The sequence below is a fragment of the Isoptericola variabilis genome, from assembly GCF_050311655.1.
Lineage (GTDB): Bacteria > Actinomycetota > Actinomycetes > Actinomycetales > Cellulomonadaceae > Isoptericola > Isoptericola variabilis.
In genome coordinates this window covers 436687-492556 of sequence record NZ_JBNOZM010000002.1, presented here as the reverse complement: position 1 = coordinate 492556, position 55870 = coordinate 436687, and the positions used below count along the sequence as shown (strand labels likewise).

Sequence of the window (55870 nt, the reverse complement as noted above, 5' to 3'; positions counted from 1 at the left end):
TGGTAGCCGGCGGTCACGGTGTCGAGCTCCTGGCGGAGCGCCTCGCCGTCGTCGGGCGCGCACTTGAGCGTCACGAGCGGGGTGCCCGTGACGTCGGTGGTCATGCAGAAGACCTTGCCCTGGACCTTGAACACGTCGTGCTCTGGCCCGAACGGCCAGGTGCGGGTGACGCCCGGCAGCGCGAGCGCGACGGCGGCGGCGAGGTCCTGGTGCTGCGCGGGGCCCACGGAGCGTCAGTCCTGCCGCGACGTGCGCAGCGCGTCGCCCTCGACCTCGGCGGCGCTCCAGAAGTTGCGCAGCATCTCCTCGGGGGTGAGCAGCGCGTCGCGCTGCTCGACCGGCTCGTCGGCGCCGGCGATCGCCTTCACCTCGTCGTGGATCCGCTCCATCGAGCTGTCCAGCGAGGACGCGACGTCGGCGGCGAGCTTGAGCGAGTCCGTGAGGTGCCGCGGCACGTCCCGCGCGTACTTGTAGTAGATCTTGTGCTCCAGGCTCGCCCAGAAGTCCATGGCGATGGTGCGCAGCTGGATCTCCACGACGACGTGCTCGACCCGGTCGGACAGGTAGACCGGCACCTGCACGATGAGGTGCAGGGACTTGTACCCGTTGGCCTTCGGGTGGGCGATGTAGTCGCGCTCCTCCAGGACGGTGAGGTCCGCCTGGTTCATGAGCATGTCCCGCACCTTGTAGATGTCGGAGACGAAGCTGCAGGTGACGCGCACGCCGGCGACGTCGAACATGTGCTCGCGGACGCCCTCCGGCGTCAGGGGGATGCCCTTGCGCCGGCACTTGGCGACGATCGACTCGAGCGACTTGAGGCGCGAGCTGACGTGCTCGACCGGGTTGTAGTTCTGCATGTGCCGGAACTCGTCGCGCAGGATCGAGATCTTGGTCATGACCTCGTCGATCCCGAACTTGTACGTCAGCACGAGCCGCCGCAGGCGGTCGACGAGCGCCCGGATCTCGGCAGCCTCGGGGGTGCGGTGCGGCGCCCCCGGTGCGGTGTCGTGGGGGATGTCGTGCGGGGTGCCGTCCTCGCCGTCGTGCGGTGCGTCCTGCCCTGCGTCCTGGCTCACGCCACCACGGTAGACGGCTTTCCTGATCGTCGAGTATCCGACAAAACCGGTCGGATGTGTTCGGTATTCGAGACGGGCCCCGCGAACCGTTGACACCCCCCTGTCCTGCACCTACGTTCCTGCGCACCGGGTCGGACGACCGCGGCGCCGCGAGGCGGTGCGGCCGCACGACCCGGGTGGTCACGAGCTCCGACGTGAAGCCCCGGCTCGTCGGACGGCAACCCCCAGCGCGGGTGGGTGCCCCGGGTGAGGACCAGGCCGGCCGTCGCCGACGGCCCGGCAACACGCGACCCCCGCCCCGGCGGGGAGCAGGAGAGGACGAGCATGCACCGCGACGCCATCACCGTGCGCCCCCTGTCGTCCCGGACCCGGCAGGAGCCGTCCGTCTCGCCGATGTCGACGTGCCTCCCGGTGTCCGACCCGGCGGTCGTCCTGGCGGTCACCCCGGCATGGTGTCGACGCCGCTGACCGCGGCCTGAGCGTCCGCCCCGCGGCGGACGACCCTCCTCGACGGCCCGGCACCTGCCGGGCCCGGCCGCAGACGGCCCCTGCCCGCCTGTCACGGCGGGCCCTCCTTCCCTGCCCTCCCGGCGGTGGTGCGCACCCGTGGGTCGACGACCCGCGTCCGAGTGCGCCCGCCTGCCGCGCCCCGATCGGAGCCGACGTGCCGTACCCCCAGCCCTCGACGTCCACCAGCACCCCGTCCCCCCTCGTGGTCGGGGTCGACCTCACGGCGGCGGGCGCCCGCCCCGGCGTGCACCGTGCGCGCGGCATCGTGCAGCCACGGTCGTTCGACGCCGAGCGCTTCGTCAGCCTCGTCCGCCGGGCCGACGACGGCGGCCTCGACCTCGTCACCCTCGACGAGGGCTTCCTGCTGCACCCCGGTCGGCGGCAGGTCACCGGGCGGCTCGACGCCGCCGTCGCCGCCGCGCGGGTGGCGCCGCACACGAGGCGGGCCGGACTGGTCGCCGCCGTGGACACCGCGCACGTGGACCCGGCGCACGTGGCCCAGGCCGTCGCCCGCGTCGACCAGGCGAGCTCCGGCCGGGCCGGGTGGCAGGTCGGGCTCCCCGCCGGCGCCGTCGTGCAGGACGACGCCTGGGCGGAGCAGGCGCGCGGCGCCGCCGCGCAGGTGGTGCGGCACTGGGACGGCCTCGCGTCGGGCGCGACGGGCGACACCGCCGGCGCCGTGACCGTCGACGACGAGGGGCGCTTCCGCGTGGACCACGACGGCATCCGGTTCGCGGTGCGCCGGCACCGTCCCGCGGAGGAGCAGGTCGCGGACGGGCGCCGGGGCGGCGGGACGCGGCAGGGCCGCCCACCCGTCGTCGTCTCCGTCCGGGGCGAGGCCGCGATCGACCTCGCCGCCCGCACGGCGGACGTCGTGCGCGTGGCGGCCACCGCGCCCGCGCGAGCCGTCCGGCTGCGCGCGCGGCTGCGCGACGCGGCGGAGGCCGCCGGCCGCGACCCCGAGACGCTGCGCGTCCTCACCGAGGCGTACGTCGTGCTGGCCGAGGACCGCGCCAGCGCGCAGGCGCGCCTCGAGCTCGTGGAGGCCCTGGAGGGCCCCGAGATCTCCGGCGGGCTGCTGGTGGTGGCGGGGACGCCCGACGACCTCGCCGAGACGATCGTCGACTGGCGGGCCGCCGGCGCGTCCGACGGGTTCCTGCTGCGGCCCTCGTCGCTCGGCCCCGACCTGGATGCCCTCGTCGACGGCGTGCTCCCTCGGCTCGTGCGTGACGGCGTCCGGGCGGTGGCGTCCCCGGCGCCGCGCACCCTCCGCGCGACGCTCGGCCTGCCCGACGCCGGACCAGCCGTCGGCATCGCTGCCGGCGCCGGCACCGTCGTCGCCCCCGCTCCCGCGACCGCTCGGCCGCGCGCCCGGGCGGGCCGCACCGCCGACTCCCGGCTGGTGCGCGCGTGACCGCCCGCCACGACGCCCACCGCGTCGCCCTCGCCCGCGTCGTCGGCACCCGCCGCGACACCGCTCGCCCCCTCGTGACCGGAGGCCCCCGATGACCGTCACCGCCGCACCGCGCGCCCGCCGCGCCGATCCCGCCCACGGCCCTGCCGCCGAACTCGACGACGATCTCGCCGCCGACCAAGGCGCCGACGTGCGCGCGCGCCGTCGAGCCGACCGCGAACGAGAGCTCGCCGCCCCGCACGGCTGGCTGAGCCTGGCCGGATTCCACTGGCTGCCGTCGCGACCGGAGCCCGTGCCCGGCGTGCCCGGGCTGTGGCTCGCCGACGACGTCGGCGCGCACCTGCGGCCGGGCGAGGCGGACGGACCGCGCGTCCAGGGTCCCGGGGTCGCGGACGGCGCGTTCGACGGCGACGTCCCCGAGGGCGGCAGCGTCGTGGTGGGCACGTTCCTGCCGGCCGGGCGCGAGCCCGTCGACGCCGCCGCCGCCGCCCCGGGAGAGCGGGCCGCCCAGGACGCGACGGCGGGCGAGACCGCCGGGGAGACGGCCGCGGTGGCGATCGAGCTGGTGCGGCGCACCGGCCGCCTGGCGATCCGGCTGCGTGACCCGCACGCCCGGGCCCGCCTCGACTTCGCCGGCGTGCCGGTCTTCGCGCACGACCCGTCCTGGGCGCTCGAGGCGCCCGTGCGGCTGTACGACGCGCCCCGTGAGGTTGTCGTCGGGGCCGCCCGGTCCGGCCTGGTGCATCGGCTGCAGGCGGTCGGCGAGCTCGACCTGACGCGCGGCGACCGGACGGTCACGCTCGTGCTGACCGGCGGCCCCGGCGGCACCCCGACGCTGCTGTTCAGCGACGAGGCTCCCGGCGTCGCGCCCTGGCGGGTGGCTCGCCCGGAGCTGCCGGGGTCCTTGCCCCCCGGCGGATCGGGCGTCGCGCGACTCGACCTCAACGACGCGCTGAACCTCCCGTACGCGTTCAGCGACCACGGCACGTGCCCCGCCCCGCCGCCGGGCAACCACGTCCCGTTCGCCGTCACGGCGGGGGAGAGGGCGCCGCGATGACCGCCGTCACGACGCCGGGCGCGCAGTCTGCGGGCACACGGTCCGAGGGCACGCCGTCACCGGCGGGCCGGCCGCCGGAGTCGGGGAATGCCACCTCCGGCCCGTACTCGGACCTGCGCATCGTCCCCGCCCGCCACCCGGGCCGTTGGGTGGCGACGGCCGGCGTGGCCGTGCTGCTCGCGATGGTCGTCAGCTCGCTGCTCACCAACGACCGGTGGGAGTGGGACGTCGTCGCGCAGTACCTCACCTGGCCCTCGATCCTCTCCGGCGCCTGGGCGACGATCCGCCTCACGGCCGCGGCCTCGGTGGTGGGCTTCGCCCTCGGCACGGTGCTGGCGCTCATGCGGCTGTCCCGCTCGCCGCTGCTCGTCGGGGTGTCGTGGGCGTACACCTGGGTGTTCCGGTCCGTGCCGCTGCTGCTGCAGCTGCTGCTCTGGTACAACCTCGCCTACCTGTACCCGCACCTGAGCCTCGGCGTCCCCTTCGGGCCCGAGTTCCTCTGGTTCGACACCCTGGGGGTCGTCGACAAGTTCGGCGCCGCGATCCTGGGCCTGGGGCTCTCGCAGGCCGCGTACTCCGCCGAGATCGTGCGCGCCGGCATCCTCAGCGTCGACCAGGGGCAGCAGGAGGCGGCCGCCTCCCTCGGCATCCCGCGCCGCCGCCAGGCGACCCGGATCGTGCTGCCGCAGGCGATGCGCTCGATCGTGCCGACCGCCGTCAACGAGGTGATCGGCCTGCTCAAGGGCACCTCGATCGTCTACGTCCTCGCGTACGGCGAGCTGTTCTACATCGCGTCCGTCATCTACGGCCGCAACGGCAAGGTCGTGCCCCTGCTCATCGTGGCGGCGATCTGGTACCTGGTGCTCACCACGCTGATCACGATCGTCCAGTACTACGTGGAGCGGCACTACGCGAAGGGCGCCGTGCGCACCCTGCCGCCCACGCCGCTGCAGCGGCTGCGCTGGTCGTCGGCCGTGACCGTGGCCCGGCTCACCGGCCGCCCCGTGCCCCCGCACGTCCCGCCGGCGTTCGCGGCCCGCGCCCGCGTCGGCGTCCTCACCCGCACCGCCCGAACCCCGGGAGGCCCCGCATGACCGCCACGACGACCCACCCGACGACCCGCCCGACGGCCAGGCAAGGGGCGCACGGCGGCGCGGCCGGCCGCGTCGAGGTGCACGGCCTGCACAAGAGCTTCGGCACCTTCGAGGTGCTCCGCGACGTGAACCTCACCTTCGAGCCGGGCACCGTCACCGTCGTGCTCGGGCCCTCCGGCTCGGGCAAGTCCACGCTGCTGCGCGCGATCAACCACCTCGAGAAGGTCGACGCCGGGTTCGTCACGGTGGACGGCGACCTCGTGGGCTACCGCCGCCGGCACACCCGACGCGGTGGCCGGCGGGGCGACGTGCTGCAGGAGCTCAAGGAGCGGGAGATCCTCGGGCAGCGCACCCGCATCGGGTTCGTCTTCCAGAACTTCAACCTCTTCCCGCACCTCACCGTGCTGGAGAACGTCGTCGAGGCGCCGCTGTCCGCGCAGCGCCGCCCCCGCGCCGAGGTGGAGCCCGAGGCCCGCGAGCTGCTCGCCCGCGTCGGCCTCGCCGACAAGGCGGACGCGCGGCCCCGGCAGCTGTCCGGCGGGCAGCAGCAGCGTGTCGCCATCGCCCGCGCCCTCGCGCTCCGGCCCCGCGTGCTGCTCTTCGACGAACCCACGTCCGCCCTCGACCCCGAGCTGGTCGGCGAGGTGCTCGAGGTCATCAAGGACGTCGCGAGCACCGGCACCACCCTCGTCGTGGTCACCCACGAGATCGGCTTCGCCCGCGAGGTCGCCGACACCGTCGTCTTCATGGACGGCGGGGTGGTCGTCGAGCAGGGGCTGCCCGACCAGGTGCTCTCCCGCCCGCGCCACGACCGCACCCGCGCCTTCCTCGACAAGGTCCTCTGACCGCCCCCTCCGGCCCCGGCCGCACCCGACCCACCCCCACGCACCCATCCCCAGGAGAAGACCCGTGACCGCACCGACCCGCCGAGCCCGCGCGCTCGCCCTGCTCGCCGCCGTCCCCCTGCTGGCGCTCACCGCCTGCGGCAGCGTGAGCACCTCCGCGCCCGAGGCTGCCCGCGACGGCGCCGAGGCCCCCGCCGGCACCAGCTCCGAGGGGGCGGCCGCCGCCGGCCTCGAGGTGAGCACCAGCCCTGACCAGGACCGGATCCGCTCCACGGAGTCGGCCGAGGCCGTCGGCCTGCTGCCCGACGCGTTCGCGGACAAGGACGACTTCGTCGTCGCCGTGAGCGCCGGCGCGGCGCCGCCGCTCGGCTTCTTCGCCGACGACGACAAGACCCCGATCGGCAACGAGACCGACATCGCGCAGCTCGTCGCCGACGGCCTCGGCAAGGACCTCCGCCTCGAGGTCAAGGCCTGGGCCGACTGGCCCCTGGCCCTCCAGTCGGGCGACGTCGACGCCGTCATCTCCAACGTCACCGTGACCGAGGAGCGCAAGGAGACCATCGACTTCTCCTCCTACCGCAACGACGAGCTGGGCTGGCTGACGAAGGCCGGCTCCGACGTCGGCGAGATCGCGGAGCGGAAGGACATCGCCGGGCTGCGGGTGGGTGTCGGCTCGGGGACCAACCAGGAGAAGATCCTGCTCGAGTGGAACGACCAGAACGTCGCCGAGGGGCTCGAACCCATCGCCGGCGGGCAGCCGGAGTACTACGAGCAGCTCTCCGACGTGCTGCTCGCCCTGAAGTCCGGCCGCCTCGACGTCTACGTCGGCCCCAACGCCTCCCTCGCGTACCAGGCCAAGATCGCGCCCGACGAGCTGGCCGTCGTCGGCACGCTCAACGGCGGCTGGCCCGACACCGCGCAGATCGCCGTCGCCACCAAGAAGGGCAACGACCTCGCGCCCGCCGTCACCGCGGCCCTCCAGCAGGCCTTCGACGACGGCACCTACGCGCAGGTGCTCGAGCGCTGGGGCCTGGAGACCGAGGCCGTCGAGAAGCCCGAGACCAACCCTCCGGGCCTGCCCGCGACCGAGTGACGGCTCGGCCCACCACCACCCGCTCACGCCGCACCATCACCGGAGACCACCATGACCCACACCGCCCGGGTGCCCCTGTCCGTCCTCGACCTCGCCCTCGTGCCCGAGGGGCGCACGGGCGCGCAGGCGGTGCGCGACGCCGTCGACCTCGCCGTCGACCTCGACCGGCTCGGCTACCGCCGGGTCTGGTACGCGGAGCACCACCTGTCGCCGGGGGTCGCCTCCGCCTCGCCGGCCGTGCTCGCGGCCGCGGTCGCCGCCCGCACCGAGCGCATCCGCGTGGGCTCGGGCGCGGTGCTGCTGAGCACCACCAGCCCGCTCGTCGCGGCCGAGCAGTTCGGCACCATCGCCGCCCTGCACCCGGGGCGGGTGGACCTCGGCCTGGGCCGGGCGCTCACGCCGCCGAAGGACGGCGCGCCGCGGCGGGTTCCCACCGCATCGGCGAGCGGGCCGCGCGTCGTCGACGGGCTGTACGTGCCCCCGGCGCCGCCGACCGCGGGGGACTCCGTGCTGCGCGAGCGGGCGCTCGCGCAGGCGGCCGTGGTGGGATCCTCACGCACGCCGGCGAGCTTCCGCGCCGAGGTCGAGCTGGTGCTCGGGCTGCGGGCGGGCACCTACGCCGACCAAGGCGGCCGCCGGTACGTCTCCCCGCCCGTGCAGGACGCCGCGTTCGACCTGTGGGTGCTGGCGTCCTCCGGCGGCGAGAGCGCGCGCGTGGCCGGGGAGCTCGGCCTGCCGCTGGCGGCGAACTACCACGTGAGCCCGTCGAACACCCTGGAGACGGTCGCCGCGTACCGGGCGGCGTTCCGGCCCGGCGTGCTCGCAGCGCCGTACGTCGTCGTCTCCGCCGACGTCCTCGTCGCCGACACCACCGAGCGGGCCCGCGAGCTCGCGGCGCCGTTCGCCGACTGGGTGCTCTCCATCCGCCGTGGGGAGCACGGCGCGATCGCCTACCCGCGCCCCGCCGACGCCACGCCCTGGGCCGAGCGCCCCGAGGCGGAGCGTGCCGTGGTCGCCGACCGGGTGGACACGCGCGTCGTCGGCGACCCGGCGACCGTCGTGGACCGGCTGGCGACCCTGGCCCGCGTCACCGGGGCCGACGAGCTGCTCGTCACCACCGCCGCGCACGACCCCGCCGACCGGCAGCGGTCGTTCGCGCTGCTCGCGCAGGCGTGGGGCGCGACCGAGGGCGAGGCGCCTCGCGTCCCCGCCCTGGCCACGTCGCACTGACCCGCACCCACCATCCACGAGGAGGACCCATGACCACGTCCGAGACCACCACGCCCGAGACGACGCCCGAGACCGCCGTGCCGGCGCTCGACGCCCGCACCGCCGGCGCACGGGTCGCCGACGGCGCCCTGCTGATCGACGTGCGGTCGTCCCGCGGGCGGGCCGCCACCGGCGAGATCCCCGGGGCGACGCTCGCCGACAGGGACGACCTGGACGCGCTCTTCGGCCCGGCCGACAAGCCCGCGATCTCGCTCGACACCCCGGTCGTCGTGGTGTGCGGCTCGATCGACGGCTCCGGGCCGGTCGCCGCGGCGCTCGCGGCCCGCGGCTACACCGACGTCACCCACGTCGACGGCGGGTTCCCCGCCTGGCGCGACGCCGGCCTCCCGGCGAGCGCGCCGTCGGACGCCGCGGGCGCCTGATCCGCCCGGCACCAGCACGTCCCGCCCCACCGCTGCACCGAAGGAGACCCCATGCCCGTCGAGTTCCTCGGCATCGCGACCACGAACGACGCGTCCGAGACGTCCGCCCGCACCACCGCCGCGTTCGACCCGGCGTACCTCGAGCGCATCGTGCGCGCCCACGAGGACAACGGATGGACGCGGGTGCTGTTCGCCTACGGGTCGTCCGGCCCGGAGCCGGCCGCCCTCGCCGCGTACACCGCGGCGCGCCTGCAGAGCATCGAGCTCCTGCTGGCGCACCGCCCGAACGTCTCGTACCCGACGTACGCCGCCAAGACGTTCGCGACCCTCGACCAGCTGTCCGGCGGTCGGCTGTCGGTGCACTTCATCACCGGCGGCAACGACCACGAGCAGGGGCGCGAGGGCGACCGGCTCACCAAGGGCGAGCGGTACGCGCGCACCCACGAGTACATCCGGATCGTCAAGCAGGCCTGGACCAGCCCGGAGGCGTTCGACCACCACGGCGAGTTCTACGACTTCGAGGACTTCGTGCTCGACGCGAAGCCGTTCGAGGGCCACGTGCCCACGATCTCGTTCGGCGGGTCCTCGGACGCCGCCTTCCGCGTCGGGGCGGCGGAGGCCGACATCTACGCCGTCTGGGGCGAGCCCCTGGCGCGCACGAAGGAGCAGATCGACCGCGTGCACGCCGAGGCCACGGCGGCCGGTCGCGCGACGCCGCCGCGCATCCACGCGGCCTTCCGGCCGATCGTCGCGCCCACCGAGGAGCTGGCCTGGGAGAAGGCGCACCGCGTGCTGGACCGGATCGAGGCCCGCAAGGCGGAGCTCGGCGGGCAGCTGTCCCGGCGGCACCCGATCGACCGGCCCGAGAACGCCGGGTCGCAGCGCCTCCTCGAGATCGCCGCGGCCGGCGAGCGGTACGACACCGCGCTCTGGACCGCGACGGCCAAGGCCACCGGCGGGGCCGGCAACTCCAACGCGCTGGTCGGCACGCCCGAGCAGGTCGCCGAGGCGCTGCTCGCGTACTACGACCTCGGCGTGCGGGTCATCTCCGCGCGCGGGTACGACCTGCTCGACGACGCGATCGACTTCGGCCGCCACGTCATCCCGCTGGTGCGCGAGGGCGTGGCCGCGCGCGACCGTGCCGCCGCCGAGTCGGCCGAGTCCGCCGAGTCTGCAGCGGCCGCGACCGGGGAGCGCGTGGCCTGATGCGCTTCCAGCTGCTCGACATCGTGTTCAACCCGCCGCATCCCGTCACGGGAGAGGCGGTGCCGCCCGCGGACCGGCTGGCGCGCGTCGTCGAGCACGCCGTGCTGGCCGAGGAGCTCGGGTTCGACTCGTTCGCGGTGGGGGAGCGGCACGCCGGGGACGTGCTGTCGTCCGCGCCCACCGTGATCCTCGGGGCGGTGGCCGCGCGCACCCACCGCATCCTGCTGTCCACCGGCGTCACCGTGCTCTCGTTGCTCGACCCGATCCGGGTGGCGGAGGACCTCGCGACCGTCGACCAGCTCTCCCGCGGGCGGTTGGAGATCGTCATCGGCAAGGGCAACGAGGAGCTGCAGTACCCGCTGCTCGGCCTCGACATCGCCAAGCAGTACGAGTACCTCGAGGAGAACTACGAGCTGCTGCGGCTGCTGCTGTCGACCGAGGACGTGACGTGGTCCGGGCGGCACCGGCACGCCCTGGAGCACGCCACCACGCTGCCGCGACCGTTCGCCGGGCCGTTCCGCATCTGGCACGGGTCCGCGACGAGCGAGTTCGCCGTCGACCTGGCCGCCCGGTGGGGCGACCCGATCGTCAGCGCCAACGCGCTGCAGCCGCGGGAGAGCTACGGGCGCCTGATCGACCGCTACCGGGAGCGGTACGCGGCCGCCGGGCACGACCCGGCATACGGCTTCGTGGGCGCCGGCTCCGGCGGACTGTTCCTCGCGGACACCACCGAGCAGGCTGTCGAGCAGTACCGGCCGCTGTACGAGGGACAGGTCGCGCGGCTGCGGGCGCGGGGCTACGACCCCGCGACGCACGTCGGCAAGGCGCAGGCGTTCGAGACGATCGAGGACGCCGTCGCGCACGGCCCGGCGTTGGTCGGATCGCCCGAGCGGGTGGCCGAGAAGATCCTCGACTACCACGGCACCTTCGGGCACGCGCTGCAGTCGGTCTCGGTGAACCACCTGCTCGAGCCCGCCCACCAGGAGGACGTGCTGCGCCGGTTCGCGGCCGAGGTCGCGCCCGTCGTGCGCGCCGAGGTCTCGACGACGCTCTGGGGGCCCGACGACGGTCGCCGGGCCGCGGGCTTCACCGCCGTCGCGCACGACGCGGCTGCCGCGGCCGCGTGAGCACCCAGCCATCGCCGGGGGCCGGTGTCCGGCATGCGGTCGCCCCGTCGACCGGATGGTGGGCGGCGAGGAGAATGGCGGCGGACCGATGCCCGACCGCCCGCGACAGGAGGAGTCATGACCGTCCAGCCGACCCAGCTCATGGTGCTGGCCGTGCTCGTCCTGGCGACCGTCGTCCTCGGCGCGGTGTGGCGGTCCCGCCAGGGGCGCGTCCGTACCGCGCCCGCCCGCCGCGAGACCGTCGTGGACTGGGCGGCCCGCGGGATCCGGCTCGGCGAACGGGCGACCTTCGTCCAGCTGTCCGCCGAGGTGTGCGCCCCGTGCCGCGCCACCGCGCGCGTCCTGAAGAGTCTCGCCGAGCGCGAGGCCGGCGTCGAGCACCACGAGCTCGACGTGGACGACCACCTCGACCTCGTGCGCGAGCTCGGCGTCCTCACCACCCCGACGGTGCTCGTGCTCGACGCGACCGGCGCGCAGGCCGCCCGCAGCAGCGGCGGCATGTCGCCGGCGCAGGCGCGCCAGGCCCTGGCTGCGGCGCTCCCGGCGCCCGCCGCCTGATTCCCCCGAACCGCCCGCAGGAGGCGACGATGACCCGCGAGACCATCCCCACCCAGGCGCCGGCCGGCATCGACCCGCGCGGCCCGCGGGTCGGCGCCGGCATCACCGCCCTGCTGCTCGCGGTCGTCGTGCTCCTCGGGGCGTCCACCGCCGGCCTCGTGCTGCTCGCCGTCGTGGCCGCCGGCTTCCTGCTGGGCACGGTGCGCGGAGCCCAGGGGACCGTGCAGGGCTGGCTCTTCAAGACGCTCGTACGCCCCCGGCTCGCCCCGCCCGTCGAGCTCGAGGACCCGCGCCCGCCTCGGTTCGCCCAGCTCGTCGGCCTCGTGGTCACGGGCGTCGGCGTCGCCCTCGGGCTCGCGGGCGTGCTGGCCGCCGTGCCGTGGGCCGCGGGGATCGCGTTCGTCGCGGCCGGCCTCAACGCCGTCGTCGGGCTGTGCCTGGGCTGCGAGCTCTACCTGCTCGGCGCGCGACTGCGGCCCTCGGCCCGCTGAGGCGTCCGCCCAACCCCACCGCCGCACCCGAGCGCCCCACGAAGGCCCCGCCGTCACCGACGGCGGGGCCTTCGGCGTCCGCGGCCCGCCGTGTCTCCACCGCTCGTCCGTGATGTGAGACGTCCCGCCCGACCCTTGACTCGCGCGACCGCGACGGCTTCCCTGCCGCCCAGGTGACGAGCGCCAGCACCCAGGCCCGGCTCGCTGGCCAGCAACCCTTCGACGTGACGGGGTGCTCCGGGAACGACCTGACCCCGCGGCGTCCGCGGCGGGGTAAGCACGGCTCCGGTCGTCCACGACCGCGCCCGGCCCCGCGCCGGCGCGGGGACGGCCCGCCACGACCACGAGGACTGCCACGCGATGACGACCACCCCGCGCACCTCGCGCACCCCGCGCCGCCCCGCCGTCGGGCTTGCTGCGACCGTCTCGGCCGCCGGCCTCCTGCTGAGCGCCTGCTCGACGGGCGCCGACACCGCAGGGACCGGCGCGTCGGCCGACGCCGAGCCCGTCGCGTCGGCCGACGCCGAGCCCGTCGCCGGCGGCGACCTGACGTTCGCCATCACGGTGGACTCGCACTGCATCGACCCGCAGCAGGTCGGCAACAACGACGCGATCGCCGCCGCCCGCCAGACCGTCGCGTCGCTCACCGCCCAGGACCCGGAGACCGGCGAGATCCTGCCCTGGCTCGCCGAGAGCTGGGAGGTGGACGACGACGCCTCCAGCTACACCTTCCACCTGCGCGACGACGCCACCTTCGCCGACGGCACCCCCATCGACGCCGAGGCCGTCAAGACCAACTTCGACGCCATCGTCGACCTGGGCGCCGTGGCGTCCCTCGGCTCCCAGTACCTCGTCGGCTACGCCGGCACGACCGTGGTGGACGAGCACACCGTGACCGTCGACTTCGACGAGCCCAGCGCGCAGTTCCTCCAGGCGACGTCGACGTTCTCCCTCGGCCTGCTGTCGCCCGCGTCGGCGCAGCTCTCCGCCGAGGACCGCTGCGCCGGCAAGTACGTGGGCTCGGGCCCGTTCGCGGTGAAGTCGTACACCCAGGACCAGGAGATCGTCCTGGAGAAGGTGAGGGGCTACGCCTGGGGGTCCGAGGCGAGCGCGCACACCGGCGAGGCCTACCTCGACACCGTGACGCTCAAGGTCGTGCCCGAGGCCAGCGTGCGCACCGGCTCCCTCCAGTCGGGGCAGATCGACGCCACCGCCGCGCTGAACGCCGTCGACCTGCCGCAGTTCGACGGCGACGGGTTCTGGCTGCAGTACCGCGCCAACCCCGGCGTCGTGTTCAACCTCTTCCCCAACGAGTCCCGCCCGCTGGCCGCCGACGAGGCCGTGCGCACCGCCCTCGTCAAGGGCATCGACCGCCAGCAGATCGTGGACACCGTCCTGACGCCGCAGGACCAGCCGGCCACGGGCGTCCTGTCCCACTCGACGCCGCTGTTCGAGGGCGCCGACGACCTGCTCGCCTACGACCCCGAGGGCGCGAAGAAGGCTCTCGACGACGCCGGCTGGGTCGAGGGTGCCGACGGCATCCGGGTGAAGGACGGGCAGAAGCTCACCACGACCGTGACGTTCTGGCAGGAGCCTGGCGCGCTCGAGCTGGTGCAGCAGCAGCTGCGGCAGATCGGCGTGGACCTGCAGCTCAAGCACGTGACCGTCGCCGAGAAGGAGGCGGCGAACGAGGCCGGCGACTTCGACTTCGACTACTACAACCTCACGCGGTCCGACGCCGACGTGCTGCGCACGATCTTCTCGGCCAACGCGCGCAACATCAACCAGCGTGACCCCGAGAAGGTGGACGAGCTGCTCGACGACTCGGCCGCGGCCACCGACCCCGAGGAGCGGAAGAAGCTCGTCACCGAGGCGTCCCGGCTCCTGCTCGAGCGTGGGCACGCCATCCCCGTCTACGAGCTGTCCACGACGATCGCCGCGGCCGACCGCGTGCAGGGGCTGACCTTCGAGGCCTCCTCGCGGCTCGACTTCTACGACGCGTGGGTCACCGACGGCGCGGAGCAGTGAGATGACCCGCTACGTGCTGCGACGCGCCGCGCAGGGGGTGTTCGTCCTCTGTGCCGCGTTCACCGTCGCGTTCTTCGTCCTCTACCTGCTGCCGAGCGATCCGGCGGCACTGGTCGCGTCCGGGGGCGGCGAGGTGAGCCAGGTCGACCCGGCCCAGCTCGCCGCCCTGCGCGCCGAGTACGGGCTCGACCGCCCGATCCTCGTCCAGTACGGCGACGCGCTTCTCGGCGCGCTGACCGGCGACTTCGGCGTCTCGTACGTGAGCGGCGCGTCCGCCACGTCGCTCGTGGCGCAGGCCCTGCCCGAGACCCTCGAGCTCACGGGGGCGGCGCTCCTCGTCGCCGTCGTGGGCGGCACCGCGGTGGCCGTGGCCGGCGTCTTCCCGCGCTCCCGATTCCTGCGCCAGGCGCTGTCCGCCCTGCCCCCGCTCGGGGTGGCCCTGCCCACCTTCTTCGTGGGCCTGGTGCTGCTGCAGTGGTTCTCGTTCCGGCTGCCGCTGTTCCCGGCGCTCGGCAACGAAGGAGCGGTCAGCCTCGTGCTGCCCACGATCACCCTCGCCGTGCCCGCGGGCGCCCAGCTCGCCCAGATCCTGTCCCGCTCCCTGCGCGGCACCCTCGGGGAGCCCTACGTGGAGACGGCGTGGGCGAAGGGCGCGAGCCGCACCCGGGTGCACCTCGCGCACGCCCTGCGCAACGCCGCCATCCCGGCGTTCACCGTGCTCGGCGTGCTGGTGGGTGGCCTGCTCGGCGGCGCCGTCGTCACCGAGACCGTGTTCTCGCGCCAGGGGCTCGGGCGGCTCACGGTGCAGTCGGTCAACCAGCAGGACGTGCCGGTGGTGCTGGCGGTCGTGGTGTTCTCCGCGCTCGTCTTCGTCGTCGTCACGCTCGTGGTGGACCTCGTCTACCCGCTCCTCGACCCCCGGATCCAGGCGCGGGGGAGCGGACGGGCGAGGGCGGGGCAGCGTGCGGCCCGGCGGACGAGGGCGGTGACGGCATGACGCTGCAGACCCTCACCCGCCCGCGGGTCACGCCGGCGCGGGAGACCGGGCACGCGCCCGCCGGCGCCCCGGGAGACGTCACCCGGGCGCGCCGCGCGGCGAGCGCGGCACGTCACGTGCTGGGCCGCCCGGACCTGCTCCTGGCCGTCGTCGTGCTGCTGCTCGTCGCGGCCTGGGCCGTGGCGCCGCAGGCATTCACCGGCCAGGACCCGCTGGTCGGCGTCCCCGCCGACCGGCTCCAGCCGCCGTCGGCCGCGCACTGGTTCGGCACCGACCACCTGGGGCGCGACGTGTACGCACGCGTGGTGCACGGGTCGTCGCTGACCCTGCGCACGACCGCCCTCGCGGTGGCGGTCGGCCTTGTCCTCGGCTCCCTCCTCGGCCTGCTCGCGGGCTTCCTGCGGGGCTGGGTGGACGACGTGATCGGCCGGCTGGTCGACGTGCTGCTCGCGATCCCGAGCATCCTGCTGTCCCTGGCGATCATCACCGCGCTCGGTTTCGGGCCCGTCAAGGTGGCCGTCGCGGTCGGCATCGGCTCGGTCGCCACGTTCGCCCGCGTGATGCGCGCCGAGGTGCTGCGCGTGTCGACCTCCGTGTACGTCGAGGCGGCCCGGGCGTCGGGGCTGCGCTGGCCCGCCGTGCTGGGCCGGCACGTGCTGCCCAACTCCTCCGGCCCGGTGCTCGCGCTCGTCGCCCTCGACCTCGGCACGGCCGTGCTCGCCGTGTCCGCGCTGAGCTTCCTCGGCTACGGCACCCCGCCGCCCGCGCCCGAGTGGGGCGCGCTCGTCTCGGGCGGGCGCGACTACCTCGCCACCGCCTGGTGGCTCACCACCCTGCCCGGCCTCGTCATCGTGGCCGTCGTGCTCGCCGCCAACCGGGTGTCGCGGGCCCTGGAGAAGACGGGAGAGGACCAGTGACGCGCACGACCTCGGACACGCCGGTGCTGGAGATCCAAGGCCTCGAGGTCGCGTACCGGACCGCCGACGGCAGCACCCGCCCCGCCGTGCGGGGCGTGGACCTGCGCGTCGGGGCGGGAGAGATCGTGGCCCTGGTCGGCGAGTCCGGCTCGGGCAAGAGCACGACGGCGCACGCCGCGCTGCACCTCCTGCCCCGGGGCGGGATCGTCACGGCGGGCAGCCTCCGGCTCGACGGCCGCGACCTGACCGACAGCCTCACGACGAGCCGGTCGAGCAAGGAGTGGCAGGGCGTCCGCGGCCGGCACGTCGGACTCGTGCCGCAGGACCCGACCGTCTCCCTCAACCCCGTGGTGCGCGTGGGCGACCAGGTCGCCGAGGTGCTCGTCATCCACGGGCTGGCGCGCCGCGCCGACGCCAGGGTGCGCGCCGTCGAACTGCTGCGGGAGGCGGGCGTGGACGACCCCGCCGCGCGGGCCCGGCAGTACCCGCACCAGCTCTCCGGGGGCCTGCGGCAGCGGGTGCTCATCGCGATCGCCCTCGCGGCCCGGCCGCGCCTGATCGTCGCGGACGAGCCCACCAGCGCGCTCGACGTCACCGTGCAGCGCCGCATCCTCGACCACCTCGACTCCCTAGTGCGCGAGACCGGCACCGCGGTGCTGCTCATCACCCACGACCTGGGCGTCGCCGCGGACCGCGCGGACCGGATCGTCGTGCTCCAGGACGGGGTCGTCGTGGAGGAGGGGCCGGCAGGGCACCTGCTCGACGACCCGCGCCACCCGTACACGCGCGCGCTCATCGCGGCCGCCCCGAGCCTCGCGAGCTCCCGCCTCGTCGTCGGTGGGCGGGGCGTCGGTGCCCCGGACGGCGGAGCCGAGCCGGCGGCGGAGCGTTCGGCGTCTCCGGCGGCGGCGGAACCCGTCCTCGCGCTCGACGGCGTGCGCAAGGAGTTCGCCCTGCCGCGCGGCGCGCAGCGCCGCACGCTCGTGGCGGTGGACGACGTCAGCCTCGCCGTCGGGCGTGGGCGCACGTACGCGCTGGTGGGCGAGTCCGGCTCCGGCAAGACGACGACGGCGCGCCTGGCGCTGCGGCTCGAGCGGCCCTCGGCCGGGCGGGTCGTGTTCCGCGGGCAGGACGTCACCGCCGCGCGCGGGCGGGAGCTGCGGACCCTGCGGCGGGGTTTCCAGGTGGTCTACCAGAGCCCTTACGCCTCGCTGGACCCCCGGTTCACGGTGGAGCAGGTGATCGCGGAGCCGCTGCGCGCCTACGGTGTCGGCGACCGCGCGGAGCGCGCCGACCGGGTGCGCGCCCTCGTCGAGGACGTGGCGCTGCCCGCCGACGTGCTGCGGCGCGGCCCGCGGGAGCTGTCCGGCGGGCAGCGGCAGCGCGTCGCCATCGCGCGGGCGCTCGCCCTGCGGCCGGACCTCGTGGTGCTCGACGAGCCCGTGTCGGCGCTCGACGTCTCCGTGCAGGCGCAGATCCTCGAGCTGCTGGTGCGCCTCCAGGCCGAGCACGGGCTCGCGTACCTGTTCATCTCGCACGACCTCGCCGTCGTGCGGCAGGTCGCCGACGAGGTGGGTGTGATGCAGCGGGGCCGGCTCGTGGAGCAGGGCGCGGCGGAGCGGATCCTGCTGGACCCGCAGCAGGACTACACGCGCGAGCTGGTGGCCGCGATCCCCGGTCGCCGGGCGCTGTCCGGAACCTCGACGTAGCACCTGGTGTCGCTTCCGGGCCCGGGAGCGACACCAGGTGCTACGTCGGCAGGCGCTCTGCCGGCGTCGAGGCGAGGGCGCGCGGCAGGTAGGGTCGCGCGCATGGCGACGGTGCTCCCCTTCGACGGTCACACTCCCGACATCGACCCCACGGCGTGGGTCGCCCCCACGGCGACGATCGTGGGGAACGTGCGCATCGGCGCGCGGGCCAGCGTCTTCTACGGCGCGGTGCTGCGCGGCGACATGGACGCGATCGTGCTCGGCGAGGGCTCCAACATCCAGGACAACTGCGTGGTGCACACCGACACCGGCGTGCCCGCGACCATCGGGGCCGGCGTGGGCGTCGGGCACGGCGCGATCATCCACGGCGCCACGGTGGGCGACGGCAGCCTCATCGGGATGGGCGCCACCCTCCTCAACAACGCCGTCGTGGGCGAGGGCGCGTTCGTGGCGGCGGGCGCGCTGGTGCGCGAGGGCCAGGAGATCCCCGCCGGGCACCTCGCCGTCGGCGTCCCGGCGAAGGACCGGGGCGAGCTCGACGCCGAGGGCGCCGAGCGCGTGCGCCGCAACGCGATCGAGTACCAGGAGCTCGCGGAGCGCCACCGCCGCTCGGTCGGCTGAGCCGCCCCGTCGTCCAGCATCCGAGAGGGGCGCCCCCGCCCTTGCGCGCCGGAGGGCGCGGTGGTCGGCTGCGGCCATGACGACACCTCCCACGGGCGCCGAGCCGCGTGCCCTGCCCACCCGCGCCCTCGGCTCGGGCGACCACGCCCTCACCGTGTCCGCGCTCGGCTTCGGCGGCATGTCCGTCGCCGACTCGTACGGCCCGGCCGACGCCGCCGAGGCGGAGGCCGTGCTGCGCCGCACCCTGGAGCTCGGCGTCACGCTGATCGACACCGCCGACGTGTACGGCGCCGGGCGCAACGAGGAGCTCATCGGCCGCGTGCTCGGCCCGCACCGCGACCGGATCGTGCTGGCCTCGAAGTTCGGGCTCGGCACGCACCCCGACGGCCGCCCCGTCGACGGCCGCCCGGAGTACCTGCGCGCCGCGGTCGACCGCTCGCTGACCCGCCTCGGCACCGACCGCCTCGACCTGTACTACCTGCACCGCGTGGACCCGCAGGTGCCCGTCGAGGAGACCGTCGGCGCGCTCGCGGAGCTGGTCGCGGCGGGCAAGGTCCGTGCGATCGGTCTCTCGGAGGCGGGCGCCGCCACCGTGCGCCGCGCGCACGCCGTCCATCCGGTGACCGCCGTGCAGAGCGAGTACTCGCTGTGGACCCGCGACCCCGAGGACGCCGTCCTGCCCGCGCTGCGCGAGCTCGGCATCGGCTTCGTCCCGTTCTCCCCGCTGGGTCGCGGCATCCTCACCGGCACCGTCGACCAGGTGACCGACCTGGCCGCCGACGACGTGCGCCGCAAGCACGCCCGCTACGCCGGGGAGGCGTTCGAGCACAACCGGTCCCTGGTGCGCTCGCTCGAGGACCTCGCCGCCGAGCGTGGCGTCACGGCGGCGCAGCTGGCACTCGCCTGGCTGCTCGCGCAGGGCGACGACATCGTGCCCATCCCCGGCACGAAGCGCCTGCGCTACCTGGAGCAGAACGTCGCGGCGGCGTCGATCGTCCTGGGCGAGGACGACCTGGGCGCGATCGCCGGCGCCATCCCGCGCGGCGCCGTCGAGGGCGTGCGGCACCCGCAGCCCGACCTGCTGGAGGCCTGAGCCACGACGCGCGACGGCCCGGGTCCCCGCGCGGGGCCCGGGCCGTCGTGGTGCCGGTGTCAGGGCGCCGGCGTGCGCACCGCGCCGAAGGCGGTGCGGGCGCGCAGCCGGAACCCGAGGTTCTCGTACAGCCGGATGGCGTTCACGTTGTTCCCCGCCGCGTGCAGCATGGGCCGGGCGCCGCGCTCGCGGACGTGGTGCGCGACGTCGAGGACCAGGCGTGTGGCGAGGCCCTGGCCGCGGTGGTCGGGGTCGGTCGTGACGGCGCTGATCTCGGTCCAGCCCTCCGGCTGCAGCCGCTCGCCCGCCATCGCGACCAGGCGCCCGTCCCGCCGGATGCCGACGTACCGGCCCATGAGATAGGTGCGCGGCAGGAACGGGCCGGGCCGCGAGCGCTCGACGAGCGCGAGCATGTCGGGCACGTCGCCGGCGCCGAGCACCACGGCCTCGTCGTCGGCGCGGGTGCGCAGTCGCTCCGTCTCGACGAGCTGGACCCCCTCGTGCAGCGAGACGCGCTCCCAGCCCGCGGGGAGCACGACGTCGGCCGGCGGGCCGGGGAACTCGGCCCCGCGGCCCGCGACGTCGACGATCGCGTCCCACACGTCCGGGTCGTCCCACGACCGGACCCCGGCGAACGGCGACACGTCGACCGGGTACCGCAGCACCAGCTCGTTGCCCTCGGCCAGGTGCGCGTGCGCCCCGGTGAGCGACGACCAGCGCGGGTTGTCGAGGACGGCCTCGGACGGGTCGGCAGCGTCGGGCTCGGCGACGTGGTCCGCACTGTGCGTGGCGGGGGCGGTGGCGGTCATGGGTCCTCCTGTCGGGCCGCAGCAGCCTAGATGCTCAGGGCACCGGGACGAGGGCGGTTTCGCTCTCGGCGTCGTGCGAGGCGGACGGCCGCCGGGTGAGCGGCTCGCGCAGCCCGAGGTGCTCGCGCAGCGTGACGCCCTCGTACGCGGTGGGGTACGCCCCGCGCTCCTGCAGGGCGGGCACCACCTTGTCCACGACGTCGTCGAGGCCCGAGGGCACGATCCACGGGCTGAGGTTGAAGCCGTCGACGGCGCCGGTGCGCACCCAGCGAGTGAGCTCGTCGGCGACGGCGTCGGGGGTGCCGGTGAAGCCGCGCTCGCCCGCGTTGCGGATCACCAGCTCGCGGATCGACAGGTGCTCCGCCTCGGCGACGGCGCGCCACTGCCGGGCGATCTCGTGGGTGCGGGCGCCGGTGGTCGCGGAGCCGCGCTCGCCGCCGAGCTCGGCGACCACCGGGTCGTGCGCGGGCAGCGGGCCGTCCGGGTCGTACGACGAGAGGTCCTCGCCCCAGATGTTGCCCACGATCGACAGGGCGGTCGCGGGCGTGACCTGCGCCCGCCGCACCCAGCGCGCCTTCTCCTCGGCCTCGGCCGGGGTGTCGCCGACGACGATCGCGGTGCCGGGGAAGATCTTCACGTCGTCCTCGGGTCGCCCGGCGGCGACGACGCGGCCCCGGACGTCGGCCGCGAACTCCAGCGCGTCCGCGAGCACCGCGCCGTGCCGGGAGAAGATCACGTCGGCGTGCGCGGCGGCGAAGTCGCGCCCCTGCGGGGAGTCGCCCGCCTGGAAGATCACGGGGTGGCCCTGCGGGCTGCGGGGCGTGGTCACGTCGAGGACCAGGTCGCGGGGCGTGCGCAGGTCGGCGCCGGGCACGGTCACGCGTGCCACCGTTCCCTCCCCGGTCGCGCCGGCGGCGTCCGGGAACGCGTCCCAGACCCCGCGGGCGACGGCCAGGACGGCGGCCGCCCGCGCGTAGCGGTCGGCGTGGTCGAGGTAGCCGCCGCGGCGGAAGTTCTCGCCGGTCCAGGCGTTGTCCGTCGTGACGACGTTCCACGCCGCCCGCCCGCCGGACAGGACGTCGAGGCTCGCGAGGCGCCGGGCCAGGTCGGCCGGGTCGTGGTAGGTCGTGTTCTGGGTGGCCACGAGGCCGATGCGCTCGGTGATGGCCGCGAGCGCAGCGAGCTGGGTGATCGCGTCGGGGCGTCCCACGACGTCGAGGTCGTGGATCCGGCCGCGGGTCTCGCGCAGGCGCAGGCCCTCGCCGAGGAAGAACGCGTCGAACAGCCCGCGCTCGGCCGTGCGGACCACGCGCTCGAAGGAGGCGAAGTCCGTCTGCGACCCGGACTCCGGGTCGGACCAGATGGTGGTGTGGTTGACGCCCTGGAAGAAGACGCCGAAGTGGACCTGGGCGTGCGGGCGGACGATCGGGTGCTTGATGGTGGAGGTGGTCATCGGGGTTCCTCAGGCGGTCGCGGCGGCCCGCGCGGCGGCGTGCCGTGCCGGGGTGCCGGTGTCGTGGCGGGGGGCTGGGCGAGTGTCGTACCGGTTCGCGGCCCGCGGCAGCCCCAGCGACTCACGGAGCGTGGCGCCCGCGCGAGGCGCCGCGGTGAGCCGCGCCGCCCGGAGCGCGGGCAGCACGTCGCGGGAGAGCACCGGCAGGTCGACGTCGAGCACGGCGGGCAGCAACCGCACGCCCGCGACGTCGCCCGTGGCGGCGAGCTCGGCGAGCAGGCCGGCCAGGCCCGGGGCGTCGCCGGTGTACCGCAGGGCCTCGGATCCCCAGCCCGTGCGGGCCCCGGCAGGGGTCGCGGCGTCGAGCTCGGCGAGCCGGACGCTCGCGGCACGACCGTCGGCGTCGAGGACGACCTCCAGGTCGACCACGGCGCGCGCGGCCCGGTCGGGCTCGCCGGTCCTCTCGGCGGTCGCGGCGCGCGAGGCCGCCCGGACGGCGGCGACGTCGGAGCCGCCGACGAGCGCGACGTCGACCAGCGGCTCGTCGCGCACCGAGGGCGCGACGTCGCCGGCCGCGGCGAGCACCACGAGCTGCCCCTGCGGCGGGCGCGGGGTGATGAGGGGGCCCTTGACGGCGAAGCTCTCGCCGACGAAGTCGACGTGGTGCAGCCGGTCGCGGTCCACGTAGCGGCCGGTGGCGACGTCGCGGATCACGGCGTCGTCCTCCCACGAGTCCCACAGGTCGCGCACCACCTGGACGACGTCGCGGGCCTCGCGGGCGAGGTCGGCGACCGGCTCCCGACCGTAGGCGGAGGCCGTCTCCGGCGTGCGGGTGGACGAGGCGAGCCAGCCGCCGCGGCCCGACGCCGCGATGTCGAGGGAGGCGAGCTGGGTCGCCACGTGGAACGGCTCCGGGTACGTGGTGGGCACCTGGGGCACCAGGCCGATCGCGGTGGTGGTGCGGGACACGAACGCCGCGCGGGTGACGGCGTCGAGCCGCGCGGAGCCGGGCGACCCGATGACGGCGGGCAGCAGGGCGTCGGCGAACGTGGCGAACGTGACGCCGGCGTTCTCGGCGCGGCGCACCGTGCGGGCGAGCCGTGCGGCGGAGACGAGGTCGGTCACGGCGAGGCCGGTGGCCGCGACGGCCGCCGGGTGCGCGCCCGCGCCGTCGACGTCGAGCCCCACGAGGAAGGGGGTGGTCGATTCGGACATGATGCAGAGGCCTCTCAGATCGCAGACTCGTCGCCGAGCCGGTGGTACGTCCGGTCGAGGTAGACGAGCGGCGAGGCGCCGTCCGAGCCGGACTGCAGCGCGCGCAGCGAGATCAGGTAGCTGTCGCCCACCGGGGTGCGCTGGATGACCCGGGCGCGCACCCACGAGACGGCCCCGTCGATGACGGGCTCGCCCGAGGGCAGGGCGGTCCAGCCGCCGTCCGCGAAGCGGTCGATGCCGCTGGTGGCGAACCGGGCGGAGAGGTGGTCCTGGTGGTCGGCGAGGAAGCTGATCGCGAGGGTGCTGGCCGCCGAGACGGCGGGCCACGACGAGGAGGTGGACGCCAGCGAGAACGCCAGGAGCGGCGGCGCGGCCGACACCGAGATCACGGACGTGGCGGTGAACCCGACCGGGCGGCCCTCGTGCGCGAGCGCGACGACGGCCACGCCGGCCGGGTGCTGGCGGAAGACGGTCTTGAACTCGTCGGGGGACAGCTGGGGCTCGTCCTGCTGGGCCAGGAGCGCTTCGATCCCCGAGAGCGCGGACAGGTCGGTGTGCGCGCGGGTGTGCGCGTCGGTGTGCTCCGCGGTCACAGGGCGGCTCCCGTCAGCTCGGGGGTGGACTCGGTCGCGGTGACGCCGGCGGCGCGGCGCAGCGGAGTCGCCCAGCGGGCGAACCAGGGGTCCAGCGCCTCGCCGAGGTCCGGCAGCTGGGCCTCGGTGAGGGCCAGGGTGCGGGTGGGCACGACGGCGCCGAGCTCCACGAGGACGGGCCGCAGGTGGGCCTCGCCGGCGAGCGCGTGCGCCGGCTTGCCGGACACGACGAGCGGCACGACCACGACGCCCGCGAGGCCGTCCGGCCCGTAGAGGTCGAGGAACGCCTTGAGCAGGCCCGTGTAGGAGGCCTTGTAGACGGGGGTCGCGACGACGGCGACCGTGGCGCGAGCCAGCTGGTCCTTCGCCGCGTCGGCGGCCGGGTGGGCGGCCGTGAGGATCTCGCCCGCGAACGCCGCGAGCTCGATCGTCGTCACGTCGCCGGTGCCGAGCAGCTCGGCGGCGCGCCGGCCGGCGGCCTCCGCCGCCGCCAGGGTGCGCGAGGCCTCGCGCGGGTTGCCGGAGACCACCACCACGGAGGGGGTGGCGGGGTGGGTGTTCTCGGTCATGGGTCGTCCCTCGCAGTCCGTCGATCACGCTTGCCGCACGGCGTCTCGGCCCGCGTGCGCGGACCGGCCGGCGGCCAGGTCATCTCCCGGAGCACCCCGCCGTGACATGGGGGTTGCTGCCCAGCCAGCCGGGGCTTGGCGCTGGGGCTCGTGACCTGCGCGGAGGTATAGCAGCGGATCCGGCGAACGCCAGGCCCGTGTCGAGACTTCTCACGATCCGGACACGCCGGAGCCCCCGACCGCGGGGGCGGCCGGGGGCTCCGGTGGTGCTGGGGCGGCGGGGCGGGGGCGTCAGGCCTCGAGGCGCAGCCGCGCGCCCAGCGCGACGGCGGCGACCACCGAGGCTCCCGCGACGAGGACGACGTCCTTGAGCACGTACTGCCCGAGCAGCGTCATGCCGTGCCCGAACAGCTCGTCGCCGAACAGGGCGACGGGGGACAGGATGCCGACCAGCGCGACGGCGAGCACGACCAGCCCGACCCGCAGCAGCCGGCCGGTGACGAGGGTCAGGCCGATGAACGTCTCCATGACGGCGACCAGGATCACGGCCGTCGGCGCGGGCACGAGCCCGAGGGTGAGCGTCTCGACCGTGCGGCCGGCGATCTCCTCCGCCGGGCTGGCGCCGGGGAAGAACTTCAGGACGCCGAAGCCGAGGAACACGAGCCCGAGCGCGACGCGCAGCGCCGGCACGGACCAGCGGGTGAGGAACCGGGCCAGAGCGGTGACGGCGATGTCGACCCGCAGCGCCACCTGCTGGGCGAGCGCGTTCGGGAGGCGGCCGCCGGGGGCGCTCGGGGTGCGGGTCCCGGCAGCGCCGGCGCGGGCCGAGGACTGGGGCGGGGTGAGGTGGGTCGGGGTGGACACGGACATGGTGGTGCTCTCTTCCAGGGGATGGTGCGACCCGGGGGTGGTCGCCCTGGGAGAGAGGCCCGGGCGTGCCGGCGGATGCGGGGGCGCGACGTTTTCGCCCGGTCGTCACCCGGCCGCTCGGGCTCGACCGCGGGCCCGCGACCGCCTACCGTGCCCGGATGGATCACGAGCCGATGCGGCGCGTCGCCGAGTTCCGCGCGGCGTTCGACCTCGAGGTCGACGCCTCCCGCCCGGACCTGCCGGAGCACCGGCGGGCGCTGCTGACCGAGGAGGCCGACGAGGCGGCGGAGGCGCTCGCGGACCTCGCGACGACGCTGGCCGAGGGCGTGGACCCGGCCGCCGCGTACCGGGCGGTGGCGAAGGAGCTCGCCGACGTCCTCTACGTCACCTACGGCGCCGCCGACGCGCTGGGGATCGACCTGCCCGCCGTCTTCCTCGAGGTGCACCGCTCCAACATGAGCAAGGTGGACGCCGACGGCCGCGTGCTGCGTCGCGCCGACGGCAAGGTGCTCAAGGGGCCGGGCTACCGCCCGCCGGACCTCGACGCCCTGGTCGCGCCGCCGTCGACCGGGAGTTGAGCCGGCGCACGCCTTGACACCTGGTCGGGCCGGGTGCCAGAGTGGCGCCAATCCGGAAACGTTTCCAGCGATGCCGCCGAGACGAGTCTGGAAACGTTTCCAATCGCCGTCGACGTTGAAGGTGGAGCGACAGTGACGTCATCACGCGCCACGTTGATCGAGGTGGCCCGGCACGCCGGGGTCTCCCTCGCGTCGACGTCGCGGGCCCTGCACGGCACCGGGGCCAGCCCGGCCATGGTGGAGCGCGTGCGCGCCGCCGCCGACGAGCTCGGGTACAGCCCGGACGTCACCGGCCGGTCCCTGCGGATGAAGAAGACTTTCCAGGTCGCCTTCGCCGTCGCGGACATCGGCAACCCGGTATACGTCGAGATGCTCACGGCGATCCACGAGGTGCTGGCGCCACACGGCTACCGGGTCGTCGTGATGACCACGGGCGACACGGCCGAGAGCACCGCCGACCTCGTGCGCAGCCTGGGGAGCGGCTTCGTCGACGGCCTCGTCATCAGCCCGCTGCGCGCGGATGACGCCCTGGTCGCCGAGATCCGCCGTGCCCCCGTGCCGGTGGTGGTGATCGGGCGGGCCCTCGACGAGGAGTCGGTCGACTCGGTGTCCACGGACTCCGCCGGCGGGATCGGGCAGGCCGTCGACCACCTGGTGGCCTCCGGGCGCCGGCGGATCGGGTTCCTCAACGGCCCCCTGGACACGACGCCGGGCGCGGCCCGGCAGCGCGGGTTCGACGCCGCGACCGGCGCGGACGGCTTCCCGGCCGAGCGTGTCGCGGTCGAGGTCGCCGAGGACTTCACCGTCGCGGCCGGCCTGCGCGCGGCGCGCACGCTGCTCGCGCCCGCGGCCGACGGCACGCGGCTGGACGCCGTCGTCGCCGCCAACGACCTGCTCGCGATCGGCGCCGTGCGCGCCGCCCGTGAGGCCGGCCTCACCGTGCCGGGCGACGTCGCCGTCACCGGCATGGACGACACCGAGCTCGGCCGCGTCTACGAGCCCCGCCTCACGAGCGTCTCGCTCGGGACGGCCGAGCGCGGCGCCGCCGCCGCGCGGGCGGTCCTCGCCCGGCTGGACGACGACGCCGCACCGCCCCGGCACGTCGTCATCGGGCCGCGCCTCCTCGTGCGCGACTCGACCACCGGCGCCGCCCCGACCACCGCACCCGAGGGGAGCGCACGATGACCGCCCCGACCGCCCCCGGGACGTCGGCCGGCGCCCCCGCCACCGCCGCCCGGGCGCCCCAGCAGGTCCGACGCCGCGGCGGGCTCGAGCGCGGCCGCCGCCGCGAGGCGATCGGGCTCGTGATGCCGTCGCTGCTGCCCATCCTGGTGCTCAGCGTCGCGCCGCTCGTGATGGGCATCGCGCTCGCCTTCACCGACGCGCGCCTGGTGCGGCACCCCGACTACCAGTTCGTCGGCATCGACAACTTCGTGCGTCTCGCCGACAACTCGTTCTTCTGGGACTCGTTCCGCATCGGGTTGATCTGGGCCGTCTCGGTGACGGTGCTCCAGCTGGTCCTCGCGCTCGGGCTCGCACAGCTGCTGAACTCCGGGCTCCGGCTGCAGGGCCTCACGCGGGTGCTCGCGCTGATCCCGTGGGCGATGCCCCCCGTCGTCGTGGCGATCATGTGGAAGATGATCTACTCGCCCAACGCGGGGCCGCTCAACGCGTTCCTCGGGGCGATCGGCCTGCCGGACGACATCAACTGGCTCGCCGACTTCTCCACCGCGCTGCCCGCGGTCATCGTCGTCGGCGTCTGGGTGGGCATGCCCCAGACGACCGTGACCCTGCTCGCCGGCCTCCAGCAGATCCCCGGCGAGCTGCACGAGGCCGCGTCCATGGACGGGGCGAACGCGTGGCGCCGATTCACCGCCGTGACCTGGCCGAGCCTGCGCCCCATCGTCGCGTCGATCACGTCACTCAACTTCATCTGGAACTTCAACTCGTTCTCGCTGGTCTACGTCCTCACCGAGGGCGGGCCGGGCGGCCGCACGATGCTCCCGATGCTGTTCACGTACCTCGAGGCGTTCAAGAACCGCAACATCGGGTACGCCGCCGCGATGGGCGTCGTCCTCGTCGTGGTCGTCGTCCTTCTCCTCGCCGTCTACCTGCGGTCGCAGTTCCGCGACGACCGCGCCCCGAAGAAGGGCTGAGCCGATGCGCGTCCTCGTCCGCCCCGCCCAGTACGTGGCCCTGTTCGGCTACATCCTCTTCCTCGGCTTCCCGCTGCTGTGGCTGATCTCGGCGTCGGTCAAGTCGTCGGCGGAGCTCAACTCCCTGACGGTGAGCCTGCTGCCCGGGCAGTGGCAGTGGGAGAACTACGCCCAGGCGCTCGCCCGTCAGGGGCTCGTGCACTCGGCGTGGAACAGCGTCGTCGTGGCGCTGGCCTCCACCGCCCTGGTCATCCTCATCGCCATGCCCGCGGCCTACGTCCTCGCACGGCTCAAGGGTGCGATCCGTGTCGCCGGCGTCGGCTGGATCCTCGTGAGCCAGGTGTTCCCGGTGATCCTCATCATCCTGCCGCTGTTCCTCATCCTGCGGACCATGAACCTCACCGACAGCCTCGTGGGGCTCACCCTGGTGCACACCACCTACACCCTGCCGTTCGCGCTCTGGATGCTGCAGGGGTACGTCGCCGGCATCCCCACCGAGCTCGAGGAGGCCGGCTCCATGGACGGTGCGAGCCGCCTGTCCGTGCTGCGGCGGATCGTCTTCCCGCTGCTGGCGCCCGGCATCGTCGCCACGGCGATGTTCAGCTTCGTCTCGTCGTGGAACGAGTTCTTCTTCGCGCTGGTGCTGCTCCAGTCGCCGGAGAACTACACGCTGCCGATCACGCTCACGTCCTTCATCGGCGGTGAGGGCAAGGTCGCGCTCGGGCCGCTCGCCGCCGGGTCGTTCCTCGCCGCGATCCCCAGCATCGTCTTCTTCTCGATCATGCAGCGGAAGCTCACGGGCGGCCTCATGGCCGGCGCCGTCAAGGGCTGACCCCGCCGCGCACCCGTCCCGCACCGGCCACCCGACCATCCGACCACCCGAAAGGAAGACCCATGAAGACTCGTGGAGTGTCCACCGCCGCATGCCTCACGGTCACCGCCCTGCTCCTCGCCTCCTGCAGCGGCGGGGGCGGCGACGACGGCGGCGACGGCCCCGTGACGCTGAAGTTCCAGTCGCTTTCAGACCAGCCCGCCGCCATCGCCGCCACGGAGAAGATCGTCGGCGAGTGGAACGACGCCCACCCCGACGTGCAGGTCGAGATCGTGCCGACCGGCTGGGACGGCGTCTACGACAAGCTCATCACCCAGTTCAACGGCGGCGCCGCACCCGACATCATCCACTACGAAGCCGCGAGCATCGTGCCCTTCGCTCGCGACGGCTACCTCGCGGACCTGTCGGAGTACATGTCGGACGAGCGCCGGGCCGACATCCCCGAGGGGGTGCTCGAGTCGGTCACCGTCGACGACCAGGTGATCGCCTACCCCACCGAGCTCCAGTCCTACATGGTGTTCGCGAACAAGAAGCTCCTGCAGGACGCGGGCGTCGAGGTCCCGACCGGCGACACGATGACGTGGGACCAGCTGCGCGACATCGCCAAGGCGACCACGAAGGGCAAGACCTACGGCCTCGGCTGGGGGCTCGCGAGCCCGACGGCGGCGTTCATGTCGCTGGCCCCGGGCTTCGGCGGCGAGTACTTCTCGGGCACCGGCCAGGACGCGCAGATCACGATCGGCGACGGCGAGATGGCGCTGCCGGAGCTCGTGGACGAGATGGCCTACGAGGACAAGTCGATCCTGCCGGTCACGCTCACCCAGTCCGGCTCCGAGGCGATCGCGTCGTTCTACGCCGGCCAGACGGCGATGACCGTGCAGGGCTCGTACCAGGCCGCGAACATCGCCAAGGACGCGCCGAAGGATCTCGACTGGGTGGCGCTGCCGCCCCTCGCCGGCCCGGAGGGTGCCGGCCAGGCAGCGAACCCGCAGACCCTGTCGGTGAACGTCGACTCCGAGCACGTGGAGGAGTCGGCGGAGTTCATCGAGTTCTTCACGGAGACGGAGAACCTCGCGGCGCTGAACGAGGCGGACGCGCTGATCCCGGCGACGACCTCCGCGCAGGAGCTCCTGGCCGACCAGCTGGGTGACGAGAACGGGTGGAGCACGATCCTCGCGGGCGGCCAGAACTTCGTCTCCGCGCCCTATCTGTTCGTCGACGCGTACGCGCAGTGGAAGGACACCGTGGCGACCCCGGCCTACCAGCGGTTCCTGGCGAAGGAGACCGACGCAGCTGTGCTGCAGTCGCAGCTGACCGACGGGTGGGACGAGATCACGCAGTGACGTGACGGTCGTGCGGGCGGCGCTGGGCCGCCCGCACGACCACGTGGCCCGCGAGCAGGGCCGACCGCCCGCGCAGCGGGCACCCGGGCCGCGAGACTCGCGCCCCGGCAGGACGACGAGGGAGTGACCGTGACCTGGCTGGACGACCGATCGATGGCCGTGATCACCGGCGCAGCGGTGGGCGACGCGCTCGGCGGTGCCGTCGAGGGCTGGACCCCTGAGCAGATCGAGGAGCGCCACGGCGGCCGGGTGACCGGGATCGTCGGGCCCTGGTACCCGAACTGGCGCGACGCGCGACCCATCGCCCCCTACCACAAGGGCGACGGGCACATCACCGACGACACCCTCATGACGCGGGCCGTGGTCGAGGTCTACGCCAAGCGACGGGACCACCTCGACGCGTACGCCGTCGCCGAGGACCTCGTGCCCCTGATGATCGGGGAGCCGCGGTGGATCCCCGAGCTCGAGTCGACGGCGCTGCTGCTGCAGCGCGTCTTCCTCGCCGAGAAGTGGATGGTCGCGCGGCTGCACTACGGCCACGTGGACCCGCGCGAGGCGGGGGTCGGGAACGTCGTCAACTGCGGCGCCGCGATGTACGTTGCGCCGGTCGGCCTGGCGAACCCCGGCGACCCGCGCGGCGCGTACGCCGAGGCGATCGACCTCACCGGCGCCCACCAGTCGAGCTACGGCCGCGAGGCGGCGGGAGTGTTCGCCGCCATGGTCGCGGCTTCGGTCGCGCCCGGTGCGACGCTCGACGACGTCGTGCACGCCGCGCTCGGCGTGGCCCACGACGGGACGGCGGCCGCCCTGCACGCGGTCGTCGAGGCGTTCGACGGCTGGACGACGGCACCCACCACCGACGACGAGGAGCGCGAGCTCGGGCGCCTGGTGCGCGAGACCGTGGCGCCGTTCGACTCCGTCGGCCCCGCGTACCGGCAGATGTCGATGGACGCGCGCCGGCCGTCGCGGACCAAGTCGATCGAGGAGCTGCCGGCCGCGCTGGGCATGCTGCTCGGCCACCTCGGCGACTACCGCGGGTCCGTGCTCGCGGCCGTGAACTACGGGCGCGACGCCGACTCGATCGCCGTCATGGCGGGCGCGGTGGCCGCGGGCCTCGGCGGCAGCGCGGTCGTGCCCGCCGAGTGGCTCGACGAGATCGAGCGGGCGAGCCGGATGGACGTCCGCGAGACGGGCCGGCTCATGGCCTCCGCTGCCGCCGACATCGTCCGCGCGGACGCCGAGCGCGCGCGCGCCCGACTGGCGGCGATGGCCGCCCTCGCCGCTGCAGACGCGGTTCCCGGCCAGGACGCGGTGGGTGAGCCCGCGTGAGGCTGACCTGGGCGCAGCCCGAGGACCTCCTGGCGCACGAGCTCGTGCAGTCCGCGGCCGAGGGGAAGGAGACCACCGACGTCCGCGAGCGCTGGGCCGCCGCCGGAGGAGATCCGGAGCCCGCCGTGAGTGGGGCCGGGCCGGTCCCGGCGACGCCGGAGCTCCGTGCCCTCGCGCGGTCCCTCCTCGACGAGCTGGACGCGCGTCCGGCGCCCGTCGACCCGGCGGAGCCGGACGGCTGGGACGCGATCGTCGCGCTGCTGCCGCCCGCCCCCACGCTGCCCGGGCCGGGCACCGGCCTCGGCGCCCGGGTGCACGGCGCCTGGACGGGGCGCGCCGCCGGCTGCCTGCTCGGCAAGCCGGTGGAGAAGATCCCGCGGCGGGGGATCGAGGAGATCCTGCGTGCCACGGGCCGCTGGCCGCTGGACCGCTGGTTCACCGCCGTCGGGCTGCCCGACGACGTCGCCGCCCGCTGGCCGTGGAACCGGCGCTCCGCGCCGACCTCCCTCGAGGAGAACATCGACGGGATGCCGGAGGACGACGACCTCAACTACCCGATCCTGGCGCTCGAGCTGCTCGAGTCCCGCGGGCGCGGCTTCACCACGGACGACGTGGCCCAGCTCTGGCTCGACCTCATGCCCGCGGGCCGGTCGTTCACGGCCGAGCGCGCGGCGTACCGGAACATCCTCGACGCGCGCCCGGTGCCGGAGACGGCCACGCACCACAACCCGTTCCGGGAGTGGATCGGCGCGCTCATCCGCACCGACCTGCTCGGCTGGGTCAGCCCCGGCGACGTGAGCACGGCGGCCCGGCTCGCGTGGACCGACGCCCGCCTCAGCCACACCCGCAACGGGGTGTACGGGGCGATGTGGGCGGCCGCGCTCGGCGCGGCCGCGGTGGTGGCCGACGACGTCGAGCAGGTCCTCGACGCGGCCGACGCCGTCGTCCCGCCCGGCAGCCGGCTCGCCGCGGCCGTGCGCCTGGGCCGCGACCTCGGCGCCACGACCGACGGCTCGGAGGCGGCGGTGCGCGCCGACCTCGACCGCCTGCACGACGTCTATGGCGACCTGCACTGGGTGCACGTGCTGCACAACGCCGCGGTGATCGCGTACGCCCTCGCCGCGGGCCGGGGCGAGTTCGGCCCGAGCGTGGCCGTCGCCGTCACGGCGGGCTGGGACACGGACTCCGCGGCCGCCACGGTCGGGGGCGTGGTCGGCGCGCTGTGCGGCGTCGAGGGCATCGGCGCGCGGTGGACGACGCCGCTCGACGGCCGGATCGCGACGTCGCTGCCGGGCGGCGAGCGCCGGATCGCCGACCTCGCCGAGCGCACGACTGCGCTGGCACGTGAGGAAGGCACCGGGGCTGAGGGGAGGTCCGGGCGATGAGCGGGCGCGTGGTGGTGGTCGGGTCGGCCAACGTGGACCTGGTGGTGGACGTGCCGCGCCACCCGAGCGGCGGGGAGACCATCCTGGGCGGCGACCTGCGCCGCAGCCCGGGCGGCAAGGGGGCGAACCAGGCCGCCGGCGCCGCACGGGCCGGGGGCGCCGAGACGTCGTTCGTCGGGGCCGTCGGGCGCGACGACTCCGCGGACCTGCTCCTCGCCTCCTTGCGGCGCGCCGGGGTGCGGACCGATCTCGTCTGGCGCCTCGACGTGCCCACCGGCACCGCCCTGATCACGGTGGACCCGGACGGTGAGAACGCGATCGTCGTCGCGCCGGGGGCGAACTCGCGTCTGGCCGTCGAGTCGCCGCAAGCGGAGCGCATCGCCGCCGCCGACGTCGTCCTCGCCCAGCTGGAGATCCCGCTCGACGTGGTGCGCGCGGCCGCCGCGGCCCGTCGGCCCGGCGCGCCGCTGGTGCTCAACGCCGCGCCGTCGCGCCCGCTCCCGGACGACGTCTGGGACGTCGTCGACGTGCTCGTCGTCAACGAGCACGAGGCAGCCGACCTCGCCGGCCACGCGCCCGCCGAGCACGCCGACGCGGAGACGCTCGCCGCGGCGCTGCTCGAGCGGGTGCCGGCCGTGGTCGTCACGCTCGGCGGCGAGGGCAGCCTCGTCGCGCGCCGCGACACCCCGCCGGTGCGCGTGCCCGCCCACCGGGTGGAGGCCGTCGACACGACCGGCGCCGGCGACACCTACTGCGGCGTCCTCGCCGCGGCCCTCGCCCGCGGGGACGACCTGCCCGCCGCGGCCCGCCTCGCGGCCGCCGCGGGCGCTCTCGCGGTCACCCGGCCGGGGGCGCAGGACGCCGTTCCGGCCGCGTCCGAGGTCGCCGCGCTCGCCGACACCGCCTGACCCTCGCCCGCACCGACCCGCGCGGCCCGTCCGCAGAGAGCAGCCATGACGTACACGTTCGACCCCCTCGTCCCGCGGCCCATCGACCGACCCACCGACGTGCCGCTCAGTGCGGCCGCCGGTGGCCCGCTCACCCCCGAGCAGAGCGTCGCGCTCGACGAGGCCAAGATCTTCGCCGGTCCGACGGACCCGGCCGACCGCCCGGAGTGGCGCGAGCGCCTGACGGCCTGGCGGTCCGACGCCCGGGAGCGGCACGGCTACACGGGCACCGCCTACGACCGGCCCGAGGCGGCGTGGGCCGCGGGCTGCCGCACCGTGGCGCAGGTGTGGCTGTGGGACGAGCTGCTGTACTCCTTCGAGGAGGGCCGGTTCACGCCCGAGCGGTTCCTCGCCGACGCGCGCGAGCGGTTCGCCGGGTTGGACGCCGTCGTGCTGTGGCACGCGTACCCGGTGATCGGGATCGACGACCGCAACCAGTGGGACTACTACCGCGACGTGCCCGGCATCGCCGGCCTGGTGGCGGCGTTCCACGACGCGGGCCTGCACGTCTTCGTCGACTACAACCCGTGGGACACGGGCACCCGCCGGGGCGACGACGACCTCACGGAGCTGGCCGCCCTGGTGCGCGACCTGGGTGCGGACGGCGTCTTCCTGGACACGCTGAAGAAGGCGGAGCCCGAGCTGGTCGCGCGGCTGGAGGAGGCGCGCCCCGGCATCGTGCTGGAGGGCGAGTCGAAGCTGCCCGTCGAGCGCATCGAGGACCACTCGTCGTCGTGGGCGCAGTTCTTCGCCGACTCGCCGGTGCCCGGGGTGCTGCGGGCGCACTGGTACGAGCGCCGCCACATGCAGCACCACGTGCGGCGCTGGCACCGCGACCACACCGAGGAGCTCCAGTCCGCCTGGCTCAACGGCGTGGGCGTCATGGTGTGGGAGGTCGTCTTCGGCGTGTGGGTCGGGTGGTCCGCCCGTGACGCCGCGACCGTGCGCCGCATGGTGACGGTGCAGCGCGCCGCACACGAGCTGCTCACGACCGGCGCGTGGACACCGCTCGCCGAGCTCGCCCCCGAGGCGGAGGCGGCGGGCGTGTACGCGTCGCGGTGGGAGGCCGGCGGCGTCACGCTCTGGACGCTGGTCAACCGCGGCGATGCGGACCACGCCGGGCCGGTGCTCGCCGACGGCGACGAGCGGGTGACCGTCCCCGCGCGCGGGATCGCGGCGATCGTGCGCAGCGTGCCGGGGGCCGCGGAGCCCGGGACCGGCGAGCCGGCGTGGGGCGCCGGGCTGCGCGCCGCCGTCGCCGCCCTGGACACGGACCCGGAGCTGCGCCACGACGCGGACGCCCGCTTCCCGCACCGCCTCGCGCGGCGGCTGCGCCCGGTCGGCCCGGACGCCAACGCCGCTCCCGACGCGGGGCCCGACGCGGACGCCGTCGTCCTCCCCGCCGGCCCGTACGCGCTCACGGTGCGCTACCGCGCCCGCGAGACCGGGATGTACCAGGGCGCGCCGTACGTCGACGAGTGGAAGCCGTTGCCTCCGCGCCTGCACGATGCGCGCACGCTGCAGCGCGACGGCGAGCTCGCCGCACCCGTCGCCGTGGGCGCGACCGAGGTGACGAACGCGCAGTTCGCCGCGTTCCTCGACGCCACCGGATACGCCCCGGCCGAGCCGCACCGCTTCCTCGCGCACTGGGTGAACGGACGGCCGGTGCCGGGCGCCGAGGACCAGCCGGTGACGTTCGTCGACCTCGAGGACGCGCGGGCGTACTGCGCCTGGCGCGGTGGCCGGCTGCCCACCGAGGACGAGTGGCAGCTCGCGGGCCAGGAGCAGGGCTTCCGGCGCGGCACCCCGGCGGTGTGGAACTGGACCGAGAGCGAGCACAGCGACGGCCGCACCCGGTACGTCATGCTCAAGGGAGGCAGCGACTACCGCGCCGAGGGCTCGGACTGGTACGTCGAGGGCGGCCGGCACGCGCCCGACTACGCGGTGAAGCTGCTGCTGCCCGGCCTGGGGCTCGCCCGCGGGGCGACCGTCGGGTTCCGGTGCGCCTGGGACGTGCCCGGCGCGCTCCCGGTCGTGGACACGACGGAGGTGACCCGATGACCGTCTCCCGCGACCCGTCCGCCGGCGCGCTCGCCGGCCTGCGGGTGGTCGACGCGTCGACCCTGTTCGCCGGGCCGATGGCGGCCATGCACCTCGGCGACATGGGTGCCGACGTCGTCAAGGTGGAGCACCCGGCCAGGCCCGACCCGTCGCGCACGCACGGCGCGGCGAAGGACGGCGTCAACCTCTGGTGGAAGACGCTCGGGCGCAACAAGCGGACGATCACCGCGAACCTCGGCAGCCCCGGCGGCCGGGAGGTCTTCCTCGCCCTCGCCGAGCGGTCCGACGTCGTCATCGAGAACTTCCGTCCGGGCACGCTCGAGCGCTGGGGCCTCGGCTACGACGAGCTGGCAGAGCGCAACCCCGGGCTCGTGCTGGCACGGGTCAGCGGGTTCGGCCAGGTCGGCCCGTACCGCACTCGCCCCGGCTTCGGCACGCTCGCCGAGGCGATGAGCGGGTTCGCCGCGATGACCGGGGAGCCCGACGGCCCGCCCACGCTGCCGCCGTTCGGGCTCGCGGACGGCGTCGCCTCCCTGGCGACGGCGTTCGCCGTCATGGTCGCGCTGTCCACGCGAGAGCGCACGGGCCGCGGCCAGGTGGTCGACACCGCCATCGTGGAGCCGATCCTCGCGATGCTCGGGCCGCAGATCACCCGCTGGGACCAGCTGCGCACGGTGCAGCCCCGCACCGGCAACCGCTCGGCGAACAACGCGCCCCGCAACACGTACCGCACCCGGGACGGGCAGTGGGTCGCGGTCTCGACCTCCGCGCAGTCGATCGCGGAGCGGGTGGTGCGCCTGGTGGGGCGGCCCGACCTGATCGACGAGCCGTGGTTCGCCCGCGGGGCGGACCGGGCACGGCACGCCGACGAGCTCGACGACGCCGTCGGCGGCTGGATCGCCGAGCGCACCCGGGACGAGGTCGTGGCAGCGTTCGAGGAGGCGCAGGCCGCGGTGGCGCCGATCTACGACGCGCAGGACATCGTGGATGACCCCCAGTTCCGCGCGCTCGGCACGATCCACGAGATCGACGACCCGGAGCTGGGTCCGCTGCTCATGCAGGGGCCGGTGTTCCGGCTGTCGGGGAATGACGGCGTCATCCGGCACACGGGCCGCGCGCACGGCGCGGACACCGACGCGGTGCTCGACGAGCTCGGGTTCGACGCGGACCGCGTCGCCGCCCTGCGGGCGGAGGGTGCGGTATGACGGCGCCCGGCCCGCGCGACGTGCCCGCCGTGCCGCCGCTGACCCTCCTGTACGTGCCGGCCGACCGGCCCGACCGCGTGGCGAAGGCGCTCGCGTCGGGTGCCGACGCCGTGCTCGTCGACCTCGAGGACGCCGTCGCGCCCTCGGCGAAGGACGAGGCCCGCGGGCACCTGGCCGAGCTGCTCGGCGGGCTCGGACCCGGGCCGGTCGGGCCGTCGGTGCAGGTGCGGGTCAACCACGCGGGGACACCCTGGTACGCGGACGACGTCGCCGCCCTGGCGGACCTGCCGAGGGTCGTCGGGGTGCGCGTGCCCAAGGTCGAGGCGGTCGCGGAGGTGCGCGCGCTCGCGGCCTCGCTCCCGGATCGCGGGCTGCACCTGCTGCTGGAGTCGGCGCTGGGCATCGAGCGTGCGTTCGACCTCGCGACGGCGTCTTCGCAGGTGGAGTCGGTCGGCCTCGGCGAGGCCGACCTGCGGTCCGACCTGCGGGTGGACGACGAGGCCGGGCTGACCTGGGCCCGCGCCCGGGTCGTCGTGGCCGCGCGCGCCGCCGGTCTGCCCGCTCCCGCGATGTCGGCGTGGACGCACGTGCGCGACCTGGACGGTCTCGCCGCGTCGTGCCGTGCCGGTCGCGCCCTCGGGTTCTGCGGCCGCACGGCCATCCACCCCGCGCAGCTCTCGACCATCCGCGACGCGTTCGCCCCCGGACCCGGCGAGGTCGACCGGGCGCGGGAGGTCGTGCGCGCGGTGGCCGAGGCGGCGGACGCGGGGTCCGGCACCGTGGTGCTGCCCGACGGGACGTTCCTCGACGTCGCGATGGTCGAGCGCGCACGCTGGACGCTGGGGCTCGCGGAGCGGGCGGCCCGCCGGAGGGCGTGACGCGCCGCTGCGCCCCCGGCGGCGCAGACTCGGGGCATGGGCGCGCGCCGCTTCCGCTGGGTGCTGCACGTCGACCTCGACCAGTTCCTGGCCGCGGTCGAGATCCTGCGCCACCCGGAGCTCGCCGGCCTGCCGGTGATCGTCGGGGGGCGGGGCGACCCGGCCGAGCGGACCGTCGTCTCGACGGCGTCGTACGAAGCGCGCGCGTACGGCGTCCGGTCGGGGATGCCGCTGCGGGTCGCGGTCCGCAGGGTCCCGGACGCCGTGGTCCTCCCCGTGGACCACCCGGCGTACGAGGCGGTCTCCGCGCGCGTGATGGAGGCGCTGCGCGGGATGGGCACGGTCGTGGAGGTCCTCGGCTGGGACGAGGCGTTCCTGGGGTACGACGGCGAGGACCCGGAGGCGTTCGCGCGCGCCGCGCAGCGCGCGGTGCTCGACGCGACCGCCCTGCGCTGCTCGGTCGGCATCGGCGACACCAAGGTCCGCGCGAAGATCGCGACGGGGTTCGGCAAGCCGGCGGGCGTCTACCGCCTCACGGCCCAGAACTGGTTCGAGGTGATGGGGGAGCGCCCCACCGTCGACCTGTGGGGCGTGGGCCCCAGGATCTCGAAGCGGCTGGCGGCCCTCGGCATCGACACGGTCGCGCAGCTCGCCGCCGCGGACGGCGCCGTCCTCACCGCCGAGCTCGGGCCGCGGATGGGTGCCTGGTACGGCGAGCTGGGCCGCGGGGAGGGCTCCGCCGTCGTCGACGACACCCCGTGGGTGGCCCGCGGGCACAGCCGGGAGACCACCTATCAGCACAACCTCACGACGGCCGAGCAGGTCGCGGCGGCGCTGCGCGAGCTCGCCGCGCAGGCGCACGCCGACACCGAGGCCGAGGGGCGTGCGGTCGTCCGGGTGGGGCTGAAGGTGCGCTACGCGCCCTTCGTCACCAGGACGTTCTCGCGGAAGCTGCCGGCACCGACACGCTCCCTGGAGGCGGTGACCGCCGCGGTGCTCGACCTCGCGGCCGGGCTGGAGCCCGGCCGCGAGGTGCGGCTGCTCGGCGTCCGTGCCGAGATGGTGATGCCCGACGACGGCACGGACGCCGAGACCACGCCGGTGCGCGGGCGGATCTGAGCCACGGGGGCACGAGGGCTCAGCGCCAGAACCGCTCCGGCACCAGGCCGAGCCGGCGCAGCTCGCCCGCCACGAGGTCGGCGTAGACACCGGCGCCGTACCACGACGTGTGGGTGCGGTCGCCGTTCTCCCGGACCAGGTAGATCGGCTGGGCGTCCACCGGCCCGAGCCCCTCGACCAGCTCCTCGCTCAGCGCGGTGAGGTCGATCAGGTCGACGTCGAGGTCGGCGGCCACGTCGCGGACGTGCTGCGGGAGGCTGCCGGCCGCGGTCTCGATCATGCCGACGGAGCTCAGCTGGTCGCCGTCGAACCGGAGCCGGACGATCGGGGTGACCAGCACGGGCGTGGCGCCCGTGGCCCGCACCCGGGCGACGATCTCGGTGAGGTTGGCGCGGTACTGCTCGGCCGTCGTGGTCTTGTCGTTGTGCGCGAGCTGCACGAGCGCGAGGTCGCCGGGGCGCAGCTGCGGCACGAGGGCGTCGAACATCTCCGGCTTGGCCAGCACCGAGACCGTGCTCTCGCCGGAGCCGGAGTGGTTGACCACGCTGACCCCGAGCCCGAAGTGGGCGGGCAGGCGTTGGCCCCAGCCCGTGTACGGCGCCCCGCCCTGGTCGGTGACGGTGGAGTCGCCGAGCAGGGCGAGGCGCGGGGTGCGAGGGTCGGCGGCCCGGATCCCGATCCCGGCGACGCGCGGGTCGTCGCCGGTGAACGTCAGCGTGAGGCCGGGGGTGCCCTCGCCGGCGGGCTGGTTCTGCTGGCTCTCCGGGTCGCGCACGTTGACCGTGAACGTGCGCCGGGCCAGCTCGCCGTGGGCCGTGTCGACGGCGGGGACCATGAGGCGCCGGGCCTCTGCCCGCACCTCGGTGCTGGCCGGGCTGCGGCGGTCCCCGAGCATGACGGTGACGTCGTAGTGGCCGGGCGGCAGGTCGGGGAAGGTGCACAGAACCGGGTCGGTGCCGGTGCACCGCTCGAGCAGCGCCGCGTCGGGTCGGGGGCCGTCGAGGCCCGGCCTCCCGCCGGCGGCGTGCGCGGGCGGGCCCGCCACCGCGGTCGCGGCGGCGGCCACGCCGAGCACGGCCGTCACGACACGGCCTGGGCGGCGACGCGCCGCGCTCACGACAGCTTCTCCCCGACGAGGGCCAGGCACTGGATCGCGGCGAGGCCGTACTGCGCGGACGCGTTGGACGAGAAGTCGGCCTCGTCGACCGCCCGCAGCACCGCGGGCGGCTCCACGCGGTGCGTGCCCCAGTCCATGTCGTCCGGGTAGCCCGCGTGCCCGGTCGCCAGCTCTTTCCAGGCGCGCGCGGCGAGCGCGTCGTCGTCCAGCCGGACGGCGGCGTACGCGGTGGCGCGCGCATACGACTGCTTGAGGTTGAGGCTGCCCCAGTCCGATCCCGTCGCCTCCTTCTGCTCGGCCTTGGTGCCGTTGTAGAGGCGGCAGAACTCCACCCAGCGGGCCTCGACCTCCGGCTCGTCGACGAGGTCGAGCAGCTCCGTCATGACCTCGATCAGGCCGAACACGGAGCTGAGGCTGCCGACCTCCACCGCCTTCTCGGGACCGGAGCTGAACGTGGCCGTCTCCAGGTCGTAGGTGGAGCCGGCCTGCACCCACGCGTTAGGCAGCGCCGCGATCGACCGGGCGCTCGCCAGCAGGCGCTCCTTCGCCCTCGGGTCGCCGCCGCGCTCCCACTCGGTGAGCCAGGCGCCGGCGATGGCGCCCCAGTCGGTGGTCTTGCTCAGCGGGAGCGCCGTCGGGTCCGGGTCGTACTCGCCCGTGGAGCCGTCCACCTTGCGGCCCGCGTTGAGGACCAGGTAGGTCCGATCGGAGTCGACCAGCTCGCGCAGCAGGTCGCCCGAGCGCTCGTCGCCCGTGAGGAAGTAGGCGAAGCGGCGGTAGTTGGCGTTGCTGATCCGCACCTGCTTGGCGCTGTCGCCCCAGTGCTGCACGCCGTGCCGGGTGCCCAGCCCCTTCCACTCGCCCAGGTGGTACTGGTCCACCTCGCCGGTGTGCCGGCTCATCGCCTCGGCGAACCGGAACGCGGCGGCGTCGCCGGTGCGCAGGTAGTGGTACCAGAGCCACAGGTCCGTCGACAGCTCCGAGTTGTCCCACGCGTAGCCGCCGACGTCGTAGCGCCACTGGTGCCGGTCGCCGTCGTAGGAGTGCATGACGTCGCCGTAGTCCCAGAAGCCGTACCAGGAGCGTTGGTCCACCTGCTCCTGGTGGTAGCGGTGGATCGCGTCGAGGCGGTCCTCGATCGTCGACCGTGCCGCCGTGGACCGGTCGACCGGGGACCACGACCCGAACACCCCGGCCGAGTGATTGTGGGCCGGGCTGCTCGCCGGCAGCGGTGGGGTGGCGGTCGCGTCGGCGAGCTCGGCGAACCGCGCGGCGGTGGGCGTCGCGGACAGGGCCCAGAAGACCAGCTCGGTGGTGCGCGCGACGCCGTACGGGGTGCCGAACCCCGGCTCGTAGTCCTCGTAGGTGATCTCGAGCGCGTCGAGCTGCTCGGGGTAGGTGTCCTGCCCCATGCCGTCGTGATAGAAGCGCAGGTCCATCGCCTCCGCCCGCGGCGACCACATCCACACCGTGGCGTCCGCCTCGTCCGTCGCGGCGCCGGTGATCTCCAGCTCTGTCGGGTGCAGCTGCCAGAAGTCACGCATGCCGAAGGCGAGCCCGCCCGAGGGCGTCCCGACGTACCCGAGGCCGGGCGCGCGGGTACCGGCGTCCGACCGGACCCACGAGTGGCCGGCGCCGGTGCGCTTGCGGATCTCGAAGCCGTGCGCGGTGAGCTGCGAGAGGCTGTGGTCGCCCCAGGCCGGGATCCACTTCAGGCGGGTCGTGACGCGCTGGTCCCAGGTGGCGGGGTCGGGCAGGGCTCGGCCCTCGACCTGGGCGGTGCGCACCGCCTCGCCCGGGTCGCGACGCATCCCGGTGACGCCGCGCACGGCCTCGGCGAGAACGCCCCCGTCGGGCCCGGCGAAGCGGACGTGCCGGTCGTAGAGCTCGCCGCGCATGGGGACCGTGAACCGCACCCCGAGGCCGGTGACGAAGTCCTTCTCCTCGTCGCCGTCGAAGAAGAACGTGTGCACCAGCCGGATCCCGTCCGAGCCGGCGAACAGCGCGAACCGCAGCACGAACGGCAGCCACTCCCGGCGTCCTTTGCGGTGCCTCCCCTCGACCTTGACCACCGCGCGCACCGGGCCCGACTGCTCGACGGTGACCTTCTCGACCGTCCCTGCGAACTCCTCGAACCCGAGCTTCGCGCCGCGGTCGGTGTCCGGGGCGTCCTGCCGCTGCACGACGAGCCGTCCGTCCGTCGCGATCACCGTGCCGTCGCGGCGGATCGCCCGGACGACCTTGTCGCCCTGGCGGCCGAACTCGACCTGCACCACGCCGGTGTCCACGACGACCCTGCCCGGGTTCTCCTGCACCGTGATCGCGTGCGCGCCCGTCGCGGGGGTGCCCGGCGCGAGGCGGTAGGACTCCGCCCGCGGCGCGGACTCGCTCACGGCGTGCGCGGTCCACTTCAGCGACCCGTCGGGCCACCAGGCGGTGGGCCACGTCTGCACCGGGACGGCCTCGCCCGCCGCGGTGGACAGGGCGAAGGTCTGGTCGCCAGCCAGCGCGCCCCGCGGCCAGGGGACGCCCCAGGTGGCGCCGCCGGCGAGCGCGGCGGGGGAGCCGCCCTCCAGCCAGCGCACGTCGACCGGGTCGTGCCCGGTGAGGGCGAGCGGGGCGGCGGCCGTGGCCGGCGCGGCGCTCGCGGTGCGCGCGCTGAGCGCGGCGACCGCGCCGGCGGCGAGGGCGGAGGTGAGGACGGTACGGCGGCTGACGTCGACCACGGTGGGTCACTCCTTCGTGACGGTGGGTGCGTTGTCCGTCGGCGGACGTGCCCATCGTGCGAGGAGAACGAGCAACCGATCGTGAAACGTGCAAAACCGGACCCGAGGGCGGGCTGGTGACGACGTCCCGGCCGGGCCCCTCGGTCAGGCGGTGGTGCCGAGCTGCTCGGGGAGCACCTCGTGCCCCAGCGGGGCGCCGGCGGCGAGACGCTCCACCTCGCCCACCGCGAGGTCGCCGAGCCGGCGCAGCTCGTTGCCCAGCGAGCCGGCCACGTGCGGCGTGAGCAGCGCCCCGGGAGCGTCCCACAGGGGATGGTCGGCGGGCAGCGGCTCGGGGTCGGTGACGTCGAGCACGGCCCGGAGTCGCCCCGACACCACCTCCCGCGTCAGGGCCGGGGTGTCGACGAGCCGGCCCCGGGCGGTGTTCACCAGGGTCGCCGCGTCGGGCATGAGCGCGAGCTGGCGCGCGCCGATCATCCGGTACGTCGCCGGCAGGTCGGGGGCGTGCACGGTGACCACGTCGCTCGCCCGCGCGAGGTCGTCGAGCGACGCGGCCGTGGCGCCGAGGGCCCGCGCCCCGTGGGCGTCGACCCACGGGTCGTGCAGCAGCACGTCGACGTCGAACGGGGCCAGCAGGCGCATCACCTGGCGGCCGATCCGCGACGCCCCGACGACGCCGACCGTCAGGCCGTGGTTGCCCAACGGGTCGGGCAGGGACCACCCGTCGAAGCGGCGGTGGGCCGCGAAGGCGTCGGCGGCCTCGAGCACCCGCTTGCCCGCCAGCAGCACCGTCGCGAGGGTGTACTCGGCCACGGGACGCGCGTTCGCGGCCGCCGCGCTGGACACGCGCACGCCGCGCGCCCAGAGCTCGGGGGAGACCAGCGGCTTCACGGACCCGGCCGCGTGGACGACGGCGCGCAGCCGCGGCGCGCGCCGCAGCAGCGCGTCGTCGAGCCGTGGCGCGCCCCAGCCGGTGAGGAGCACGTCCACGTCGCCGAGGACCTCGCCGGCCGCCTCCCGGGGGGTCTGGCGGGCGAGCACGTCCGGGGTGAGCACGCCCTCGGCCACATCGGCCACCGCGCGCAGCCGAGTCACGGCGGCGGCGTCGAAGAGCTCCGGCACGAGGTCGGCGTGGCGCACGGCGAACGCGGCGCGCAGCCGCGTCACGACGCCGCCTCGTGCATGCTCGTCTGGCCCGTAGGACCCGTCTGTCCCGTCGGGACGGGGTCGACGCGGCCGTCCGGCCACCACACCTCCACGGCGGCGGGCGGGCCGCCGTCGGTGCCGCGCCGCACCCGCACCGTCGGCACCGGTCGGCGCCGAGCGCCGTCCTCGCCCGTCAGGACGACGAGCGCGGCGACCACCTCGCCCGCGGCGACCGGCGCCGACGTGCGCAGCCAGGGGACGGCCGACGTCGCGCCGAACGGGTCCGACCCGTTCCGGCGCACGGCCCCGACGGTGTCCAGCGGGGTGCCCGGCGGGGAATCGGTGCCCGGGGCGTCGACGTCCCGGACCTCCACGCGCAGTGCGCGCAGGTGCGAGGACGTGCCGTCGTCGCGCACGACCCGGACCAGGCTTCCGTCGCGGTCGGCGCTGCGCTCGACGTGCAGCGCGCCGTCCTTCGCCGCGGCGAGCGGCCACCCCCCCACGTGCAGCCGCCAGGGTCCGGCGTCCGCGGGCCACGCGGTGTCCCGGTCCAGGTCCTCGGCCGTGGTGCCCGGCGCCGGCGCCCGGCCAGGGACCGCCGTCGCGGCGGGCGCCCACCACGCCAGGCGTACCTCGTCCGGGCCGCGCACCACCGACGCGGTCGTGAGCACCGGACCGAGCCGCAGGCCGGCCCACCCGGCGTCGTCGCCCGGTGCGACGGCAGGTCGCGCACCGGCCGGGTCCTCGTCGTCCGGCGCGCCACCGGGGACGTCGAGCCAGCAGACGCGGGACCGGGACACCGCGACGGCGTCGTCCAGGTGCACGCGCTCGACGGCGTCGCGGTGGGACGGCACGCCGCGCGCGTCGAGGAGCGCGGTGTGCGAGTCGAGCGGGGCGGCGACGTCTCCCGCCCCGAGCTGCGGCGACGTCGTCCCGGAGTAGGCGAGGCGCCGGTAGAACGGGTCGTCCGCGCGGGGGGTCAGCGCGTGCTCAATCGCCCGGTCGGACCCGTGGTTGAGCAGTCGCACGACGCCGTCGGCGGGCGTCGCGCTCACCAGCCAGCCGGGCGCCCGGAGCGCCACGGCGTGCGCCTCCTGCCAGGCCTCGGGGAGCTCCGGCGTCGCCGTCCAGACGGGGTGGTCGGCGCCGAGCAGCAGGCCGAGGAAGCCCTTGCTCGCCCAGTACGGCGACGAGCCGCCGGTGTAGAGCTGGCGCACGCGGTCGTACCGGCGGTGCCAGCCGACCGGCAGCAGCCCGCGGTCGTCGACGGCGCCCGCGGCGTCGAAGTGCTCGGCCACCGCGGCGGCCAGCGCGCGGGTGGCCCCGGGGGACAGCGGCGTCGCGTCCGCGATCGCGCCCGCCCAGAACGGTGCGAGCACGGCGTGCCGGTAGGTCACCGAGCGCCCCTGCAGCATCGGGGCCCCGCGCGAGCCCACCAGGTGCCGGGCCTGGTCGAGGTAGGCGCGCAGGCGGTCGGCGTGCAGGGCGTCGAGGGGGCGGCCCTGGATCCGGGCGTGCAGCAGCGGGTAGACGTGCCACGCCCACCCGGCGTAGTGGTCGAAGTTCTGCCGGCGGCCACCGCGGCCGCGGCCGTCGGAGTACCACCCGTCGCCTACGTACAGGGACTCGGCGGTCTCGGCGTTGTGGTCCAGGTCGGCCTGCTCCCACGGGCCGCCCACGCTCGCCAGGAACGCCTCGATGACGTTCTGGAACCACAGCCAGTTGTTGGTGTACCCGCGGGTGCCGACCACGCCGGCGAGCCAGTCGACCGTGCGCTGCCGGGTGGTCTCGTCGAGCCGGTCCCACAGCCAGGGTCGCGTCTCGGACAGCCCGATCGCCACGGACGCGGCCTCCACCACGGCCTGCCGGCGCTCGTCGACCCGGGGCCAGCGCTCGGCGCCCGCGGGGTCGGTGCCGTGCCGCAGCCCGTCGGCGTACCGCTGGAGCAGGCCACGCGGGTCACGACCGTCCTCGCCGCGCAGGCGGAACGCCGCGAGCAGGAACGTCCGCGCGTACCCCTCGAGCCCGTCGCTCCAGGTGCCCGACCCGCTGACCGGCCCGGGCAGCGTGATCAGCGCGCCGCCCGGCGAGGAGTAGGGACGCACCGCGTCGAGCAGGCGATCGGCGGTCGCGAGCCACCGCTCGCGGGTCCAGCGGCGCGCGGGGGCGAGGCGGGGGTCGGACGTCGCGACACCGGGGCTTCCCGTGGCGTCCGTCGTGCTGGAGGTGCGGGGCGGCGTCGCAGCGGGTGTCACCTCGGCATCCTCGCCCAGGCGCGACCGCCCGCGGAAGGCCTGATCATTTTCGATCATCCCCGGACACTCGGCGCGGATCGTCCGCTACCTTGCTGCCCGACCGACCCGCGCGACGACGACGGAGAGCCGCCATGCACCTGCCCACGGCCCGGCACGAGTACCTGCTGCGCGAGGTGGAGCTGCGGGGGAGCGTGCGCTCGGCCGAGGCGGCCGCGGCGCTCGGCGTGGCCGAGGTGACGATCCGCCGCGACATCGTGGAGCTGGACCGCGCCGGGCGCCTGGCGCGCGTGCACGGCGGCGCCGTGGCGCTGCGCTCGGCGCGCGAGCCGCAGGCCGCGCGCGTGCTCGTGGGCGTCGTCGTGCCGAGCTCCACGGTGCACTTCCCGCCGCTCGTGCGCGGCATGGAGGCGCTGGCCCCGAGCCTGCACGTCCGCCTCGTGCTCGGCGTCTCGCACTACCGACCCGAGGTGGAGGCCGCCCAGGTGGACCGGCTCGTGGGGCTGGGCGTGCAGGGGATCGTGGTGGCCCCCACCACCCGGGACCGGTCGCCCGAGGAGCTCGCCGCGTGGCTCCGTTCGGTGCCCGTGCCGGTGGTCGTCGTGGAGCGGCGCGTCGACGGGCTCACCGCCCTGAGCGAGCTCGACCAGGTGCGCTCCGACCACGCCCACGGTGCCGTGCTCGCCGTGGAGCACCTCGCCAGGCTCGGGCACCGCCGCGTCGGCCTGGCGGTCTACGACCGGACCCCGACCGCCCCGCACGTGCGCGAGGGCTTCGCGACCGCGGTCGCCCGCCTGGGCGTCGAGCCGGGACCGGACGTGTCCCTGCCCAAGGGCGAGGGCGACCCGGCCGGGCTCGAGCGCGAGCTGGCCGCCCTCCTCGACCGGTGCCGCGAGACCGGGACCCGCGCGGTCCTCGTGCACACCGACGACCACGCCGCCCGGCTGGTGGAGGCGGCCCTGGACCGCGGGCTGCGCGTGCCCGAGGACTTCGCCGTCGTGGCGTACGACGACGAGAACGCGGAGCTCGCCGTCGTGCCGCTCACCACCGTCACCCCGCCGCGCCGCGAGCTGGGCCGGGAGGCGCTGCGCGTGCTCGTCGGGCGGATCGTGGGGGACGAGGGCGGCGAGGTGCCCGGCGCGCAGGGCTCGCCCCGGCACGTCGCGCTGCTGCCGCGCCTCACCGTGCGGGGGTCGTGCGGCGCGCGCACGGCGTGACCGCGCTACAGCTCCTTGGGGAACGTCAGCACGACCACCGTGGACACCACGAACAGAACCGCGGCGACGCCGAGCAGCCCTCGGCGGGCCGCGCGGTGGGCCAGCTTGGTGCTGAGGGCGGCGAACAGCGCGACCGACGCGAACAGGATCGACGTGAGCACGTAGTTGTCGCCGTTCTGGTTGGCGCGGCGGGCCGTCGCCGACAGGTCCTCGGCCCGGTCCAGCTCGGCGTCGGCGCGCGCCTGCGCCTCGAGCCGGTACTCGGGCATGAGGAACGGCGTGCGCGGCGCGTCGTCGACGTGCAGCGGGTCCGTGGCGAGCCACGCGTCGAACGCGGGCACCATCTCGGGCCGGAACCGCGTGTACAGGAACTCGGACTCCGTGCCGTCCACCGGCTCGTACGACCCGTCGTCGCCCAGCCCCGAGTCCTTGCCCACCCGGGTCTCGGCGGCCACGGCGTCGATCCAGGACGCGAACGCCGTCACGTCCATCACCGTGAGCTGCCCCGCCTCGGTGGACGCGCGCGTGGACTCGGCCCGGGCGGCCCCGGCGGCGGCGTAGCTGTTGGCCTGCACGCCCGACCACTTCGTGGCCTGGAACGCCGACCACGCCGTGACCACGGTCGCCAGGGCGAGCAGCACCGTCGCGGCGAGCTCGACGCGCCGGCTCACCGTGGACCCGGCGCCCGTGCTCCGGTCGGCCTCGTCACGCTGCGTCATGGTCGCGCCCTCCGTCCCCCGCGCGGCGCACCCGGTCGTCGCCGCGGTCCGGCTCATCGTGGCGGATGACCTGCGGCTTCGCCCCCGGAAGCGGGACCGCGTGGGGACGGGGTGACTTGCGCCGCCCGGCATGCGGACCGTCCGCAGCGGTGCCACAGTGTCCGCAGGACGGGCACGGGACACGACGTCCGCGGCGCCCACACCCCGTCCGACAGGCCGACCGAGAGGCAGGACATGCGACCCACAGGACCCGTGGAGCTCGTGCTCATCGAGTTCCCCCGGAGCGACTTCAAGGGCGAGATCATCGCGGAGCTGGGGCGTCTCGTCGACGCCGGCACGATCGACGTGCTCGACGCGCTGGTCGTGCGCAAGGGCGACGACGGCTCGGTCGAGTGGCTCGAGGCGAGCGACAGCGGCGCCGAGGAGCTGGCGCGCATCGTGGGGGAGCCCGCCGGCCTGCTCGCCGCCGACGACGTCGACGACATCGCCGACGACCTGGCGCCGGGCTCCGCGGTGGGGATGCTCGTGTTCGAGCACACGTGGGCCCGCGGCCTCGGCGCGGCCGTGCGCGGCGCGGGCGGGCAGGTGCTCGACTGGACGCGCGTGCCGGCCGAGGCGATCGACGCCCTCACCGAAGAGATCGAGAAGGAGAACTGACATGCCCCCTCTGCGACGGATGGGCCGGCCCGGGCTGATCGGCACGATGGCCCGCACGGCGGTGATCACCGGGACGGCGAACGCGACCAGCAGGGCGATGAACCGCCGTGCCGCCTCGCGCGAGCAGCAGCAGTACGAGGCCCAGCAGTACCAGGCGCAGCAGGCGCAGGAGCAGGCCTACGCGCAGCAGCAGGCCTACGCGCAGCAGCAGGCGCAGCTGCAGGCCCAGCAGCAGGCGCAGGTCGCACCGGCCGCGCCCGCCGGGGACGACCTCATCGAGAAGCTCAAGCAGCTCGGGGACCTCAAGGCGGCGGGCGTGCTGTCCGACGCCGAGTTCGCCGCCGCCAAGGCCAAGCTGCTCGGTTGACCGAGCACCGTCGTCCGCGACCCACGCACCCGCAGGAGCAGCAGTGACCGCCGTCGACACCGAGGACCCGACCACGCGACGCCCGTGGGCGCGGTTCCTCGGTGTCTGCGCGCTGCTCGGCATCCCGGTGTCGGTGGCGGCGTTCCTGTTCCTCGCCGTCCTGCACGAGCTGACCCACCTGGTGTGGGAGACGCTCCCGGAGGCGTGGGGCTTCGACGGCCCGCCCTGGTGGTGGCCGCTGCCGTGGCTGGCCGTCGCCGGCGTCGCGGTCGGGGTCGCGGTGCGGTCGCTGCCGGGGCACGGCGGGCACGTGCCCGTCGACGGGCTGAGCCTCGGCACGGTGCCCGCGTCGTACGTGCCCGGGGTGCTCCTGGCGGCCCTCGCCGGCCTCCCGCTCGGCGTCGCGCTCGGCCCCGAGGCGCCGCTGCTGGCGATCGGCGCCGCGCTCGCCCTGCTCCTGGTGCGGCCGTGGGACGACCGGCTCGGGGACCCGGCGCGGCAGGTCCTCGCGGTGGCGGGTTCCGCCGCGGCGCTCTCGGCCATCTTCGGCAGCCCCGTCGTCGGGGCGGTGTTCGTCGTCGAGGCGTCGGCGCTGACCGGGCTGGCCGGCGCACGCCTCGCGGCCGTCGTGCTGCCCAGCCTCGCGGCGTCCGGCGTCGGCGCCCTCGTGTTCACCGGCATGGGCACGTGGACGGGCCTCGAGATCGCGTCGCTGGCGCTGCCCGACGTCGACGCCCCCGCCCGGCCCGACGTCGGCGACGTGCTGTGGACCCTCCCGGTGGCGGTGGTCGTCGCCGTCCTGGTCCGCCTCGTGCACCGCCTGGGCGAGGGGGTCGCGCGGCGGGCGGCGTCCCGCCCGTTCACCGCGGCGGTCGTCGGGGCGCTCGTGGTCGCCGTCTGCGCCGCGGCCTACGCGCTGTCCACCGGTCGCTCGCCCGAGGAGGTCGCGCTGTCCGGGCAGGCGCTGCTCCCGACGCTCGCGGCCGACCCCGCGGCGTGGGGAGCGGGCGCGCTGGTCGCCCTCCTCGTGCTCAAGGGCGTCGCCTACGCGGTGTCCCTCGGCACCCTGCGCGGCGGCCCGATCTTCCCCGCCGTCCTGCTCGGTGCCGCCGCCGGCGTCCTCGCCGCCGACCTGCCGGGGTACGGGGCGGTGCCGGCCCTGGCGGCCGGCATGGGCGCGGCCACCGCTGCGACGCTGCCGTTCCCCGTCTCCTCGACGGTGCTGGTGGTCATGCTGCTGGGGGCGGGCGCGCCGGCGATGGCCCCCGTCGTGATCGTCGCCGTCGTCGTGGGCTACACGACCGAGCAGTTCCTGCTGCGGCCGCGCCGCGAGGCCAGGGACCGGGCGCGCGCGGCGGCCACCTGACCCGCCGCGCCGCGCGGCGTCACTCCCCGGTCGCGCCGTCCAACGCCTCGCGCAGCAGGTCGGCGTGGCCGTTGTGCCGGGCGTACTCCTCGATCATGTGCACGAGGATCCAGCGCAGGCTGAACGCGCCCTCGCCCGGCCGCCTCGACTCGCGGGCCGACGTGCCGTCGAGCCCCGAGCCCGGCGCGGGGGCGGCGAGCGCCGCGTCGATCGACCGGTCGGCCGCCGCCACGGCCGCGTCGAACAGCGAGCGCAGCTCGTCGGGGGCGTCGTGCGCGGCGCTGTGCCACTCCCAGTCCGGGTCGGCGTCCCAGTCCGCCGCGTCGAACGGCGGCATCGCGGCGCCGCCGTCGAACACCTGGAGGAACCAGTTCGACTCCACGAACGCCAGGTGCTTGAGGAGGCCGCCGAGCGTCATCGTGCTGGGCGGGAGCGTGGTGCGCAGCTGGTCGGCGTCGAGCCCGGCGGTCTTCCGGCGCAGCGTGTCGCGGTGGTAGTCGAGGAACGCCCGCAGCGTGGTGACCTCGTCCGCGCGCAGCGGCGGGTCGACGCGGTCGTCGGGGGTCGCGGGGGGCTCCGGCGCCGCGAGCCGGTACGCACCGTCGTCCAGGGCCGCGCGCACCGCCGCGGCCGTGGCCGAGGGCTCCTCGTGGCTCGTGTCGCGGGCGTGCGGCTCGAGGTCGCCGAGGTCGGCGAACGCGGCGTGCATGCTGCGCACGGCGGCCGGGTCGCGCAGCTCGGCGTCGGCGCGGCCGGTGGCCCGTGCGAGCGTGGCGTCGAGGTCGGGGCGCAGGACGACGTACGCGAGGTCCCAGCCCTCACGGACGGCCGCCGCGCGGAACGGGGCCAGGAACCACGGGCCGACGACGCCGTCGAGCACGACGTCGTAGCCGCCGCGGGCGTAGGCGCTCGTCGCGGCGACGACCGCCTCGGCGACCACCTCGTTCTGCCGCTGCGACCCGGTGAGGTACGGCGGCACGAACCCGGAGACGATCGACCGGTAGAACGTGTCCGTCGTGAGGTTCACGGTGGGCCGCGCGGCGTCGGCGGTCAGGAGCGCCGCAACGGTCGTCTTCCCGGCGCCCGGGGGGCCGGTGAGGATGGTGATCACCCGCGGACCCTAGCGGGACGACGGCCGTGCGGTCGCGTCCTTTCGGCTCGCCCCGGTCCCGCGGGGTCCTTCGAGGTCAGGCGCCCGCGAGCTCGCGGGCGCGGCGCAGCACGGCGTCGAGCATGGCCGGCGTGAGTCGGCCGGTGAACGTGTTCTGCTGGGAGACGTGGAAGCAGCCCAGCACGGTGAGGGCGGCTCCGTCGTCCGGCGCGCCGTCGTCGGACCGGCGCGCGAGCGTCACCTCGGCGCCGTGGGCGAACCGCGGCCGCGGCCGCGGCACGTCCCAGCCCTGCTCCGCGAGCGTGGTGAGCAGCGCCTGCCAGCCGATGCCGCCGAGCGCGATCGCGACGCGGACGCCGGAGCCCACGAGCTCGAGCTCCCGCGCCAGGTAGGGCGCGCAGCGCTGCCGCTCGGAGGGGGTGGGCTTGTTCGCCGGCGGCGCGCAGCGGACGGGGGCGGTGACGCGGATGTCGCGCAGCTCCAGTCCGTCGTCCGCGGCGACCGACGTGGCCTGGTTGGCGAACCCGGTGCGGTGCATGGCGGCGAAGAGGAAGTCGCCGCTGCGGTCGCCGGTGAACATGCGGCCCGTGCGGTTGGCCCCGTGCGCCGCGGGCGCGAGGCCCACCACGACGACGCGCGCGGCCGGGTCCCCGAAGCCGGGGACGGGGCGCCCCCAGTAGTGCTCGTCGCGGAAGGCCGCCCGACGCTCGCGGGCGACGTCCTCGCGCCAGGCGACGAGGCGCGGGCAGGCGCGGCACTCCACGAGGTGCGCGTCGAGCGCCGTCAGCGTCGGCGCGGTGCGCGCGGCGGTCGGGTAGTCGGGGGAGTCGGGCGGCGGGACGGCGGGCACCGGACCATCGTGGCGCACGACGGCGGACGGCGCGCACCCCCGGGACGCGCGGCGGCCCGCCGTCCCCGGGTCGGGGAGGGCGGGCCGTGCGGGTGGCGCCGGGGCGACGCGGCGGGGGTCAGACCGCCGGGTTGAGCCGGCCGCGGGCCGGGGTGGCCGTGGCGGCGGGCACGGTCGCCGTCGCGACGGCGGGCTCCGCGGCGAGGCGGCGCAGCGACCAGCCCATAAGGCCGACGAGGACGCCGAGGCCCATCACCAGGGCGCTCACCCCGTAGGCGACGACCGAGGTGAACAGCGACGCCCGCAGGAAGGAGGCGTTCATCGCGGTGGCGCGCAGCGGGTCGTCCTGCTCGAGCTGGGCGTAGGTCTGGCCGCCGGTGGCCTCGAGCGCGTGCTTGTCGATGACCTGCGCCTGGGCGTACGCGGTGAGCGGACCGTCCACCGTGGCTCCGCCGAGGAACGCGGCGTCCTCGGAGACGGTGATGTCCTGGGCGGCGAGCTGCGTGCTCACGGTGGCCCACGTGGCGGCTCCGGCACCGATCATCAGGATGCCGGCGATCAGCGCGACGAGGCCGACGATGCGAACCGGTCGCTGGGTGGTGCGGGTGGTGGTCATGGTCCCCTCCGGGTCCGGGTCGCAGGGTGTGCGGCCGGTCTGGACTGCGCCGGGTCTGGCGCTGCCTCTATGGTATGACCACAGCGCCTGACCTGCACCGACGATTCTTGTGAAGTCCTTCACAAAGATTCTCGGGGCGACGGACGGCGGTCGGCGGGACCGTCCCGGTCGCGCGGGCGCCACGACCGTGGTGATCTGGACGACGGCCGGGCGGCACGGGGCCGGCCGGCGCCGAAGGGGGAGAAGCATGAGCGAGAGCTCGGGTCTGGGCGGCCTGTTCGACAAGGCCAAGGACAAGCTCAAGGACCTCGCCACCGACGAGAACATCGACAAGGCGGCGGCCGAGGTGAAGAAGCGGACGCCGGACAACGTCGACGGCTACGTCGACAAGGCGGCCGCGGAGGCCAAGAAGCGCAACGACGACGGTCCTGCCGCCCGGCCGGGCACCTGACCGGTCGGCCTGCGCCCCGCGCGACGGCGCGTGGCGCGGGCCCGGGCCGCACGGATGAGTACGATCGTGGGGCGTCACCGATGGTGGCGCCCCACGACCGTGCCCGGTGTCCCCGACCCCGGGCGGTCCCGCCCAGGCGCTGCCCGTGCCCGTCCGCAGCGCCCACGACCCGCAAGGAGCAGCACGTGTCCGACGTCGCCTCGCCGATGCCACCGAACCCCGACGACGCCACCCAGGACACGGTGACGGTGCAGACGCCGACGACGGGCACGGACCTCTTCGCGGACCGCAAGGACGTCGTCGTGATGCGCGTCGGCGGCGAGCTGCTGGACCTCTCGCGCGAGCTCGCACCCGGCACCGTCGTCGAGCCGGTGACGATCGGCTCGCCCGACGGCCTCGCCGTGCTGCGTCACAGCGCCGCGCACGTGCTGGCCCAGGCGGTGCAGCAGGTCAACCCCGACGCGAAGCTCGGCATCGGCCCGCCGGTGACCGACGGCTTCTACTACGACTTCGACGTCGCGACGCCGTTCACCCCCGAAGACCTCAAGGCGCTCGACAAGGCGATGGCGCGCATCATCAAGGAGGGCCAGACCTTCCGCCGCCGCGTCGTCACGGAGGACGAGGCGCGCGCCGAGCTGGCCGACGAGCCCTACAAGCTCGAGCTCATCGGGCTCAAGGGCGGCTCGTCGGACGAGGACGGGTCGTCGGTCGAGGTCGGCGGCGGCGAGCTGACGATCTACGACAACGTCCGCGGTGCCGGGCGCGAGAGCGAGACCGTGGTCTGGAAGGACCTGTGCCGCGGGCCGCACCTTCCGTCGACGAAGCTCATCGGCAACGGCGTGCAGCTCATGCGCAACGCCGCCGCCTACTGGCGCGGCAGCGAGAAGAACCCGATGCTGCAGCGCGTCTACGGCACCGCCTGGCCCAGCAAGGACGAGCTGAAGGCGTACCTCGAGCGCCTGGCCGAGGCCGAGCGTCGCGACCACCGCCGCATCGGGTCGGAGATGGACCTGTTCTCCTTCCACGACGAGGTCGGCTCGGGCCTGCCGCTCTTCCACCCGAAGGGCGGCGTGATCAAGCGGGTCATGGAGGACTACGTCCGCCAGCGCCACATCGAGGAGGGCTTCTCCTACGTCGGCACCCCGCACATCACCAAGGAAGAGCTCTTCTACACGTCGGGCCACCTGCCGTACTACGGCGACACGATGTTCCCGCCGCTGGACCTCGAGGACGTCGGCGACCACGGGCGCTACCGCCTCAAGGCGATGAACTGCCCGATGCACAACCTCATCTTCTCGAGCCGGGGCCGCTCCTACCGCGAGCTGCCGATCCGCCTCTTCGAGTTCGGCTCGGTGTACCGGTACGAGAAGTCGGGCGTCGTGCAGGGCCTCACGCGCGTGCGCGGCCTGACCCAGGACGACTCCCACTCCTACGTCACCCCGGAGCAGGCCCCCGCCGAGGTCAAGCACCTGCTGGACTTCATGCTCTCGGTGCTGCGCGACTTCGGCCTGGACGACTTCTACCTCGAGCTCTCCACGCGCGACGACAAGAAGAAGGACAAGTTCGTCGGTACGGACGAGGACTGGGCCAAGGCCACGTCCGTGCTCGAGGAGGTCGCGGTCGCCTCGGGCCTCGAGCTCGTCGCCGACCCGGGCGGCGCCGCCTTCTACGGCCCCAAGATCTCCGTCCAGGCCAAGGACGCGATCGGCCGCACCTGGCAGATGGGCACGGTGCAGTACGACTTCAACCAGCCCCAGGGCTTCGGTCTGGAGTACACCGCGGCGGACGGCACCAAGCAGCAGCCGGTGATGATCCACTCGGCCAAGTTCGGGTCGATCGAGCGGTTCATGGGCGTCCTCATCGAGCACTACGCGGGGGCGTTCCCGGCCTGGCTCGCGCCCGTCCAGGTGCTCGCCGTGCCCGTGGCCGAGGCGTTCGACGGCTACCTCAAGGACGTCGTCGCCCAGCTCACGGCCCGCGGCATCCGCGCGGAGGTCGACCTGTCGGACGACCGCTTCGGCAAGAAGATCCGCAACGCGTCCAAGGAGAAGGTGCCCTTCGTGCTCATCGCCGGAGGCGAGGACGTCGAGGACGGGGCCGTGTCGTTCCGCTTCCGTGACGGCAGCCAGGAGAACGGGGTGCCCGTCGCCGACGCGATCGAGCGCATCGTCGCCGCGGTGCGCGACCGCGTCCAGGTCTGAGCGGGGCGGGCATGACCGGCCACCCTCAGGAGCACGAGGATCACGACGGGATCGGCGCCGACGTGCCGGCGACCGTCCCGGCGGCCGACTTCGGCCCGCCCGAGGACGGGCTGCAGCGCCTGTGGACGCCGCACCGCATGGTCTACATCGGCGGGCAGGACAAGCCCGCCGACGGCTCGGTGGCGCAGTGCCCGTTCTGCCGGATCCCGGCGGGGGGGGGGGGGGGGGGGGGGGGGGGGGGGGG

General features: G+C 75.3%; 51 protein-coding genes, 1 pseudogene and 3 riboswitches (1 of these 55 cut by a window edge). Of the genes and pseudogenes, 36 read left to right on the top strand and 16 right to left on the bottom strand.

Annotated features, from left to right (window positions below; translation table 11 throughout):
• Both ACQP60_RS06710 and ACQP60_RS06705 read right to left on the bottom strand, forming a co-directional pair.
• Positions 1-227 carry the 5' portion of an MmcQ/YjbR family DNA-binding protein gene (locus tag ACQP60_RS06710; protein WP_429729672.1) on the bottom strand. It extends 202 nt beyond the left edge of the window, so 227 of the gene's 429 nt are visible here — the first part of the coding sequence; its start codon is at positions 225-227; the stop codon falls past the left edge of the window.
• Between the two features lie 6 nt (positions 228-233).
• Positions 234-962, bottom strand: coding sequence for a GTP pyrophosphokinase (locus tag ACQP60_RS06705; protein ID WP_429729986.1), 729 nt, complete (start codon positions 960-962; stop codon positions 234-236).
• A gap of 292 nt (positions 963-1254) precedes the next feature.
• Positions 1255-1368: riboswitch (SAM riboswitch) on the top strand.
• A 372-nt stretch (positions 1369-1740) separates the two neighbouring features.
• Here ACQP60_RS06705 and ACQP60_RS06700 point away from each other — a divergent pair.
• The 17 genes from ACQP60_RS06700 to ACQP60_RS06620 all read left to right on the top strand — a co-directional run bounded on the left by ACQP60_RS06700 (position 1741) and on the right by ACQP60_RS06620 (position 19488).
• Entirely contained in the window at positions 1741-3000 is a 1260-nt protein-coding gene (locus tag ACQP60_RS06700) for an LLM class flavin-dependent oxidoreductase (protein WP_429729669.1), read from the top strand.
• Positions 3001-3091: 91 nt separating this feature from the next.
• Positions 3092-4057, top strand: a complete 966-nt coding sequence (locus tag ACQP60_RS06695; protein WP_429729666.1) for a DUF1684 domain-containing protein — start codon at positions 3092-3094, stop codon at positions 4055-4057.
• Positions 4054-5151, top strand: a complete 1098-nt coding sequence (locus ACQP60_RS06690) for an amino acid ABC transporter permease (RefSeq protein ID WP_429729663.1) — start codon at positions 4054-4056, stop codon at positions 5149-5151. The genes ACQP60_RS06695 and ACQP60_RS06690 overlap by 4 nt, the downstream gene beginning before the upstream one ends.
• The gene (locus ACQP60_RS06685) at positions 5148-5996 is read left to right on the top strand and encodes an amino acid ABC transporter ATP-binding protein (RefSeq protein ID WP_429729660.1); all 849 of its coding nucleotides are present in this window, start codon (positions 5148-5150) and stop codon (positions 5994-5996) included. Before ACQP60_RS06690 ends, ACQP60_RS06685 begins: the two co-directional genes overlap by 4 nt.
• A gap of 64 nt (positions 5997-6060) precedes the next feature.
• Positions 6061-7089, top strand: a complete 1029-nt coding sequence (locus ACQP60_RS06680; RefSeq protein WP_429729657.1) for an ABC transporter substrate-binding protein — start codon at positions 6061-6063, stop codon at positions 7087-7089.
• Between the two features lie 51 nt (positions 7090-7140).
• Positions 7141-8319: an LLM class flavin-dependent oxidoreductase gene (locus ACQP60_RS06675; protein ID WP_429729654.1), complete on the top strand. Its 1179-nt coding sequence runs from the start codon at positions 7141-7143 to the stop codon at positions 8317-8319.
• Between the two features lie 29 nt (positions 8320-8348).
• On the top strand, positions 8349-8741 hold the full coding sequence (locus ACQP60_RS06670) for a rhodanese-like domain-containing protein (RefSeq protein WP_429729652.1): 393 nt from the start codon (positions 8349-8351) through the stop codon (positions 8739-8741).
• A 51-nt stretch (positions 8742-8792) separates the two neighbouring features.
• A complete protein-coding gene (locus ACQP60_RS06665; RefSeq protein WP_429729649.1) occupies positions 8793-9947 on the top strand; it encodes an LLM class flavin-dependent oxidoreductase in 1155 nt (384 codons plus the stop codon).
• Complete coding sequence (locus tag ACQP60_RS06660; protein WP_429729647.1) at positions 9947-11074, top strand: LLM class flavin-dependent oxidoreductase; 1128 nt, start codon at positions 9947-9949, stop codon at positions 11072-11074. Before ACQP60_RS06665 ends, ACQP60_RS06660 begins: the two co-directional genes overlap by 1 nt.
• A 117-nt stretch (positions 11075-11191) precedes the next feature.
• Complete coding sequence (locus ACQP60_RS06655) at positions 11192-11632, top strand: thioredoxin family protein (RefSeq protein WP_429729644.1); 441 nt, start codon at positions 11192-11194, stop codon at positions 11630-11632.
• A 29-nt stretch (positions 11633-11661) separates the two neighbouring features.
• On the top strand, positions 11662-12123 hold the full coding sequence (locus ACQP60_RS06650) for a DUF4395 domain-containing protein (RefSeq protein WP_429729641.1): 462 nt from the start codon (positions 11662-11664) through the stop codon (positions 12121-12123).
• A gap of 172 nt (positions 12124-12295) precedes the next feature.
• A riboswitch (SAM riboswitch) is annotated at positions 12296-12409 on the top strand.
• Between the two features lie 74 nt (positions 12410-12483).
• A complete protein-coding gene (locus tag ACQP60_RS06645) occupies positions 12484-14151 on the top strand; it encodes an ABC transporter substrate-binding protein (RefSeq protein ID WP_429729639.1) in 1668 nt (555 codons plus the stop codon).
• Position 14152: 1 nt separating this feature from the next.
• Positions 14153-15148, top strand: coding sequence for an ABC transporter permease (locus tag ACQP60_RS06640; RefSeq protein WP_429729636.1), 996 nt, complete (start codon positions 14153-14155; stop codon positions 15146-15148).
• Positions 15145-16065: an ABC transporter permease gene (locus ACQP60_RS06635; RefSeq protein ID WP_429729633.1), complete on the top strand. Its 921-nt coding sequence runs from the start codon at positions 15145-15147 to the stop codon at positions 16063-16065. The genes ACQP60_RS06640 and ACQP60_RS06635 overlap by 4 nt, the downstream gene beginning before the upstream one ends.
• Positions 16062-17774: a dipeptide ABC transporter ATP-binding protein gene (locus tag ACQP60_RS06630; protein ID WP_429729631.1), complete on the top strand. Its 1713-nt coding sequence runs from the start codon at positions 16062-16064 to the stop codon at positions 17772-17774. The genes ACQP60_RS06635 and ACQP60_RS06630 overlap by 4 nt, the downstream gene beginning before the upstream one ends.
• A gap of 102 nt (positions 17775-17876) precedes the next feature.
• Positions 17877-18395, top strand: coding sequence for a gamma carbonic anhydrase family protein (locus ACQP60_RS06625; protein ID WP_429729628.1), 519 nt, complete (start codon positions 17877-17879; stop codon positions 18393-18395).
• Positions 18396-18471: 76 nt separating this feature from the next.
• Complete coding sequence (locus ACQP60_RS06620) at positions 18472-19488, top strand: aldo/keto reductase (protein ID WP_429729625.1); 1017 nt, start codon at positions 18472-18474, stop codon at positions 19486-19488.
• A 59-nt stretch (positions 19489-19547) separates the two neighbouring features.
• Here the strand turns inward: ACQP60_RS06620 and ACQP60_RS06615 are convergent, their stop codons facing one another.
• The 6 genes from ACQP60_RS06615 to ACQP60_RS06590 all read right to left on the bottom strand — a co-directional run bounded on the left by ACQP60_RS06615 (position 19548) and on the right by ACQP60_RS06590 (position 24991).
• Positions 19548-20297, bottom strand: a complete 750-nt coding sequence (locus tag ACQP60_RS06615) for a GNAT family N-acetyltransferase (RefSeq protein ID WP_429729622.1) — start codon at positions 20295-20297, stop codon at positions 19548-19550.
• A 34-nt stretch (positions 20298-20331) separates the two neighbouring features.
• A complete protein-coding gene (locus ACQP60_RS06610) occupies positions 20332-21750 on the bottom strand; it encodes an LLM class flavin-dependent oxidoreductase (protein ID WP_429729619.1) in 1419 nt (472 codons plus the stop codon).
• A 9-nt stretch (positions 21751-21759) separates the two neighbouring features.
• On the bottom strand, positions 21760-22965 hold the full coding sequence (locus tag ACQP60_RS06605; protein WP_429729616.1) for an LLM class oxidoreductase: 1206 nt from the start codon (positions 22963-22965) through the stop codon (positions 21760-21762).
• 14 nt (positions 22966-22979) lie between these two features.
• Positions 22980-23513, bottom strand: a complete 534-nt coding sequence (locus ACQP60_RS06600) for a flavin reductase family protein (RefSeq protein WP_429729983.1) — start codon at positions 23511-23513, stop codon at positions 22980-22982.
• A 41-nt stretch (positions 23514-23554) separates the two neighbouring features.
• Positions 23555-24127 carry an NAD(P)H-dependent oxidoreductase gene (locus ACQP60_RS06595; RefSeq protein WP_429729613.1) on the bottom strand — a complete coding sequence of 191 codons (573 nt, stop codon included), beginning with the start codon at positions 24125-24127 and terminating at the stop codon, positions 23555-23557.
• Positions 24128-24148: 21 nt separating this feature from the next.
• Positions 24149-24283: riboswitch (SAM riboswitch) on the bottom strand.
• A 135-nt stretch (positions 24284-24418) separates the two neighbouring features.
• Entirely contained in the window at positions 24419-24991 is a 573-nt protein-coding gene (locus ACQP60_RS06590) for a DoxX family protein (RefSeq protein WP_429729610.1), read from the bottom strand.
• Positions 24992-25155: 164 nt separating this feature from the next.
• Between ACQP60_RS06590 and ACQP60_RS06585 the strand changes: the two genes are divergently transcribed.
• The 12 genes from ACQP60_RS06585 (at position 25156) to ACQP60_RS06530 (ending at position 38830) form a co-directional block, all read left to right on the top strand.
• Positions 25156-25575 carry a pyrophosphohydrolase domain-containing protein gene (locus ACQP60_RS06585; protein ID WP_429729607.1) on the top strand — a complete coding sequence of 140 codons (420 nt, stop codon included), beginning with the start codon at positions 25156-25158 and terminating at the stop codon, positions 25573-25575.
• Positions 25576-25707: 132 nt separating this feature from the next.
• Complete coding sequence (locus ACQP60_RS06580) at positions 25708-26760, top strand: LacI family DNA-binding transcriptional regulator (RefSeq protein ID WP_429729604.1); 1053 nt, start codon at positions 25708-25710, stop codon at positions 26758-26760.
• Positions 26757-27731 (top strand): carbohydrate ABC transporter permease, encoded by a 975-nt coding sequence (locus ACQP60_RS06575; RefSeq protein ID WP_429729601.1) that lies wholly within the window; start codon positions 26757-26759, stop codon positions 27729-27731. Before ACQP60_RS06580 ends, ACQP60_RS06575 begins: the two co-directional genes overlap by 4 nt.
• A gap of 4 nt (positions 27732-27735) precedes the next feature.
• Positions 27736-28563 (top strand): carbohydrate ABC transporter permease, encoded by an 828-nt coding sequence (locus ACQP60_RS06570; RefSeq protein WP_429729598.1) that lies wholly within the window; start codon positions 27736-27738, stop codon positions 28561-28563.
• A gap of 62 nt (positions 28564-28625) precedes the next feature.
• Positions 28626-29906, top strand: a complete 1281-nt coding sequence (locus ACQP60_RS06565; protein ID WP_429729595.1) for an ABC transporter substrate-binding protein — start codon at positions 28626-28628, stop codon at positions 29904-29906.
• A 129-nt stretch (positions 29907-30035) separates the two neighbouring features.
• On the top strand, positions 30036-31235 hold the full coding sequence (locus ACQP60_RS06560) for an ADP-ribosylglycohydrolase family protein (protein WP_429729592.1): 1200 nt from the start codon (positions 30036-30038) through the stop codon (positions 31233-31235).
• Positions 31232-32620: an ADP-ribosylglycohydrolase family protein gene (locus ACQP60_RS06555; RefSeq protein ID WP_429729589.1), complete on the top strand. Its 1389-nt coding sequence runs from the start codon at positions 31232-31234 to the stop codon at positions 32618-32620. The genes ACQP60_RS06560 and ACQP60_RS06555 overlap by 4 nt, the downstream gene beginning before the upstream one ends.
• Positions 32617-33528 (top strand): ribokinase, encoded by a 912-nt coding sequence (locus ACQP60_RS06550; protein ID WP_429729586.1) that lies wholly within the window; start codon positions 32617-32619, stop codon positions 33526-33528. Before ACQP60_RS06555 ends, ACQP60_RS06550 begins: the two co-directional genes overlap by 4 nt.
• A 45-nt stretch (positions 33529-33573) precedes the next feature.
• Positions 33574-35628 (top strand): formylglycine-generating enzyme family protein, encoded by a 2055-nt coding sequence (locus ACQP60_RS06545; RefSeq protein ID WP_429729583.1) that lies wholly within the window; start codon positions 33574-33576, stop codon positions 35626-35628.
• Complete coding sequence (locus ACQP60_RS06540) at positions 35625-36833, top strand: CaiB/BaiF CoA transferase family protein (RefSeq protein ID WP_429729580.1); 1209 nt, start codon at positions 35625-35627, stop codon at positions 36831-36833. Before ACQP60_RS06545 ends, ACQP60_RS06540 begins: the two co-directional genes overlap by 4 nt.
• Entirely contained in the window at positions 36830-37711 is an 882-nt protein-coding gene (locus tag ACQP60_RS06535) for an HpcH/HpaI aldolase/citrate lyase family protein (protein WP_429729577.1), read from the top strand. The genes ACQP60_RS06540 and ACQP60_RS06535 overlap by 4 nt, the downstream gene beginning before the upstream one ends.
• 36 nt (positions 37712-37747) lie before the next feature.
• Complete coding sequence (locus tag ACQP60_RS06530) at positions 37748-38830, top strand: DNA polymerase IV (RefSeq protein ID WP_429729574.1); 1083 nt, start codon at positions 37748-37750, stop codon at positions 38828-38830.
• Positions 38831-38849: 19 nt separating this feature from the next.
• On the opposite strand, the gene ACQP60_RS06525 is transcribed toward ACQP60_RS06530, so the two are convergent.
• The 4 genes from ACQP60_RS06525 to ACQP60_RS06510 all read right to left on the bottom strand — a co-directional run bounded on the left by ACQP60_RS06525 (position 38850) and on the right by ACQP60_RS06510 (position 46074).
• Positions 38850-39914 (bottom strand): rhamnogalacturonan acetylesterase, encoded by a 1065-nt coding sequence (locus ACQP60_RS06525; protein ID WP_429729571.1) that lies wholly within the window; start codon positions 39912-39914, stop codon positions 38850-38852.
• A 29-nt stretch (positions 39915-39943) separates the two neighbouring features.
• A complete protein-coding gene (locus ACQP60_RS06520; protein WP_429729568.1) occupies positions 39944-42673 on the bottom strand; it encodes an exo-rhamnogalacturonan lyase family protein in 2730 nt (909 codons plus the stop codon).
• Positions 42674-42817: 144 nt separating this feature from the next.
• On the bottom strand, positions 42818-43840 hold the full coding sequence (locus ACQP60_RS06515; protein ID WP_429729566.1) for a hydroxyacid dehydrogenase: 1023 nt from the start codon (positions 43838-43840) through the stop codon (positions 42818-42820).
• Positions 43837-46074, bottom strand: a complete 2238-nt coding sequence (locus ACQP60_RS06510; protein ID WP_429729563.1) for a DUF2264 domain-containing protein — start codon at positions 46072-46074, stop codon at positions 43837-43839. The genes ACQP60_RS06515 and ACQP60_RS06510 overlap by 4 nt, the downstream gene beginning before the upstream one ends.
• 131 nt (positions 46075-46205) lie before the next feature.
• Here ACQP60_RS06510 and ACQP60_RS06505 point away from each other — a divergent pair, with 131 nt between their 5' ends.
• Positions 46206-47288, top strand: coding sequence for a LacI family DNA-binding transcriptional regulator (locus ACQP60_RS06505; RefSeq protein ID WP_429729560.1), 1083 nt, complete (start codon positions 46206-46208; stop codon positions 47286-47288).
• A 5-nt stretch (positions 47289-47293) separates the two neighbouring features.
• Here the strand turns inward: ACQP60_RS06505 and ACQP60_RS06500 are convergent, their stop codons facing one another.
• The gene (locus ACQP60_RS06500) at positions 47294-48007 is read right to left on the bottom strand and encodes a hypothetical protein (RefSeq protein WP_429729557.1); all 714 of its coding nucleotides are present in this window, start codon (positions 48005-48007) and stop codon (positions 47294-47296) included.
• A 234-nt stretch (positions 48008-48241) separates the two neighbouring features.
• Between ACQP60_RS06500 and ACQP60_RS06495 the strand changes: the two genes are divergently transcribed.
• From ACQP60_RS06495 to ACQP60_RS06485, 3 genes are read left to right on the top strand one after another with little or no spacing between them, the layout of a single operon-like run.
• Positions 48242-48664 carry a DUF6325 family protein gene (locus ACQP60_RS06495; protein WP_429729554.1) on the top strand — a complete coding sequence of 141 codons (423 nt, stop codon included), beginning with the start codon at positions 48242-48244 and terminating at the stop codon, positions 48662-48664.
• A gap of 1 nt (position 48665) precedes the next feature.
• Positions 48666-49031 carry an SHOCT domain-containing protein gene (locus tag ACQP60_RS06490; protein WP_429729551.1) on the top strand — a complete coding sequence of 122 codons (366 nt, stop codon included), beginning with the start codon at positions 48666-48668 and terminating at the stop codon, positions 49029-49031.
• 43 nt (positions 49032-49074) lie between these two features.
• Positions 49075-50397 (top strand): chloride channel protein, encoded by a 1323-nt coding sequence (locus tag ACQP60_RS06485; protein WP_429729548.1) that lies wholly within the window; start codon positions 49075-49077, stop codon positions 50395-50397.
• Between the two features lie 19 nt (positions 50398-50416).
• On the opposite strand, the gene ACQP60_RS06480 is transcribed toward ACQP60_RS06485, so the two are convergent.
• The 3 genes from ACQP60_RS06480 to ACQP60_RS06470 form a co-directional block, all read right to left on the bottom strand.
• Positions 50417-51508 (bottom strand): mycothiol transferase, encoded by a 1092-nt coding sequence (locus tag ACQP60_RS06480; RefSeq protein WP_429729545.1) that lies wholly within the window; start codon positions 51506-51508, stop codon positions 50417-50419.
• Positions 51509-51584: 76 nt separating this feature from the next.
• The gene (locus tag ACQP60_RS06475) at positions 51585-52358 is read right to left on the bottom strand and encodes a uracil-DNA glycosylase (protein WP_429729542.1); all 774 of its coding nucleotides are present in this window, start codon (positions 52356-52358) and stop codon (positions 51585-51587) included.
• Between the two features lie 118 nt (positions 52359-52476).
• A complete protein-coding gene (locus tag ACQP60_RS06470; protein WP_429729539.1) occupies positions 52477-52974 on the bottom strand; it encodes an aromatic ring-opening dioxygenase LigA in 498 nt (165 codons plus the stop codon).
• 247 nt (positions 52975-53221) lie between these two features.
• Between ACQP60_RS06470 and ACQP60_RS06465 the strand changes: the two genes are divergently transcribed.
• The 3 genes and pseudogenes from ACQP60_RS06465 to ACQP60_RS06455 form a co-directional block, all read left to right on the top strand.
• Positions 53222-53425: a hypothetical protein gene (locus ACQP60_RS06465; RefSeq protein ID WP_429729537.1), complete on the top strand. Its 204-nt coding sequence runs from the start codon at positions 53222-53224 to the stop codon at positions 53423-53425.
• Positions 53426-53631: 206 nt separating this feature from the next.
• Entirely contained in the window at positions 53632-55626 is a 1995-nt protein-coding gene (gene thrS / locus ACQP60_RS06460) for a threonine--tRNA ligase (protein ID WP_429729980.1), read from the top strand.
• Positions 55627-55637: 11 nt separating this feature from the next.
• A pseudogene (locus tag ACQP60_RS06455) lies at positions 55638-55870 on the top strand (hypothetical protein); the annotation flags it as partial.

What these genes read in the sequence shown, in the direction of transcription:
- ACQP60_RS06695 (WP_429729666.1), top strand. Translation starts at nt 3,092, where the DNA reads ATGACCGTCACCGCCGCACCGCGCGCCCGCCGCGCCGATCCCGCCCAC.
- ACQP60_RS06690 (WP_429729663.1), top strand. Translation starts at nt 4,054, where the DNA reads ATGACCGCCGTCACGACGCCGGGCGCGCAGTCTGCGGGCACACGGTCC.
- ACQP60_RS06685 (WP_429729660.1), top strand. Translation starts at nt 5,148, where the DNA reads ATGACCGCCACGACGACCCACCCGACGACCCGCCCGACGGCCAGGCAA.
- ACQP60_RS06675 (WP_429729654.1), top strand. Translation starts at nt 7,141, where the DNA reads ATGACCCACACCGCCCGGGTGCCCCTGTCCGTCCTCGACCTCGCCCTC.
- ACQP60_RS06670 (WP_429729652.1), top strand. Translation starts at nt 8,349, where the DNA reads ATGACCACGTCCGAGACCACCACGCCCGAGACGACGCCCGAGACCGCC.
- ACQP60_RS06665 (WP_429729649.1), top strand. Translation starts at nt 8,793, where the DNA reads ATGCCCGTCGAGTTCCTCGGCATCGCGACCACGAACGACGCGTCCGAG.
- ACQP60_RS06660 (WP_429729647.1), top strand. Translation starts at nt 9,947, where the DNA reads ATGCGCTTCCAGCTGCTCGACATCGTGTTCAACCCGCCGCATCCCGTC.
- ACQP60_RS06655 (WP_429729644.1), top strand. Translation starts at nt 11,192, where the DNA reads ATGACCGTCCAGCCGACCCAGCTCATGGTGCTGGCCGTGCTCGTCCTG.
- ACQP60_RS06650 (WP_429729641.1), top strand. Translation starts at nt 11,662, where the DNA reads ATGACCCGCGAGACCATCCCCACCCAGGCGCCGGCCGGCATCGACCCG.
- ACQP60_RS06645 (WP_429729639.1), top strand. Translation starts at nt 12,484, where the DNA reads ATGACGACCACCCCGCGCACCTCGCGCACCCCGCGCCGCCCCGCCGTC.
- ACQP60_RS06640 (WP_429729636.1), top strand. Translation starts at nt 14,153, where the DNA reads ATGACCCGCTACGTGCTGCGACGCGCCGCGCAGGGGGTGTTCGTCCTC.
- ACQP60_RS06635 (WP_429729633.1), top strand. Translation starts at nt 15,145, where the DNA reads ATGACGCTGCAGACCCTCACCCGCCCGCGGGTCACGCCGGCGCGGGAG.
- ACQP60_RS06625 (WP_429729628.1), top strand. Translation starts at nt 17,877, where the DNA reads ATGGCGACGGTGCTCCCCTTCGACGGTCACACTCCCGACATCGACCCC.
- ACQP60_RS06620 (WP_429729625.1), top strand. Translation starts at nt 18,472, where the DNA reads ATGACGACACCTCCCACGGGCGCCGAGCCGCGTGCCCTGCCCACCCGC.
- ACQP60_RS06615 (WP_429729622.1), bottom strand. Translation starts at nt 20,297, where the DNA reads ATGACCGCCACCGCCCCCGCCACGCACAGTGCGGACCACGTCGCCGAG.
- ACQP60_RS06610 (WP_429729619.1), bottom strand. Translation starts at nt 21,750, where the DNA reads ATGACCACCTCCACCATCAAGCACCCGATCGTCCGCCCGCACGCCCAG.
- ACQP60_RS06605 (WP_429729616.1), bottom strand. Translation starts at nt 22,965, where the DNA reads ATGTCCGAATCGACCACCCCCTTCCTCGTGGGGCTCGACGTCGACGGC.
- ACQP60_RS06595 (WP_429729613.1), bottom strand. Translation starts at nt 24,127, where the DNA reads ATGACCGAGAACACCCACCCCGCCACCCCCTCCGTGGTGGTGGTCTCC.
- ACQP60_RS06585 (WP_429729607.1), top strand. Translation starts at nt 25,156, where the DNA reads ATGGATCACGAGCCGATGCGGCGCGTCGCCGAGTTCCGCGCGGCGTTC.
- ACQP60_RS06575 (WP_429729601.1), top strand. Translation starts at nt 26,757, where the DNA reads ATGACCGCCCCGACCGCCCCCGGGACGTCGGCCGGCGCCCCCGCCACC.
- ACQP60_RS06570 (WP_429729598.1), top strand. Translation starts at nt 27,736, where the DNA reads ATGCGCGTCCTCGTCCGCCCCGCCCAGTACGTGGCCCTGTTCGGCTAC.
- ACQP60_RS06565 (WP_429729595.1), top strand. Translation starts at nt 28,626, where the DNA reads ATGAAGACTCGTGGAGTGTCCACCGCCGCATGCCTCACGGTCACCGCC.
- ACQP60_RS06550 (WP_429729586.1), top strand. Translation starts at nt 32,617, where the DNA reads ATGAGCGGGCGCGTGGTGGTGGTCGGGTCGGCCAACGTGGACCTGGTG.
- ACQP60_RS06545 (WP_429729583.1), top strand. Translation starts at nt 33,574, where the DNA reads ATGACGTACACGTTCGACCCCCTCGTCCCGCGGCCCATCGACCGACCC.
- ACQP60_RS06540 (WP_429729580.1), top strand. Translation starts at nt 35,625, where the DNA reads ATGACCGTCTCCCGCGACCCGTCCGCCGGCGCGCTCGCCGGCCTGCGG.
- ACQP60_RS06535 (WP_429729577.1), top strand. Translation starts at nt 36,830, where the DNA reads ATGACGGCGCCCGGCCCGCGCGACGTGCCCGCCGTGCCGCCGCTGACC.
- ACQP60_RS06530 (WP_429729574.1), top strand. Translation starts at nt 37,748, where the DNA reads ATGGGCGCGCGCCGCTTCCGCTGGGTGCTGCACGTCGACCTCGACCAG.
- ACQP60_RS06505 (WP_429729560.1), top strand. Translation starts at nt 46,206, where the DNA reads ATGCACCTGCCCACGGCCCGGCACGAGTACCTGCTGCGCGAGGTGGAG.
- ACQP60_RS06500 (WP_429729557.1), bottom strand. Translation starts at nt 48,007, where the DNA reads ATGACGCAGCGTGACGAGGCCGACCGGAGCACGGGCGCCGGGTCCACG.
- ACQP60_RS06495 (WP_429729554.1), top strand. Translation starts at nt 48,242, where the DNA reads ATGCGACCCACAGGACCCGTGGAGCTCGTGCTCATCGAGTTCCCCCGG.
- ACQP60_RS06490 (WP_429729551.1), top strand. Translation starts at nt 48,666, where the DNA reads ATGCCCCCTCTGCGACGGATGGGCCGGCCCGGGCTGATCGGCACGATG.
- ACQP60_RS06470 (WP_429729539.1), bottom strand. Translation starts at nt 52,974, where the DNA reads ATGACCACCACCCGCACCACCCAGCGACCGGTTCGCATCGTCGGCCTC.
- ACQP60_RS06465 (WP_429729537.1), top strand. Translation starts at nt 53,222, where the DNA reads ATGAGCGAGAGCTCGGGTCTGGGCGGCCTGTTCGACAAGGCCAAGGAC.
- thrS (WP_429729980.1), top strand. Translation starts at nt 53,632, where the DNA reads ATGCCACCGAACCCCGACGACGCCACCCAGGACACGGTGACGGTGCAG.